59 protein-coding genes (2 of these 59 cut by a window edge) are annotated in these 54,515 nt (G+C 67.5%); 31 read left to right on the top strand and 28 right to left on the bottom strand.

Translation table 11 applies throughout. From position 1 onward, the window contains the following. Positions 1–424: the 3' portion of a Mut7-C RNAse domain-containing protein gene (locus NJQ44_RS06595; protein WP_254273889.1), read on the top strand. The gene continues 41 nt to the left of window position 1, outside the view; the window shows 424 of its 465 coding nt (coding positions 42–465); its start codon lies off the left edge, out of view; it ends in the stop codon at positions 422–424. Here the strand turns inward: NJQ44_RS06595 and NJQ44_RS06590 are convergent, their stop codons facing one another. From NJQ44_RS06590 to NJQ44_RS06580, 3 genes are read right to left on the bottom strand one after another with little or no spacing between them, the layout of a single operon-like run. Further along, entirely contained in the window at positions 425–1,561 is a 1,137-nt protein-coding gene (locus NJQ44_RS06590; protein WP_254273888.1) for an ABC transporter permease, read from the bottom strand. Further along, positions 1,554–2,210 carry an ABC transporter ATP-binding protein gene (locus tag NJQ44_RS06585; protein ID WP_254273887.1) on the bottom strand — a complete coding sequence of 219 codons (657 nt, stop codon included), beginning with the start codon at positions 2,208–2,210 and terminating at the stop codon, positions 1,554–1,556. The genes NJQ44_RS06590 and NJQ44_RS06585 overlap by 8 nt, the downstream gene beginning before the upstream one ends. Next, positions 2,207–3,790 (bottom strand): COG1361 family protein, encoded by a 1,584-nt coding sequence (locus NJQ44_RS06580; RefSeq protein ID WP_254273886.1) that lies wholly within the window; start codon positions 3,788–3,790, stop codon positions 2,207–2,209. Before NJQ44_RS06580 ends, NJQ44_RS06585 begins: the two co-directional genes overlap by 4 nt. 96 nt (positions 3,791–3,886) lie before the next feature. On the opposite strand from NJQ44_RS06580, the gene NJQ44_RS06575 reads away from it, so the two are divergent. Continuing rightward, the gene (locus NJQ44_RS06575) at positions 3,887–4,366 is read left to right on the top strand and encodes a DUF5797 family protein (protein WP_254273885.1); all 480 of its coding nucleotides are present in this window, start codon (positions 3,887–3,889) and stop codon (positions 4,364–4,366) included. A gap of 1 nt (position 4,367) precedes the next feature. Here NJQ44_RS06575 and NJQ44_RS06570 read toward each other — a convergent pair whose 3' ends face one another. The 3 genes from NJQ44_RS06570 to NJQ44_RS06560 form a co-directional block, all read right to left on the bottom strand. Continuing rightward, entirely contained in the window at positions 4,368–5,405 is a 1,038-nt protein-coding gene (locus NJQ44_RS06570) for a DUF5787 family protein (protein WP_254273884.1), read from the bottom strand. Positions 5,406–5,456: 51 nt separating this feature from the next. Further along, the gene (locus NJQ44_RS06565) at positions 5,457–6,122 is read right to left on the bottom strand and encodes a DUF4013 domain-containing protein (protein WP_254273883.1); all 666 of its coding nucleotides are present in this window, start codon (positions 6,120–6,122) and stop codon (positions 5,457–5,459) included. 265 nt (positions 6,123–6,387) lie between these two features. After that, positions 6,388–6,822 carry a bis(5'-nucleosyl)-tetraphosphatase gene (locus NJQ44_RS06560; RefSeq protein WP_254273882.1) on the bottom strand — a complete coding sequence of 145 codons (435 nt, stop codon included), beginning with the start codon at positions 6,820–6,822 and terminating at the stop codon, positions 6,388–6,390. Positions 6,823–7,016: 194 nt separating this feature from the next. On the opposite strand from NJQ44_RS06560, the gene NJQ44_RS06555 reads away from it, so the two are divergent. Together NJQ44_RS06555 and NJQ44_RS06550 are read left to right on the top strand one after the other, a co-directional pair. Beyond that, entirely contained in the window at positions 7,017–7,349 is a 333-nt protein-coding gene (locus NJQ44_RS06555; RefSeq protein ID WP_254273881.1) for an uS10/mL48 family ribosomal protein, read from the top strand. 24 nt (positions 7,350–7,373) lie between these two features. After that, positions 7,374–8,642: an amidohydrolase gene (locus tag NJQ44_RS06550; protein WP_254273880.1), complete on the top strand. Its 1,269-nt coding sequence runs from the start codon at positions 7,374–7,376 to the stop codon at positions 8,640–8,642. Between the two features lie 27 nt (positions 8,643–8,669). On the opposite strand, the gene NJQ44_RS06545 is transcribed toward NJQ44_RS06550, so the two are convergent. Next, a complete protein-coding gene (locus NJQ44_RS06545; protein WP_254273879.1) occupies positions 8,670–10,043 on the bottom strand; it encodes a geranylgeranyl reductase family protein in 1,374 nt (457 codons plus the stop codon). A 102-nt stretch (positions 10,044–10,145) separates the two neighbouring features. On the opposite strand from NJQ44_RS06545, the gene NJQ44_RS06540 reads away from it, so the two are divergent. Beyond that, positions 10,146–10,475 (top strand): 2Fe-2S iron-sulfur cluster-binding protein, encoded by a 330-nt coding sequence (locus tag NJQ44_RS06540; protein WP_254273878.1) that lies wholly within the window; start codon positions 10,146–10,148, stop codon positions 10,473–10,475. Positions 10,476–10,644: 169 nt separating this feature from the next. Beyond that, positions 10,645–11,247, top strand: a complete 603-nt coding sequence (locus NJQ44_RS06535; protein WP_254273877.1) for a DUF7110 family protein — start codon at positions 10,645–10,647, stop codon at positions 11,245–11,247. A 15-nt stretch (positions 11,248–11,262) separates the two neighbouring features. On the opposite strand, the gene NJQ44_RS06530 is transcribed toward NJQ44_RS06535, so the two are convergent. After that, positions 11,263–11,868: a stage II sporulation protein M gene (locus NJQ44_RS06530; protein WP_254273876.1), complete on the bottom strand. Its 606-nt coding sequence runs from the start codon at positions 11,866–11,868 to the stop codon at positions 11,263–11,265. 122 nt (positions 11,869–11,990) lie between these two features. Here NJQ44_RS06530 and NJQ44_RS06525 point away from each other — a divergent pair, with 122 nt between their 5' ends. From NJQ44_RS06525 to NJQ44_RS06515, 3 genes are all read left to right on the top strand, one after another. Continuing rightward, on the top strand, positions 11,991–12,959 hold the full coding sequence (locus NJQ44_RS06525) for a phosphoadenosine phosphosulfate reductase family protein (RefSeq protein ID WP_254273875.1): 969 nt from the start codon (positions 11,991–11,993) through the stop codon (positions 12,957–12,959). Positions 12,960–13,109: 150 nt separating this feature from the next. After that, positions 13,110–13,682 (top strand): PH domain-containing protein, encoded by a 573-nt coding sequence (locus NJQ44_RS06520; RefSeq protein WP_254273874.1) that lies wholly within the window; start codon positions 13,110–13,112, stop codon positions 13,680–13,682. After that, entirely contained in the window at positions 13,679–14,269 is a 591-nt protein-coding gene (locus tag NJQ44_RS06515; protein WP_254273873.1) for a PH domain-containing protein, read from the top strand. The genes NJQ44_RS06520 and NJQ44_RS06515 overlap by 4 nt, the downstream gene beginning before the upstream one ends. Before the next feature lie 8 nt (positions 14,270–14,277). Here the strand turns inward: NJQ44_RS06515 and NJQ44_RS06510 are convergent, their stop codons facing one another. Further along, on the bottom strand, positions 14,278–14,484 hold the full coding sequence (locus NJQ44_RS06510; RefSeq protein WP_254273872.1) for a hypothetical protein: 207 nt from the start codon (positions 14,482–14,484) through the stop codon (positions 14,278–14,280). A gap of 87 nt (positions 14,485–14,571) precedes the next feature. Here NJQ44_RS06510 and NJQ44_RS06505 point away from each other — a divergent pair, with 87 nt between their 5' ends. The 4 genes from NJQ44_RS06505 to NJQ44_RS06490 all read left to right on the top strand — a co-directional run bounded on the left by NJQ44_RS06505 (position 14,572) and on the right by NJQ44_RS06490 (position 19,574). Beyond that, positions 14,572–16,992, top strand: a complete 2,421-nt coding sequence (locus NJQ44_RS06505; RefSeq protein ID WP_254273871.1) for a penicillin acylase family protein — start codon at positions 14,572–14,574, stop codon at positions 16,990–16,992. Continuing rightward, complete coding sequence (locus NJQ44_RS06500; RefSeq protein ID WP_254273870.1) at positions 16,985–17,344, top strand: hypothetical protein; 360 nt, start codon at positions 16,985–16,987, stop codon at positions 17,342–17,344. The genes NJQ44_RS06505 and NJQ44_RS06500 overlap by 8 nt, the downstream gene beginning before the upstream one ends. 44 nt (positions 17,345–17,388) lie before the next feature. Next, a complete protein-coding gene (locus NJQ44_RS06495) occupies positions 17,389–18,597 on the top strand; it encodes an MFS transporter (RefSeq protein ID WP_254273869.1) in 1,209 nt (402 codons plus the stop codon). A gap of 125 nt (positions 18,598–18,722) precedes the next feature. Continuing rightward, on the top strand, positions 18,723–19,574 hold the full coding sequence (locus NJQ44_RS06490; RefSeq protein ID WP_254273868.1) for a hypothetical protein: 852 nt from the start codon (positions 18,723–18,725) through the stop codon (positions 19,572–19,574). Positions 19,575–19,900: 326 nt separating this feature from the next. On the opposite strand, the gene NJQ44_RS06485 is transcribed toward NJQ44_RS06490, so the two are convergent. Further along, a complete protein-coding gene (locus NJQ44_RS06485; RefSeq protein ID WP_254273867.1) occupies positions 19,901–21,934 on the bottom strand; it encodes an AMP-binding protein in 2,034 nt (677 codons plus the stop codon). Between the two features lie 136 nt (positions 21,935–22,070). Here NJQ44_RS06485 and NJQ44_RS06480 point away from each other — a divergent pair, with 136 nt between their 5' ends. Continuing rightward, a complete protein-coding gene (locus NJQ44_RS06480) occupies positions 22,071–22,658 on the top strand; it encodes a GNAT family N-acetyltransferase (protein WP_254273866.1) in 588 nt (195 codons plus the stop codon). On the opposite strand, the gene NJQ44_RS06475 is transcribed toward NJQ44_RS06480, so the two are convergent. Next, positions 22,655–23,128, bottom strand: a complete 474-nt coding sequence (locus NJQ44_RS06475; RefSeq protein ID WP_254273865.1) for an FKBP-type peptidyl-prolyl cis-trans isomerase — start codon at positions 23,126–23,128, stop codon at positions 22,655–22,657. The genes NJQ44_RS06480 and NJQ44_RS06475 overlap by 4 nt on opposite strands. 167 nt (positions 23,129–23,295) lie before the next feature. Between NJQ44_RS06475 and NJQ44_RS06470 the strand changes: the two genes are divergently transcribed. The 3 genes from NJQ44_RS06470 to mce all read left to right on the top strand — a co-directional run bounded on the left by NJQ44_RS06470 (position 23,296) and on the right by mce (position 25,920). After that, positions 23,296–24,978, top strand: coding sequence for an acyl-CoA mutase large subunit family protein (locus tag NJQ44_RS06470; protein WP_254273864.1), 1,683 nt, complete (start codon positions 23,296–23,298; stop codon positions 24,976–24,978). A 137-nt stretch (positions 24,979–25,115) separates the two neighbouring features. Next, complete coding sequence (locus tag NJQ44_RS06465; RefSeq protein ID WP_254273863.1) at positions 25,116–25,487, top strand: SHOCT domain-containing protein; 372 nt, start codon at positions 25,116–25,118, stop codon at positions 25,485–25,487. Between the two features lie 43 nt (positions 25,488–25,530). Continuing rightward, complete coding sequence (mce, locus tag NJQ44_RS06460) at positions 25,531–25,920, top strand: methylmalonyl-CoA epimerase (RefSeq protein ID WP_254273862.1); 390 nt, start codon at positions 25,531–25,533, stop codon at positions 25,918–25,920. 12 nt (positions 25,921–25,932) lie between these two features. On the opposite strand, the gene NJQ44_RS06455 is transcribed toward mce, so the two are convergent. Next, positions 25,933–26,652, bottom strand: a complete 720-nt coding sequence (locus NJQ44_RS06455; RefSeq protein WP_254273861.1) for an NUDIX hydrolase — start codon at positions 26,650–26,652, stop codon at positions 25,933–25,935. An 85-nt stretch (positions 26,653–26,737) separates the two neighbouring features. On the opposite strand from NJQ44_RS06455, the gene NJQ44_RS06450 reads away from it, so the two are divergent. Continuing rightward, positions 26,738–27,706 (top strand): nucleotidyltransferase family protein, encoded by a 969-nt coding sequence (locus tag NJQ44_RS06450; RefSeq protein ID WP_254273860.1) that lies wholly within the window; start codon positions 26,738–26,740, stop codon positions 27,704–27,706. 16 nt (positions 27,707–27,722) lie between these two features. On the opposite strand, the gene NJQ44_RS06445 is transcribed toward NJQ44_RS06450, so the two are convergent. The 4 genes from NJQ44_RS06445 to NJQ44_RS06430 are packed head-to-tail and all read right to left on the bottom strand — an operon-like array spanning position 27,723 to position 31,388. Further along, positions 27,723–28,454 carry a diphthine--ammonia ligase gene (locus tag NJQ44_RS06445; RefSeq protein ID WP_254273859.1) on the bottom strand — a complete coding sequence of 244 codons (732 nt, stop codon included), beginning with the start codon at positions 28,452–28,454 and terminating at the stop codon, positions 27,723–27,725. 35 nt (positions 28,455–28,489) lie between these two features. After that, positions 28,490–29,614, bottom strand: coding sequence for a DUF373 family protein (locus NJQ44_RS06440; protein ID WP_254273858.1), 1,125 nt, complete (start codon positions 29,612–29,614; stop codon positions 28,490–28,492). Positions 29,615–29,655: 41 nt separating this feature from the next. Next, on the bottom strand, positions 29,656–30,651 hold the full coding sequence (gene sppA / locus NJQ44_RS06435) for a signal peptide peptidase SppA (RefSeq protein ID WP_254273857.1): 996 nt from the start codon (positions 30,649–30,651) through the stop codon (positions 29,656–29,658). After that, complete coding sequence (locus NJQ44_RS06430) at positions 30,651–31,388, bottom strand: proteasome assembly chaperone family protein (RefSeq protein WP_254273856.1); 738 nt, start codon at positions 31,386–31,388, stop codon at positions 30,651–30,653. Before NJQ44_RS06430 ends, sppA begins: the two co-directional genes overlap by 1 nt. A 244-nt stretch (positions 31,389–31,632) precedes the next feature. On the opposite strand from NJQ44_RS06430, the gene NJQ44_RS06425 reads away from it, so the two are divergent. Next, positions 31,633–32,541 carry an RsmB/NOP family class I SAM-dependent RNA methyltransferase gene (locus NJQ44_RS06425; RefSeq protein WP_254273855.1) on the top strand — a complete coding sequence of 303 codons (909 nt, stop codon included), beginning with the start codon at positions 31,633–31,635 and terminating at the stop codon, positions 32,539–32,541. Further along, positions 32,538–33,044 (top strand): DUF7122 family protein, encoded by a 507-nt coding sequence (locus NJQ44_RS06420; RefSeq protein WP_254273854.1) that lies wholly within the window; start codon positions 32,538–32,540, stop codon positions 33,042–33,044. The genes NJQ44_RS06425 and NJQ44_RS06420 overlap by 4 nt, the downstream gene beginning before the upstream one ends. 14 nt (positions 33,045–33,058) lie before the next feature. Here NJQ44_RS06420 and NJQ44_RS06415 read toward each other — a convergent pair whose 3' ends face one another. After that, entirely contained in the window at positions 33,059–33,268 is a 210-nt protein-coding gene (locus NJQ44_RS06415) for a dodecin family protein (RefSeq protein WP_254273853.1), read from the bottom strand. A gap of 299 nt (positions 33,269–33,567) precedes the next feature. Between NJQ44_RS06415 and NJQ44_RS06410 the strand changes: the two genes are divergently transcribed. Beyond that, positions 33,568–34,185, top strand: coding sequence for a DUF8130 domain-containing protein (locus tag NJQ44_RS06410; protein WP_254273852.1), 618 nt, complete (start codon positions 33,568–33,570; stop codon positions 34,183–34,185). Then, a complete protein-coding gene (locus tag NJQ44_RS06405) occupies positions 34,182–36,050 on the top strand; it encodes a trypsin-like serine peptidase (protein ID WP_254273851.1) in 1,869 nt (622 codons plus the stop codon). The genes NJQ44_RS06410 and NJQ44_RS06405 overlap by 4 nt, the downstream gene beginning before the upstream one ends. Here the strand turns inward: NJQ44_RS06405 and NJQ44_RS06400 are convergent, their stop codons facing one another. From NJQ44_RS06400 to NJQ44_RS06380, 5 genes are all read right to left on the bottom strand, one after another. Next, the gene (locus NJQ44_RS06400) at positions 36,051–37,625 is read right to left on the bottom strand and encodes a DUF790 family protein (RefSeq protein WP_254273850.1); all 1,575 of its coding nucleotides are present in this window, start codon (positions 37,623–37,625) and stop codon (positions 36,051–36,053) included. A 41-nt stretch (positions 37,626–37,666) separates the two neighbouring features. After that, entirely contained in the window at positions 37,667–38,074 is a 408-nt protein-coding gene (locus NJQ44_RS06395; protein WP_254273849.1) for a hypothetical protein, read from the bottom strand. Positions 38,075–38,110: 36 nt separating this feature from the next. Further along, positions 38,111–39,502, bottom strand: coding sequence for a TIGR00341 family protein (locus NJQ44_RS06390; protein ID WP_254273848.1), 1,392 nt, complete (start codon positions 39,500–39,502; stop codon positions 38,111–38,113). 71 nt (positions 39,503–39,573) lie between these two features. Then, positions 39,574–40,908: a DEAD/DEAH box helicase family protein gene (locus NJQ44_RS06385; protein WP_254274319.1), complete on the bottom strand. Its 1,335-nt coding sequence runs from the start codon at positions 40,906–40,908 to the stop codon at positions 39,574–39,576. 40 nt (positions 40,909–40,948) lie between these two features. Beyond that, the gene (locus NJQ44_RS06380; protein ID WP_254273847.1) at positions 40,949–41,728 is read right to left on the bottom strand and encodes a YihY/virulence factor BrkB family protein; all 780 of its coding nucleotides are present in this window, start codon (positions 41,726–41,728) and stop codon (positions 40,949–40,951) included. 124 nt (positions 41,729–41,852) lie between these two features. Here NJQ44_RS06380 and NJQ44_RS06375 point away from each other — a divergent pair, with 124 nt between their 5' ends. The 4 genes from NJQ44_RS06375 (at position 41,853) to NJQ44_RS06360 (ending at position 45,871) form a co-directional block, all read left to right on the top strand. Continuing rightward, positions 41,853–42,044, top strand: a complete 192-nt coding sequence (locus NJQ44_RS06375) for a DUF1328 family protein (protein WP_254273846.1) — start codon at positions 41,853–41,855, stop codon at positions 42,042–42,044. Between the two features lie 113 nt (positions 42,045–42,157). After that, complete coding sequence (locus NJQ44_RS06370) at positions 42,158–42,820, top strand: nucleotide exchange factor GrpE (protein ID WP_254273845.1); 663 nt, start codon at positions 42,158–42,160, stop codon at positions 42,818–42,820. Positions 42,821–43,085: 265 nt separating this feature from the next. Beyond that, entirely contained in the window at positions 43,086–45,002 is a 1,917-nt protein-coding gene (dnaK, locus tag NJQ44_RS06365; RefSeq protein ID WP_254273844.1) for a molecular chaperone DnaK, read from the top strand. A 206-nt stretch (positions 45,003–45,208) separates the two neighbouring features. After that, the gene (locus NJQ44_RS06360) at positions 45,209–45,871 is read left to right on the top strand and encodes a DUF998 domain-containing protein (RefSeq protein ID WP_254273843.1); all 663 of its coding nucleotides are present in this window, start codon (positions 45,209–45,211) and stop codon (positions 45,869–45,871) included. A gap of 12 nt (positions 45,872–45,883) precedes the next feature. Here NJQ44_RS06360 and NJQ44_RS06355 read toward each other — a convergent pair whose 3' ends face one another. Together NJQ44_RS06355 and NJQ44_RS06350 are read right to left on the bottom strand one after the other, a co-directional pair. Further along, on the bottom strand, positions 45,884–47,623 hold the full coding sequence (locus tag NJQ44_RS06355) for a Rieske (2Fe-2S) protein (protein WP_254273842.1): 1,740 nt from the start codon (positions 47,621–47,623) through the stop codon (positions 45,884–45,886). A gap of 93 nt (positions 47,624–47,716) precedes the next feature. Continuing rightward, positions 47,717–48,235 (bottom strand): hypothetical protein, encoded by a 519-nt coding sequence (locus tag NJQ44_RS06350; protein ID WP_254273841.1) that lies wholly within the window; start codon positions 48,233–48,235, stop codon positions 47,717–47,719. Between the two features lie 141 nt (positions 48,236–48,376). Between NJQ44_RS06350 and dnaJ the strand changes: the two genes are divergently transcribed. Continuing rightward, on the top strand, positions 48,377–49,522 hold the full coding sequence (dnaJ, locus tag NJQ44_RS06345; protein WP_254273840.1) for a molecular chaperone DnaJ: 1,146 nt from the start codon (positions 48,377–48,379) through the stop codon (positions 49,520–49,522). Here dnaJ and NJQ44_RS06340 read toward each other — a convergent pair whose 3' ends face one another. Then, positions 49,523–49,828, bottom strand: coding sequence for a MazG-like family protein (locus tag NJQ44_RS06340; RefSeq protein ID WP_254273839.1), 306 nt, complete (start codon positions 49,826–49,828; stop codon positions 49,523–49,525). It abuts the gene before it with no gap. A 78-nt stretch (positions 49,829–49,906) separates the two neighbouring features. Here NJQ44_RS06340 and NJQ44_RS06335 point away from each other — a divergent pair, with 78 nt between their 5' ends. Beyond that, a complete protein-coding gene (locus tag NJQ44_RS06335; protein WP_254273838.1) occupies positions 49,907–50,656 on the top strand; it encodes a hypothetical protein in 750 nt (249 codons plus the stop codon). A 144-nt stretch (positions 50,657–50,800) separates the two neighbouring features. Continuing rightward, positions 50,801–50,986 carry a DUF7333 family protein gene (locus NJQ44_RS06330; RefSeq protein ID WP_254273837.1) on the top strand — a complete coding sequence of 62 codons (186 nt, stop codon included), beginning with the start codon at positions 50,801–50,803 and terminating at the stop codon, positions 50,984–50,986. A gap of 195 nt (positions 50,987–51,181) precedes the next feature. On the opposite strand, the gene NJQ44_RS06325 is transcribed toward NJQ44_RS06330, so the two are convergent. Together NJQ44_RS06325 and NJQ44_RS06320 are read right to left on the bottom strand one after the other, a co-directional pair. Then, positions 51,182–51,931, bottom strand: a complete 750-nt coding sequence (locus NJQ44_RS06325; RefSeq protein WP_254273836.1) for a hypothetical protein — start codon at positions 51,929–51,931, stop codon at positions 51,182–51,184. A 125-nt stretch (positions 51,932–52,056) separates the two neighbouring features. Then, positions 52,057–52,848, bottom strand: a complete 792-nt coding sequence (locus NJQ44_RS06320; RefSeq protein WP_254274318.1) for an aldo/keto reductase — start codon at positions 52,846–52,848, stop codon at positions 52,057–52,059. Between the two features lie 148 nt (positions 52,849–52,996). Here NJQ44_RS06320 and NJQ44_RS06315 point away from each other — a divergent pair, with 148 nt between their 5' ends. Further along, positions 52,997–53,677, top strand: a complete 681-nt coding sequence (locus tag NJQ44_RS06315) for a halocyanin domain-containing protein (RefSeq protein WP_254273835.1) — start codon at positions 52,997–52,999, stop codon at positions 53,675–53,677. Positions 53,678–53,686: 9 nt separating this feature from the next. On the opposite strand, the gene NJQ44_RS06310 is transcribed toward NJQ44_RS06315, so the two are convergent. Next, positions 53,687–54,217 carry a type II toxin-antitoxin system RatA family toxin gene (locus tag NJQ44_RS06310; protein ID WP_254273834.1) on the bottom strand — a complete coding sequence of 177 codons (531 nt, stop codon included), beginning with the start codon at positions 54,215–54,217 and terminating at the stop codon, positions 53,687–53,689. 139 nt (positions 54,218–54,356) lie between these two features. Here NJQ44_RS06310 and NJQ44_RS06305 point away from each other — a divergent pair, with 139 nt between their 5' ends. Continuing rightward, positions 54,357–54,515: the 5' portion of a MarR family transcriptional regulator gene (locus NJQ44_RS06305; protein WP_254273833.1), read on the top strand. 108 nt of this gene lie beyond the right edge of the window; 159 of the gene's 267 nt are visible here — the first part of the coding sequence; its start codon is at positions 54,357–54,359; its stop codon lies off the right edge, out of view.

Genomic DNA, 54,515 nt, shown 5'->3' with positions numbered 1-54,515 from the left:
GATGCTGGGTAAACTGGCGACGTACCTCCGGATGTGCGGCTACGACGCGGCCTACGCTCTGGACCGCGACGCGGAAGCCGACGAGGACGTGCTGGCGCTCGTCAGAACCGAGGGTCGTCGCCTCGTCACGCGGGACGAGCGACTCGCCCGCGACGCGCCGGACGCGGTCCTCCTGACCGAACGCGAGGTGGCCGACCAGTTGCGCGAACTCGCCGCGGCGGGCTTTCCGCTCGAACTCTCCGAGGAACCGCGCCACTGCGGGACCTGTAACGCGCCGCTCGAACGCGTCGACCGGACGGAACCGACGCCCGACTACGCGCCGAACCCCGGCGAGGAACCGGTCTGGCGGTGCCGAGACTGCGGCCAACACTTCTGGCGTGGGAGCCACTGGGAGGACGTGGCCGACACCATCGCGGACCTCTGATTACCCCCGGAGCGCTTCGACCGGCGGCTCCCACGCCGCCCGGTAGGCCGGATACAGGCCGCCGACGAGCGCCACGACGACGCCGAAGGCGAACGCGCCCAGCGGGACGACGGCGTTGCCGGGCAGGAGGACGGCCCACAGCGGGAGTTCCGTCTGCGTCGCCGTGACGACGACGGCCGTGACGCCCAGGAGTGCGCCGACGGCCCCGCCGACCACCCCCAGTAGCGTCGCCTCGACGAGCAGGGTTCGGAGGACCTGTCGGCGGTGGATGCCCACCGCCCGAAGGACGCCGATTTCGCCCCGTCGCTCCGAGACGGTCATCAACATGACGTTGAAGATGCTGACGCCAGCGACGACCAGCGAGACGCCCGCCACCGCGAGCAGGAAGCCGTTCAGCAGGTCGAAGAACTCCGAGATTCTGTCGAGGACGCTCGTCAGCGAGAAGACGCTGACCCGCTCCTGCCGGGCGTTCAGTCGCCGGTCGATGCCGTCCGCGATGGCCCGCGCGTCGGCCGCCGAGTCGGCTTGGACCACCACCTGCGAGTAGCCCGACGCGGCGAACTCGCTCGGCGGGAGGATGACCGCCGAATCGGCTTGGAGGGGCGAGATGCTGTCCACCTCGGGCAGGACGCTGACGACGCGGTACTCGTTCTGTTCGACGGTGATGGTGCTCCCCGGACGGAGCGAGAGGTCGGCGGCCACCTCGGACCCGACGATAGCACCTTGCCTGTGGAACGCCGGGACGACGCCGCTGCCGTTGCCGAACAACGCCTGCGGGCTATCGGTCCCGTACACTTGCGCGACGGTCTGTCCGCCGCTCGCGCTGACCGACCCGCCCGTCGCCTTGAGCGGGACGACCGTCCCGCGGCCGTCGGCGGCTCGCTGAATCGCCGCCAAGTCGCGCGAGTCCAGCGACTCCGGGCCGCCCTCGCCGGGGCTGACGATGATCTGATTGCCGAGGCCGCCGAGTTCCTCCGTCGCCGCGGCGCTCAGCGAGTTGCCGAGCAGTCCGAGTGTGACGACAGCGAAGACGCCGATGACGATGCCGAGCGCCGCCAGCGCGGCCCGCAGTCGCTGGCGGGAGAGGTTGCGCCGGGCGAGCGAGAGCGCCGGGAACCGGTGTTCGGCGTCACTCACGCTGAATCACCCCGTCGACGAGTTCGACGGTTCGGTCGGCGTACTCGGTCACCAAGTCGTCGTGCGTGACGGCGACGACGCCCACCGCAGATTCGTCGGCGATGCGGCGAATCTCCTCCAAGATAGCAGTTCCCGTCTCCCGGTCCAAGTTGCCGGTCGGTTCGTCGGCCAGTAACACGTCGGGTTCGTTGATGAGCGCCCGCGCGATGGCGACGCGCTGTTTCTGCCCGCCGGACAACTCGTCCGGCGTGTGGTCCAGTCGGTCGCCGAGGCCGACCCGTTCCAACAAATCGCGCGCCCGACCGGTGGCGTCGCCCGGGAGGAACGCCGTCGGCAATCGAACGTTCTCGACGGCGGTCAGCGTCGGCAGGAGGTGGAAGTCCTGAAAGACGAACCCCAGCGACTCGCGGCGGGCGTCGGTTCGCTGGGCCTCGGTCAATCCGGTGGTCGATTGCCCGCGGAGTTCCACGCGCCCGCTGGTGGGGTCGTCGAGCAGTCCGAGGACGTTGAGCATCGTGCTCTTGCCGCTTCCGCTCGGTCCGACGACGGCGACCACTTCGCCGCCCGCGCCGCTGTCGTAGCGCTTTGTCACGTCGCTCAGTTGGAGCGGCGGGGCGAGTTCGACCGGGTGCAGGTCCGTCGCCGTCATCCGTTGCGGGTCCGGCGAGCGAACAGCGTCACGACGACGGTGACGAGGAGGCCGAGGGTCACCGCGAGCGCGATACCCAGCGACTGCCGGTCCGTACTTCGGTCGGTCCCGTCGTCGGCCGGGAGCGGAACCTCGGCGGTTTCGGTGACTCGCTCGCCGCCAGTGGTGTACTGAACCCGGACGGTGAGCGCCGTCGCGTTCGCCGTGTCCGCCTGCGCGACGAGTTCGAACGGCGCGAACTCGCTCCCGGCGACGGTCCCGACGAAGTAGGTCCGCTGTGGGTAGGCCGGTTCGACGTACGCCGTGGGTTCGACGGCGACGACGGCGCTCGTCACGTCGCCGTCCCCGACGTTGGCGAGGTTCCCGTCGACGCTGACCCGTCCGTCGTCGCTCACGGACACGTCGAGGCCGGTAAGTTCGGCCGCGCCGCGGGCCGCGGCGTAGTCGTACGTCGTCGCGCTCTCGCTGCGTTCGCCCGCCGCGTCGTAGCGCGCGACGAACCGGACGCCGTCGACCGTCTCGACGCGTGAGAGGTCGGCGGTGACCGTGGCCGACTCGCCGGGACCGAGTTCGGGCGCGACGGCGAATCGCCCGACGGCCGAGAGCGCCGCGCCGTCGGGCGTTCGCGCGAGGAGTTCCACGTCGGAAATCGGCGCGTTGCCGAAGTTGGTAACCGTCACGTCGACCTGTGCCTCGCTCGTCTCCTCGTCGTCGTCGGCCTGTGGCTGGAGCGCGCCGCCGCCAGCGCCGCCGCCGAAGAGGCCCGATAAGCCGCCGGGGACCTGCGCCTGCTGGTCGCCCTGCGCGCGTTGCGCCCGGACGCCAACGTCTGTCTCCAGCGGCGCGACGGTCAGGTTCCGCGCGAAGGTGGCCGTTCGCTCGACGCCGACCGGCGTCGTGTAGTCGGTCCGGACCGCGACGCGCGTCTCGCTCGCCTCGGGGGCGCGCACCGAGAGGTTCACCGTCTCGGACGCGCCCGCCGCGAGCGTCGCGACCGTCCGCCGGGTCCGTTCGCCAGTGGCGGGGCCGGTCACCGTCAGTTCGATACCCCGTAGCGCCGCCGTCGTCGGGTTCGAGACGACGGCCCGGACCGGCGTGTCCGCGCCCGCGACGACGCCATCGGTACGGAGTTCTATCTGCGGCGCGCCCGCCTCGACGCCGACGGTCAGGGGCCGCGTCGCCCGGGCCGTCTCGCCGTCGACGTCCGTCCCGACGACCTCCAAGCGGAGGTCGTACGAGCGGGGTTCGTCGACGGTGAACGTCACCGGAACCGAGAGCGTCTCGCCGGGCGAGAGGCGGCCGAGGTCCGTCGCGCGGCCGAGGATTTCGTCGTCACCGCCGTCGCGCGGGCGGACGACGCGGACCTCGTCGAGCGTCAGCGAGGTGTTGCTCCCGCCCGAGAGCCTGACCGTCGTCTCGGCGGTTATCGGCGCACCTGCCGTCGGCGTCGCTGGCGTCACCGTCGCGTCTGTCAGCGTGAGTCGCGCGTCGGCCGCAACTGCCGGGCCGACGGCGGCGACGGGACCGAACAGGAGCAGTCCAACCACCGCGAGGAGGGCGTAGGGGCGTTCGCGCACCATCTACGTTCGTAAGGGGCCGAACGGCCAAATACCTTGGCTGGCAGGAACGGACGAGTCCAGAACGCTTGTAACTACCCTCGGCCTTAGAGTCGAACGATGACCCTCTCGGAGGAGGCCCGCGAGCGACTCGCCGACATCGTCGCCCACCAACCGACCAAGAACGGCGAGTTACAGGACCTGTGGGACATGGACAGCGGCAGCGAGGTCCACCAGTACCTCGAATCGGAACTGAAAGAGTACTACTACCGGAACGAGAACAGCCTCATCTGCGCGACGCCCGAAGCGACGACGCTCATCGACGGTGAGGACTCGGACCGAGTCCAGACCATGACGGTCACGCCGCTACAGAGCGTTATCGTCGAGGTGATTGCTGGCCCGGACGACGACAGTCAGAGCGTCGTCTCGGTGCTGCACGCGCTCAGAGCGGCGGGCGAGGACCCCGAGGTCGGCGAAGTCCGTTCGGCTCTCCGCGGCCTCGCGGATAAGGGCCTCGTCGAGACGATTCAGCGGACCGTGCCGACGTTCAGGCTCGCCGTCGCCCGCGAGGACGTGGACGTGGAAGTGACAGAGTCGTAGCCTATCGCTCCGGCAATCCCGGCCGTCGCCTGCGACGCCGCGTGTCGAGCAACCGTTTGATTCTGCGGCCCGGCCCACCCTCGATAGGCCACCCGCGGCCGCGCCAGACCGGCGGTTCGGGTTCGAACGCCGCGCATGCCCCGCGACACTCGCTCTGGGTCGGCACGCGGTCTTTCGCCGCACAGTACGGGTACACCCCCGTCTCGTCCGCCCGGAGTTCGAAGTGTCGACAGTCGGGGCGCATCGTCCCCGCGTACGCGCGCCATCCGCGCTCGTACGCTCGCTCGGCGATTGCCAGCCGCTTCTCCCGTTTCCACTCGGGGTCGGCGTACTCGAAGCGGGCCGCGCTCACGCCGTCGTCGGGTCGTTCGAGGATGCGCGTGCCCGGTCCAGACGCGGCGAGGGTCCGCGGTTCCCACGCCGACGCGGCCGTCCCCGCGTCGGTGTCGACGGTCAGGACGCCCACCTCCGCAGGCAGGTCCGCGAGCAGAATCGGTTCGACGCGCTCGCCGGTCGTCGCCGTCGCCACCCACACCTCGTCGGCCAGTCCGAGCGCCACGTCCCGTTCCAGTTGCCCCGCGAGGTCACGCGCCGCGCTCGCCGTCAAATCGGGTTTGTTCTCGACGGCGACGATTCGGCGGACCCACTCGGGGTAGGCCGTGCGCCGTCGAATCTCGATTCGGTTGCCGCGCTTGCGCGTCCGGAGGGCGTCGCGGTCGGCCGCCTCGTGGATGGACTCGCGGACGTACCGCCACGGATAGCCGGGGTCCGGCAGGGCGTCGCGGTAGTACGTCCAGTCGGCGGGCGCGTGTCGGAGGACGTGCAACAGGTCGGAGTCGAACGAGTCCGCGCCGAACGTCGCCCGCTCTCGGAGTCCCTCGGGGTCGCATTCGAGGACGACGGTGTCCCATCGGCGGTACTTCGTCCCGAGTTGACGGGCGACGACGACGGCCGAATCGCCACGCTCGGGGACCCACTCCCGTTCGGCCCACTGACAGACGCACAGTTCGAAGGCGAACTCGGAGGTGGTGCTGGGCACGGGCCTCGTACGTGTGCCGAAAAGAAAACTCTCCGGTCGAAAAGCGCGGTGTCAGACCGTCGTGGCGGTGCCGGTGGACTGCTGTCCGGTCTGGCCCGCGTGTTTTTCGAAGGCGAGTCCGAACATCCGGAACACCGCAACCTGCCCGTAGAACGTCGTGAATGGGACCAAGAGGAGGCCGATAATGGTGAACGCGAGAATCTGGTTGATGATGTTGAGGATGACGCCGACGACGATGGGCATCAGCACCGCGACGAAGTAGTCGCTCGTCAGGACGACGTTCTTCAGCATGTTGAAGTCGAACGCCGCACCGAGACTCCCCTCGACGGCCATGTTCGCGAGGGCTGCGGGAACGATGTAGTAGACGAGGAACAACACCGGAATCAGGAGGAGGATGCTCAGCAGGCCGAATCCGGCGAGGAGGCCACCGCCGTCGCCGCCTGCCGCACTCCCCAGACCGAGGAAGACGGCGCCGCCGCCGACGATGACAACGGTCGGGACGATGGCGTAGACGAAGCCTACGATTGTCACTTTGATACCGTCGACAATGAGCCCACCCCAATCTTCCCACGCCGGGGGTTCCGGGTCACCCTGAACCGTCGACCCGATGACGCGGAGCAGATAGCCGTTGAACGCGAAAATCGGCACGATGAGGAACGACAGGAACAGCACGACGCCGCCGATTAGCATTCGCCCGATCCAACTTTCACCCTGCATGGGGTAAGACAGCCCATCTTCTAGCATTTGTGGATACCTCAACTTGAGGCTCAATCCAACTACATATAAATTTGATGCTAAACCGGTTGTTTGAGCGCCGTCGAGTGTAGAAATGAGGTCGAGTTACCTCGGTACGACCGGTGACTAGCTCCCTCAGCGGGCCCGCTCTACCGTCAATCGACCCCGGAGGCGGAGCCACGGAGATGTCCACCGAAAATAGCCCGGCGGCACCGCTACCTGACCGCACTCACGCCGACCGGCGCGGTCACTCTTCCTCGTCCTCTAACTCCTCGTCGAGGAAATCGTGGGCGTCTTTCAGTATCTCGCGCGGCCCGTCCTGCGTGACGGTGTTGACTGCCTGGTCGTAGTCGCGCCACTGCAGGTCGCGGTGTTCGGTCGATAGCTCTGCGGACGCTTCGAAGGACTTTGCGATGAACAGGTGCACCGTCTTGTGGATGGTGTTGCCGTTCGCCTCGAAGACGTAGTCGTAGTCTTTGCGGAAACCGTCTAAGAGCCGGAAATCACCGATTCCGGCCTCCTCTTTCACTTCGCGGATGGCGGTCTGCTGGAGTTCCTCGTCGCCCTCGACGCCGCCCTTGGGGAATTCCCAATCGCCGGGTCGGCTCTTGAGCAGGAGGTACTCCCGCCGGCCACGCGTATCGCGAAAGAGGATGGCTCCCGCGCTCGTGGCCTCTATCATTACGGGATTTTACAACATCAGTACTTAAGAGAATATCGGAGCCACCGTCAGCCGCTAGGTTGGGCGCGAACGGCAGTTTTCTGCCCGCAACCGGCGGATTAAACGCGTTCCGGCGACGCCGCAGAGTTCCGGCCGCCGAGACGAAGCGCGAAACGGTGGGCCTTTTACACGCGCTCGCCACACTCCGTCCAGAGATGCCCTTCGTCACGACCCTGACACTCACGAGTGGGGACCGACACCGCCTCGACGACGTCGTGGCGGACATCAAAGACCGCGCCGAGCGCAAAGGCGTCCAACTGAAAGGACCCCGGCAGGACGAACCCGAGAAACTGCACGTCCCGCAGTCGAAGTCGCTGGGACCCGATGGCGGCCGCTTCGACCCGTGGGAGTACACCGTCTTCACGCGCTCGCTAGACATCGTCGGCTACGACGAGTTCGCCCGGAGCGTCGCCGGTGAAGGCCTCCCGCCCGGAATGCACCTCGAAGTGAGCGTCGAGCGAAAGACACCGCCGGGGAGCGGGTCATAAGGCCCTGCGGGCCCTTTGGCCCCCATGGATGCGGACCGACGCGACCGTCTCGTAGCACTGCGCCGTGACCTCCACCGCCACCCCGAACCGGCGTGGTGCGAGTTCTACACCACCAGTCGCATCGTCGAGGAAGTCGAGCGAATCGGCGTGGACGACCTGCTGGTCGGCCCGGAGATACTGGACGGCGAGGCCCGGATGGCGGTCCCCGACGACGACGTGCTCGCCGAGTGGCACGAACGCGCCCGCGAGGCGGGCGCGCGAGAAGACGTACTTGACGCGTGTGCTGGCGGGTTCACCGGCGCGCTCGCGACCATCGAACGCGGCGACGGGCCGACCGTGGCCCTGCGAGTCGACATCGACGCCCTGCCCATCACCGAGTCGGACGCGACCACGCACGTCCCCGCCGACGCGGGCTTTCGCTCCGAGAACGTGGGGTTCATGCACGCCTGCGGGCACGACGCGCACGCGACGTTCGGTATCGGCGTCCTCGAAGCCGTCGTCGACAGCGACTTCTCGGGGACGTTCAAACTCCTGTTCCAACCGGCAGAGGAGGTCATCGGCGGCGGGAAGGCCGTCGCCGAGAGCGGCGTGCTGGACGACGTAGACCGGTTACTGGCCGTCCACGTGGGACTCGACCACCCGACCGGCGAAGTCGTCGCAGGGGTCGACGGGTTCCTCGCGGTCCGGCAGTTCGAAGTGACCTTCACCGGCGAGTCCGCCCACGCGGGCGCGAGTCCGGGGTCCGGCCGGGACGCGGTGCAGGCCCTCGCGACGGCCGTCCAGAACCTCCACGCCATCCGGCGGCACGAGGACGGCGCGACGCGAGTCAATACGGGCGTCGTCGAAGGCGGGACGGCAACCAACATCGTCCCCGAATCGGCCCGCATCGCGGGCGAAGTGCGCGGCGAGACCACACGCCTGAAAGAGTACATGAGCGACCGGGCCGACACCGTCGTCGAACACGCGGCGGCGATGCACGACTGCGAAGCCGAGATTCGAACGACGGCCGAAGCACCCAGCGCCGAGAGCGACGCGGAATTGGCAGACATCGTCTACGACGTGGCCGGAGGCGTGACGGGCGTCACCTCGCGACTGCACCGCGACGACCTCGGCGGGAGCGAGGACGCGACCTACCTCATGGACCGCGTCCAAGAGCGGGGCGGCCTCGCAGCGTACGTCGGCGTCGGCACGGACCACCCCGGCGGCCACCACACGCCGACGTTCGACGTGGACGAGGCGTCGCTGGACATCGGTATCGCAGTCCTCGCCGAGACGATTGCCCGCTGTTGGTGAGCGGGGAGAAACCGAGTTCGAGTCGCCTCAGTACTTCGGCTCTGCGCCGGTGAGTTCGTAGATGTCGTCCATGATGGCGTCCCGTTCGCGCTGCCACGCGTCGAATCCGCTGGGGTCGCTCGGATAGGACTCGTAGTGGTCCAGCAGTCGGTCGGCGAGATTCTTCGTCTGGTAGAGGTCGTAGATGGTGCCCCAGTGGCCGAAGCTCTTTACCGCCATCTTCGCTTTGAGGGCGAGGCCGATACTCGTGGACCCGCCGTACAGCGCCTCGGCGAGTTTCTCGCCCGGCAGCGCGGCCAGCAGCGCCATCAGGTCGTCCACGTCGTAGGCCGTCGTGAAGATGTTGTACACGTCAAGCGCGGCGTAGCGCGCGCCGAAGTGGTCCATCACGTTGACGTTGTACTCCCAGAGCGCGCTCTCGTCGTCGGTCCGGCCGTCCTCGATTGCCTCGATGGCCTGCTCGGCGGCGTACTTGCCCGCGTAGGCCGCCCCGGCGATACCGCCGCCGGTGGTGGGGTTGACGTGGCCCGCCGCGTCGCCGACGGCCATGTAGCCGGGGGCGACGGCGGAGTCGTAGGGTCGGCGAGTGGGGAGGGCCGCGCCGAGTTTGTCCGTCACTTCGGCGCCGTCGAACTCCTCGCGGTCTTGGAGGTCCGCTCGCAGGTCCTCGACGAGTTCCATCGGTTCCTCGTTCATCTGGAAGCCGAGGCCGACGTTTATCTCCGTCTCCGTGCGCGGGAAGTACCAGAGGTAGCCCGCAGAGCGCTCGGTGGGCTTGAACACGAGGGCGTCGTCCCACTCGACCGGTTCCTCGACTTCGACGATTTCCCGGTAGGCCGAACAGAACTGCGAGTAGCGGACGTTCGTATCGAAGGTGGCGTCCTCGAAGTCGACTTTGTCCTGCAACAGCGAGAGCGACCCCGCGGCGTCGATGACCATCTCCGCCTCGTAGGTGACGTGGTCGCCCTTCCGGATGGCCGAGAGGCCCGTGACTTCGCCCGACTCGTCCTGCGACACGTCTTGGACGACGGTGTCGTAGTGGAACGTCGCGCCCGCCGAGTCCGCCCCGTCGATGAGACAGCGACCGTACTCCCAGCGGTCGATGACGGCGAGTTCTCCGGGCACCGGAATCTCCAGCACGGTGTCCTCTTGGGGAATCTCGAAGCGGCCGTGGTCGACGTCCGTGTTCGTGAACGCGGATTCGAGTTGGGACTTCGGAATCGCTTCGGGGAAGTCGCTCGCACCTTTCAGGGCGTCCCCGCAGGCGATGTGGCCCGCCTCCTCGGCGTCCTTTCGTTCGACGACGACGACGTCGTAGCCCGCGTCGGCGAGCGTCGCGGCGGCGTAACAGCCCGACGTTCCCGCGCCCACGACGGCAACGTCGTACTCGTGTGTGGTCATGCACGCTCGTCCTAACCCCAGAGAGAAAATCGTTCCGACTGTCGGATTCCGGGATAGCGCCGGGAATAAAGAGTTTTGCCGGGGGGTTCCGAACGCGGGGGTATGACCGACTACACCGTCGAGTTCGTCGGGACCGGCGAGGAGATTACGGTCTCCGACAAGCAGACGATTCTCTCTCGCTGCATCGAGGAAGGCATCGCGCAGGAGTACTCCTGTCGCGTGGGGATGTGTCTCGCCTGCTCCGCCGAAATCGTCGAGGGCGACGTGGTCCAACCGGCCGCGCGCGGCCTGACCGACGCGGAACGCGAGAAGTACGCGCTGACCTGCATGGCGCGTCCGGCCTCGGACCTCCGCCTCGACCGAGGGAAGTATCCGCCGAGCATCGAGGCCGACGCCGTCGCCGACGGCGACGCCGCCGCGGCCGACGACTGACCCGCCTCAAACAGTGGACAACGTCACCATGTGCCGTGTGAGTGAATGACAATCACATTCATTCATCACAGTCAGAATGAAGGGCAGGTCATATAAGCACGTGGGTCCTATGTAGGGATGACATCAGCGTCAGCGGACGGCCTTGGACGATTGACACACGCTCCCAACCATGACTAGCCGCGTATACAGACTTCATTCGACACTCGAATTGCCACTGGAAGATGCATACGACTTTTTCGAAGACCCCGACCTTCCACCGGAAATCGCTGACGTAGAAATTACCCGTCGCAACAACACGCTCATCGTGAGTGCCGTCGCGAAAGACGACAGCATGAGCAAGTACACGCCGACGGCCCAACTGAAAGCCAGCGTCACCGAGAACCGCGTCTACGAGGAAGACCCCGACGAGATGGGGCCGCCCGGCGCGGCGAGCACTGGGTCCTCTGGCGGCGGTCCGCAGTGGGGCGCACTCGAAGAGGAAGAGGAGGAAATCGAGTCGGAACTCGTCGAGTACGCCTGCTTCAAGGGCGACCGCGAGACGGTCCTCCAGAACACCGCGCTCCAGTACGCGATGTTCGAGGTCCTCTGTGAGGTCGCGAAAGTCGCCGAGAAGGGGACACTGACCGCTATCGCGTCCGTCGACGAGCAACTCGAAGCCGTCCGCATCGTCGACGGCGAGGAGCGACCCGCCTCCATCAACGTCGTCGAAGACCCCACCGACGAGGACGAGGAAGACGGCGTCAACTGGCGGGACAACGAGTTCATCAGCTAATCCGGCCGCGCGGTTCTATCGACCAACCAGTTCCCGACCAGCGACGCGCTCGGCGATTTCGAGCGTGACCGTCGCCTCGATATACGCGGCGACCAGAATCATCACCGCGGCGATGGCGACCAGCCATCCCGCTTCGCGCAGGTCCCGTTCGGTGAGCAGTTCGTCTTCGAGGCCCCGAAGATAGCGAACGGTGAGACGACCGAAGCGGAGACCGATGGCGGCGACGACGAGCAACGCCGGAATCTCGATAATGCCGTGCGGGACGAGGAGGGCCGCGACCACCAGCGGGTCGACTTGTTGGACCGCGAGGCCGACGACGGCGCCGATGACGAGGCCGTTCAACACGAGGCCGAAGACGGTGACGATACCCACCGAGACGGCACCTAACAGCATGACGAGCATCGCAACGAGGTTGTTAGCGGCGATAGCGGTGGTGGTCAGTTCCATCGGAAAGAAGGCGTCCGACTCGCTCGCGGGCGCTGTCGGGAACGACTCCAGCGGGACGGCGCTCCCCAAAGCGAACCCGGCGAGCGCACTCGCACCGAGGACGAGTGCTGCGACGGGGACGTAGAGGGCAATCCAGCGGCGGAACACCCCGGCCGCCGTACTGCGGGCGGACATACTACCCGTCTCGACGCGTCTCGGCGTGAAAAAAGGCGGCGTCGGAGCGAGTGGTACCGACCCGCACACTTGCTGGAATTCCAAAAAGCACTTACAACCGGCTAATTATATCTCATTACACGATGTCCGACTTCCCCGACTACCTCGACGTCGACTACACCGACGGCGAAGGCGAAGCACCCGAGGAGTACCCGACGGCCAACCACAAAATCGAGAAGGCCATCGAGGTCACGAAGACCGGCCTCGAACAGTACGAGAACCCCGTCGTCATGTGGACCGGCGGCAAGGACTCGACGCTGACGCTGTACTTCGTCAAGGAAGTCGCCGAGCGCTTCGACCTGGAAGTCCCGCCGGTCGTCTTCATCGACCACTACCAGCACTTCGACGAACTCATCGAGTTCGTCGAGCACTGGGCCGACGAGTGGGACCTGGACGTCATCTGGGCGCGCAACGAGGACGTGGGTAACTACGTCGACGAACACGGCCTCGAACCGGGCGACGACATCCCCATCGACGCCCTCTCCGAACACAACCAGCACCACGTCCGCAACATCCTCGAATACGAGGAGGATACCTTCCCCTTCCTGCTGGACACCTACGTCGGCAACCACCTCCTGAAAACCGTCGCGCTCAACGACACCATCGAGGAGCACGATGTCGACGGCATCATCTCGGGTATCCGCTGGGACGAACAGGAGTCCCGCGCCGACGAGACGTTCTTCTCGCCGCGTCACGACCCCGACATCTACCCGCCCCACGACCGTATCCAGACCATCCTCCAGTTCGCCGAGGCCGACGTGTGGGAGACCTTCTGGAACTTCGTCGTGCCGGACACCGTCGAGGGCTACCCCGAAGAGGGCTACGTCCCGCAGGGACAGGACGACCTCCCCGAGGGCATCGAGAAGGAGGACGTGCCCGTCTCGCCGAAGTACTTCGCCGGGTTCCGCTCGCTCGGAAGCGAAATCTCGACCGACAAGTCCGCCGAGGAACCGGCGTGGCTACAGGACATGGAGAACACGACCGAGCGCGCAGGCCGCGCCCAGGACAAGGAGGACCTGATGGAGCGCCTGCGCGACCTCGGCTACATGTAGAACCCCGTCTTTTTCACCCGGGTCAAAAATCTGGACCCGAAAGGCCGAACTCGTGGTGACACCGCGAGTTCGGTGCGGCATCGGTTTCGGCTGTCCGCTCGTTCTCCGCTCGACGGTACGCTTTTTTCCGCCGACCGCGCACCGGGCGGTATGAGTAGCGAGTACGACTGGCTCACGTTGGACGACGACGAGGAAATCGTCTGGGCGGGCCAGCCCTCCAGTCAGTCGCTGTACGGCGCGTATCTGGTCGGCGTTCCGATGATTCTCCTGCTGGGCCTCGGACTGGTCGTCATCGCCGCGGCGTACCTCCGACAGCAGAACACGGACTACGTCATCACGACCAAGGGCGTCTACAAGAAGACCGGCATCTTCAGCCGCGCCGTCACCGAAATCGAGTTCGAGAAGGTCCAGAATACCTCGTTTTCGGTCGGGCCGGTGGGCCGGTACTTCGGCTACGGCGACGTGATGATTAGCACCGCCGGTGGCTCCGGCGTCGAGATGATTCTCGACGGCGTCACGGACCCGCAGGCAGTCCAGAAGCAACTGTCCCGTCGCGTCAAGCGCGCGCAGGGCGACGCCGACGGCGAGACGGACGAGTCGACGAAAGAGGACGTGCTCGACGAGATTCTACTCGAACTGCGAGCCATCAGACAGTCGATGGACAACGGGGCGGCGGCCCGCGAATCCGTCACTGACGCCGACCCCGGCGAGCGAGACGGATGACCGCTCCCGAGTGGGTCACACTTGACGACGGTGAGGAAATCGTCTGGCAGGGCCAGCCACGGCGACGCGTCGTGTTTCAGGGCGTCGCCGCGGGAGTCGTCGCGGCGGTCGTCCTCACCGCCCTCGTCTGGGTCGCGCTCGCAGGTGCGGGCGTGACCGTCGGTCTTCGGCTGGCGGTCACCGCGCCGCTGGCGGGCCTCGCGTTCGCCGTGCCGACGGCGGCGGTGTGGCTCTGGCGACGGACGACACACTACGCCCTGACCGCGCGGGCGCTCTACCACCGCACCGGCGTCCTCTCGGTGACGGTCACGGAACTGCCGCTGGCGAAGGTGCAGAACACGTCCTACCGGCAGGGCGTCCTCGGGACCGTCTTCGGCCACGGAACCGTCACCGTCGACACCGCCGGGAGCGAGGGGGCCGAACTCACGCTGCAAGCGATGGACGACCCCGGCGCGATTCAACAGCGAATCGCCGACCGGGCGACGCGACTCCGAGACGAAGACCAGAGCGACGACATCCCCGGAGCCACCGACCAGTGGCGGGCCGTGCTTGCCGAAGTCCGGGCGATTCGCGCGGGCTTCGAGTAGCGGTCACGTCACGCCTCGTCGGTCGGCCGGTACTGCTCGCCGTCTTTCTCCAGACGGCCTTCGGCGACGGCGCGTTTCAGCGCCCGGTCGACCTCTCGCTTGTCGATGGTCGTCGCCCCCATCAACGAGTCGACCTGCGCGCGCGAGCACCAGCCGTCGTCGCCCGTCACGTCACGAATCGTCTCGACGACGCGCGTCGTGATGTCTGTCGGCATCGACCGGGAGAGCGAGTCCGCGACACTTGGGCGTAGCGGTCTGAAAACCGACCAAACGTTTACAGTTGCTCGAACCACCCGTGGAGTATGGACCGCAGTCGCAGGGCCGTTCTCGCGGCCGTCCTCTCGGGTAGCGTGGGCGCGGCCTTTCTCTCGCCAGCATCGGGCTATCTCGACCGCTTTGCCCCGTTGTCGGGCGATTACTGGGACGCCGCCGCGAGTGGTTCGCCGTCGACGGTCGAGAGTCCCCACGGGTCGGCGACGGTGCGCTACGACGACGACCGAGTGCCGACCGTCGAGGGCGAGTCGGATGCCGCCCTCGCCTACGCCGTCGGCTACACGCAGGCGACGGACCGACGCTTCCAGATGGACCTGTTCGTCCGGCGGATGCGCGGCGAACTCGCCGCCGCCGTCGGCGAACAGGGGGTCGAGTCGGACCGCTTTCACCGACAGATGGACTTCACGGCCGCCGCCGAGGCCAACTGGAGTGCACTCTCGGACACCGAGACGGGTGCAGCGCTGTCGGCGTTCGCCGACGGGGTCCGGGATGCGACGGGCGACGGGACGCTCGCCGCGGAGTTCCAACTGCTCGATTACGAACCCAGCGAGTGGTCGCCGGTCGATACCCTGCTCGTCCAGAAGCAAATCGGCTGGGGCTTGACGGGTAGTTTCCGGACGTTGCGGAACGCAGCGCTCGCCGAGGCACTGGACGCCGGCGCGGCGGCCGAACTGTATCCCGAGCGGTTAGACCACGACTTTCCCATACTCCGCCCGTCGGCTTCCTTCGGGTCGCAGGGACAGGAGACACCCACAGAGGCGCAGAAGACGGCGATGAGGGACGAGACCGAGGAGTCGCGCGCGGTCGACCTCGCGTTCGCGCGCTGGGCGTCGGCGTTCGAGTCGCCCGACGGGGTCGGGTCGAACAGTTGGGTCGTCTCCGGTGAGTACACCGACACCGGGGACCCGCTGTTGGCGAACGACCCGCACCTCTCGCTGCTGGCCCCGCCGCTATGGTACAGACAGCATCTGCGCGCACCCGAGTTGGCCGTCGGCGGCGTCGCCTTCCCCGGCGTCCCGTTCGTCGTCATCGGCGAGAACGACGCTGGCGCGTGGGGATTTACGAACGCCGGCGCGGACTCCATCGACTTCTACCGCTACGACGCCGACGGCGAGACGTACCGCTACGGCGACGAGACGCGCGAGTTCGACCGACGGACCGAGACAATCGAAGTCAGCGGCGGGCCGAACCGCGAGGTGACCGTCCGCAAGTCCGTCCACGGCCCGGTCCTCGAACGGTACGGTCAGCGCGTCGGCGTCGCGTGGGTCGGCTTACAGGCGAACCGAACGCCCGCGGCCGTCCGCGAACTGAACTACAGCGACGGCCGCGAGTCCGCGATGACTGCCCTGCAGAAGTTCGACCACCCGACGCAGAACGCCGTCTACGCCGACCGCGAGGGGAACACCCAGTACTACATGACCGGCTTGGTTCCGCGACGGTTCACCGACGGCGAGGCCGTCGCCGGAAACCGCGTCTTCGACGGGAGCGCGAAGGAGGGCGAGTGGGCCGGGTTCGAACCGTACGGCGTCCCCGACCGGACGGCGTTCGTCCCGAGCGCCGAGAAGCCACAGGAAGCCGACCCGGACTACGTCGCTACGGCGAACCAGCGCATCGTCGCCGACGACCAACTGGACCACTACCTCGCCGAGGCATACAGCGCGCCGTGGCGAGGCAAGCGAATCTACGACCTGTTGGACGAGCGCGCGACGAGCGACGAGCCGATAGACTTCGAGTATCTGCGCCGGGTCCAGCGCGACGTGTCCGACGAGCGAGCGGCGCTGTTCGTCCCGACCATCCTCGACGCGCGCTCGGAGATGGACGCGCCGGCCCGCGCGGCCGCCGACGAACTGGTCGAGTGGGACTATCGGATGACTCGCGACTCGCGGGCCGCGCTCTATTTCGCGTTCTTCGTCGACGCCTATCGCTCGCGCGTGTTCGACCCGGCATTCGACGCCGCTGGCCTCGACGACCGCTTCTACCCGAACGACTGGGTGCTGTTGCACCTCCCGCCGGACAGTCGGTGGTTCGCGGACCCGCCGGGCGGTGGTCCGCGGACGCGGGCCGAAACGATTGCCGTGGCGATGGCCGACGCCGTCGAAGCCGTCGACGAGGCGGGCTACGAGGTGTACGGCGACTACAACCGGACCGCTATCGACCACCCGTTCGACCAGTCGTTCCTGAACTATCCGCGCTACCCGACGGACGGGTCACCGGCGACGGTCCAGAACGTCCGCCAAGGCTCCGGCGTCGGGAGCAGTTACCGACTGCTCGCCCGCTTCGACGGCCAGCCCTCGGAATCGGTCATCCCCGGCGGCAACGCCGGGAGTCCGTTCTCGGAACACTACGACAACCAGTTGCGCGACTGGGCCGACGGCGAGTACCGTCCCCAAGAGGCGACGACGACCGGCGACCCAGACGTGCGGTTCGCAGCGGGAGGCGACGATGCGTAGTCCGACCGCGACCCTGTCGGCGGTCCAGCGCTCGCCTCGCCAGCGATGGGCGGCGACGCTGGGCGCGGCCCTGCTGGGGCTCGGCCTCGGGTCGCTGCACTGGTTCGGGTTCGTCGTGGGCGGGGCGCTGGTGGGTCTCTGTCAGCCCTCGCTCCGGTCGGCAGTCGCCACCGGCCTCGGGTTCGGGGTCATCGCCGTCGCCGTTTTCCTCGGTCGACTGGCGCTCGCGGGGAGCCTGAGCGGCGCGCTCGGGATGGGACCGGTGGTCGCTATCGCCGTCGTGACGCCGCTGGTCGCCGGACCGCTCGGCGCGCTGGTCCGCGGGGTGGTCGTGGCCGACGCCCCGGAGTGACGGGGAGACGATACGTATTTTCCGCCGTCGTCCCTAGGTCCGGTGTGAGCACGCGCCGAGAGCGAACCCTCCTCGCGGGCGTCGTCTTCGTCGTCCTGCTGGCGCAGGTGTTGCTGTACCCCGGCGTCGACACGCTCGTCCGAGCGCTGGGGGCCGAGACGGACCTCGACGCGAGCATGTGGTTTCTCGCCGCCGAGTTCGCCGCCTTCGTCGCCTTCGCGGGCGTTTGGGGCGCGGTGAGCGACGCGACCGGTCGCCGCGTGCCGTACATCGTCGCTGGCGGTGTGGCCGGGGCCGTCCTCTACGCCGCGCTGGCGTGGCTTCCGGTGGCCGTCGACGTGTCGTTCGGGACGGTCCTGCTCGTCCGCGCGCTACAGGGCGCGGCGACCATCGCCGCGTTCTCGCTGTCGATGACGATGCTGATGGACTTAGACGGCGGTCACGGGAAGAACATGGGCGCGGCCGGTATCGCCATCGGGTCGGGGACGGCGCTGGGCGCGCCGCTGGGCGGCCAACTGTACGGCGTCTCGCCGACGCTTCCGCTGTACGTCGCGAGCGCGCTCTTGCTCGTCGTCGCCCTCTTGGCGACGCTGGTGACCGACCGCGCGCCGACCGACGACGAGGGCCGACTCCGCGCGGCCGTCACCCACCTCCGAGAGACGCCGAACCTGACGATTCCGTACGCCTTCGGCTTCATCGACCGCCTGACGGCTGGCTTCTTCGCGCTCGTCGGGACGCTGTACTTCCGCGACGCGTTCGAACTCTCGCCCGCGGAGACGGGGCTGATGCTCGCGCTGTTTTTCGCGCCCTTTGCCCTCCTCCAGTACCCCTTCGGCGTCCTCTCGGACAGCATCGGGCGGACGCTCCCCATCGCCGCCGGGTCGTCGCTGTACGGCCTCGCCGTCGTCGGCGTCGGCCTCGCCCCGACCGTCGAGACGGCGGCGGCGGGGATGGTCGTCGTCGGCGTCATCGGCGCGTTGATGGCCCCGGCCACGATGGCACTCGTGACCGACTTGGCTGGTGAGACGGGTCGCGGGACGGCGATGGCCGGGTTCAACGCCTTCGGGAGCGTCGGCTTCCTCGCTGGCATCCTCGTCGGCGGGTTCGTCGCGGGCGAGGTGGGCTTCCTCGCGGCGTTCGTCGTCGCTGGCGGCGCGGAACTCCTGTGTGCGATAGTCGCCCTGCCCGGCCTCGTCGGCATCGAACAGACGCGGCGACAGGCCCCACGGACGAGTTCTGCCTCCGAGGAGTGAGCGCCGGTCCCGTTACCGCATCGACTGCCAGACCGTTGATAGACGGAGTGAAAATCCCACTCGCACCAGTGATAGCGTGTGTCTAGCTAGCTATATCTTATCACAGAACTAACAGTAACACGTGAATGAGCATGTCGTCATCAGTCCACACGTCGGAACCAAGAGACGAGCGCGTCGGGGCGCTCGGCACCGCGGCGAAGGTTCGCCTCGCCGCGTTTAGCATCGTCGCCGTCGCGATTATCGCGCTCAACGTCGTGATGACGCCCCGCCCCGTCCTGTTGGCGTTCTTCCTCAGTTGGGGCGGCGAGTTCGGCATCCACCAAGTCCACGATATGGCCATCTCGGCGCTGCTCTGGGCGGGACTCATCGTTCCGCTGGCGCTGGTGCTGTACCACCCCAGCGAGCGGGTGAACACCGTCCTCGCGCCGGTTCTCGCCGTGAGCGCCGTCGCCGTCTTCGCCTACCTCGCCGACTCGTTCCTGTTCACGGGCTTTCTGACCTCGGCGGTCCTCGCGGTGGTCGCCCTCGCCCTCCACCCCGCCGGGCGGTCGCTGTTCCGCTTCGACCGGGTCGGGCGCGTGGACCGGCGCGCCGCCGCCGTGTTCGCCGTCGGTGCGGTGCCGTTACTGGCGTACGCGGCGCTGGAAGTGAGCAAGCAACTCACGCTGGCGGACGAACACGCGGCGCTCGTCCACTACGGCGCGATGGGCATCACGGCGTTCCTCGTCGTTCTGCTGGGCGGCCTCGCGGTCCTGCGGGAACGCGACTGGCGCATCGCGGCGTGGGTGAGCGGACTGCTGGCCGCATCGCTGGGGGTCGTCTCCCTCGTCTTCCCGACCATCGAGTCGAGCCTCGGCTTCCTCGGCGGTGGCTTGGCGGTTCTCTGGGCCGTCGCCGTCGTCGCGAGCGTCGAGTACGGTCGTCGGTCCGACGACAGGGAAGACTCACGTGGTGAGTCGGTCGTTGACGCAGTCTGAACCGGAAATTCGGGGCCCCGAACCCAAACGTGTGACACAGTGTCGGCTCTCCCAGCGAATTCGTTCACTCTGAATTACAGCTTTGGCTCGTGAACACGTAGAGCGCTGTATGGTCGTCTATGCAGAATACGAAATTCCCGCAGACGCATTCAGAATCGGGCGCGCGTTCGGGCAGTTACCTGACGTGGAGGTCGAACTAGAACGAATCGTGCCAACCGGTCCGGACATCGTGTGTGATAGCCCGCGATGTATCCGCTCGCCCCAACAGGCCATCAGCAACGGAGGGGCCTCTCAGAACGGTACTCGAATCGGTGACCCCCACGCCGTCAGTTCGCCGCTTCGATAGCCTCCAGCGCCTCGGGGTTCTCGATGCTGGACATGTCGCCCAACTCCTCGCCGCGGTACACCGCGCCGATGGCCCGTCGGAGAATCTTTCCGCTCTGGGTCTTCGGGAACGCGTCCACGAACAGCACCTCGCGGGGCCGGAACGGCTTGCCCAGTTCCTCGCCGACGGTGGATTTGATGGCCTCCCGGAGCGAGTCCGTCGGGTCGTGGCCCGGTTCGAGGACGGCGTAGAGGACGACGGCCGTCCCGGTGGTGTCGTCCGGGACGCCCACGGCGGCGGCCTGATTCACCGCGGGGTGGTCCATCGCCGCGCCCTCGACTTCCGCGGGGCCGACCTTCCGGCCCGCGACGTTCAGGGCGTCGTCGGCCCGGCCGTGGAGGAACCAGAGACCGTCCGCGTCCTTCTGCGCCCAGTCGCCGTGGTCCCAGAGGTCCGGCCACGCCGACCAGTACTCCGCCAGATACCGCTCGTCGCCGCTCCACAGCGACTTCGTCATCGACGGGCAGGAGTCCCGAGCGACGAGATAGCCGCGTTCGTGGGTATCGGCGATTGACTCGCCCGCTTCGTTCACGATGTCGATGTCCATCCCCAGACCCGGGCCGCCGAGCGTACAGGGTTTCAGCGACTGGATGGGCATCGGCATCAGGAAACAGCCCATTATCTCCGTGCCGCCCGAGATGTTGATGATGGGACAGTCGCCGCCGCCCACGTTCTCGTAGAACCACTGCCAACTCTCCGGGTCCCACGGTTCGCCCGTCGACCCGAGCAGTCGGAGCGAAGAGAGGTCGTGGCCGTCCAGCCACGTCTCGCCCTTCTTTCGGAGCGCTCGAATCGCCGTCGGCGAGACGCCGAAGACGGTCAGGTCGTGGCGGTCTATCATCGCCCAGAACCGGTCGGGGTCGGGGTGGTCGGGCGCGCCCTCGTACATGAACGCCGTGCCGCCCAGCGCGTGGTTGCCCAAGAGCATCCACGGCCCCATCATCCACCCGATGTCGCTGACCCAGAAGAAGCGGTCGCCGGGCTTGTGGTCGAACCCGAAGTAAATCTCCTTGGTCGCCTGCAGGAGCGCGCCCGCGTGCGTGTGGACGATGCCTTTCGGTTTCCCCGTCGTCCCCGAGGAGTACAGCAGCATCGACTCCTGGTCGCTGGGCAGGGACTTCGTCTCGTACTCGTCGCTCTGTGTCTCGACGGCCTCGGTCCACCACTCGTCGCGCCGCGTCCACGTCAGTCGGTCCACGGGGTCCTCGGCGGTGCCGATGCGGTCGTAGACGACGGTGTGTTCGACGGGCGTCTCTCTCCCGTCGACGAGGTTCTCGGCTTCCTCGATGGCCTCGTCGGCCGTCCCCTTGAGGTGGACCTTCGACCCGCGGCGGTAGAACCCGTCGCCGGTGAACAGCACGGAACACTCCGCGTCTGCGATGCGGGTGGCCGTGGCGTCGACGCCGAACCCCGAGAAGATGGGGACGGCGATGGCCCCGACTTTCAGACACCCGTAGAGGATGCTGGCGACTTCGGGGACCATCGGCATGTAGAGGCCGACGGTGTCGCCGGTGTCGACGCCGACCGATTCGAGGTAGTTCGCGACCCGATTGGACTGGGCGTGCAGGTCGTGGTAGGTGAGTTGCCGCACGTCGCCGGGTTCGCCCTCCCAGATGAGCGCCACGTGGTTGCGCGCGCCGTTGTCACGGGCGGCGTGTCTGTCGACGACGTTGTGGGCGGCGTTCAGTTCGCCGCCGGGGTACCAGCGGGTGAACTGTGGGCCGTCGCCGTCGTCTCTGACCGCGTCGTAGTCCTCGAAGAACTCGATACCGAGGTAGTCGACCACTTCGTCCCAGAACCAGTCGACGCCGCTCTCCTCTATCCCCTCGATGTCCGTCGTCGTCCGCCGTATCAAGGCCTCGTAGTCCTCGATGTCGTACGTCTGCATGAACTGCCAGACGTTGGTCGATTCGACGGACTCCCGAGAGGGTTCGTGGACGACGTGGTCTAGCTCTTCGAGTGAATCGGGGGCCATGCCGTGTGGTTCGGTGACAACGCACTAAGTAGTTGCGCGGGCCGACGTTCCGGCGCAGAACCCCGTCAGAGCCGCATACGGCAGTGTCGTCGACCCCCCGGAAACCCTTTTCACCGCGGCGAGCGAAGTTCCACGTATGTACGTCCGGGACGCGAAAAACCGCGAAGAAGCCTGGTTGCTGGACCGCATCGAGGAGATGGGGCTGGACGAGACGGCCTTCCGCTCCCGCGACTACGTCGTCGCCATCGACGAACACGACAACCGGAAGGCCGGGTTCGGTCGCATCCGCATCCACAAGCCGGACGAGAGCGACCCCGTCTGCGAACTGACGAGTATCGGCGTCCTCCCGGAGTGGCGCGGGCAGGGCGTCGGCGCGCACGTCATCGAGCGACTCGTCGAGTACGCCGCCGACGAGGGGTTCGACGTGGTGTACTCGCTGACGAGCGAGGACACGTACCTCACCCAGTTCGGCTTCGAGCGCATCTCGACCGAGGCGTTACCGGACCCCCTGCGTGAGCGACTGGAGACGAAGCAGGAGAACATCCAACCGGGAGCCGTCCCGCTCCGCCTCGAACACGACGACTTCGGGATTCCCTCGCGGTTCCGCGAGCGGTTCAAGAACGCCTCGGCCCACGAGTCCCACGAGACGGAACCCGAAGACTCCGCCGAGGACTTCGGTATCGACCCGGAGGAAGCGACCTACAAGTACGACACCGGCCGTTAGCGCACGTCGACGACTTCCACGTCGAACACCAGCGTCCGCCCCGCGAGTTCGTGGTTGAAGTCCACTTCGATAGCGTCGCCGCGGACGGCGGTCACGTCGCCGTGCAGTCCGTTCTCGGCCTCGACGTGCAGGCCCACCTCCGCGGGTTTGCCGACCATCGACTCGAACGTCTCGGGGTCGTACTCCCGAACTTTCTCTTCGGCGGGGTCGCCGTAGGCTTTCTCGGGCGGCACGGTCACCGTCGCCTCCTCCCCGGCTTCCATCCCGACCAGCGCCTCGTCCAGTCCCTCGATGATGTCGCCCGCGCCGACGGTAAACGAGAGCGGCGCGTAGTCGGTCGGGTCGGTTCCCTGTGCCTCCAGCAGTCCTTCGTCGCGGGCTACCTCGGCCCGCGAGGTGTCGAAGACGGTCCCGTCTTCGAACCGGCCCACGTACTCGATGGTGACGCCGTCACCGGGTTCGATTGGCATACGTGACTCTCTGGTGAGCAGAGAAATAAATCCCGGGACACGGCGGACCGCGGGGTCGGTATCCGCCGTCGCACGCGTCCGGCAGGCGTCACCGGAGTCGCGGACTGGACGGCGACACTGTGGGACCGTCGCGAACGCTTAAGCCCGCCCCGTCCGACGTGTTCCGCATGTTCGACCCCGACGAACTGGACGAAATCCGCGAGGCGAAAGCCGAGTGGGACGCCGAATCCGTCCAGCCGACCGTCGACCGCTTCGGCGAACGCGAGGAGACGTTCACGACGGACACCGAGGGGCACGAGGTAGACCGACTGTACACCCCCGCGGACGTGGCGGACCTCGACTACGAGGAGGACTTGGGGTTCCCCGGCGAAGAACCGTACACCCGCGGCGTCTACCCCACCGGCTATCGGGGTCGCCTCTGGACGATGCGTCAGTACGCCGGGATGGGGACCGCCGAGGAGACGAACGAGCGCTTTCACTACCTCTTAGAGCAGGGCCAGACCGGCCTCTCGATGGCGTTCGACCTCCCCACGCAGATGGGGTACGATTCGGACGACGCGATGGCCGCGGGCGAAGTCGGCAAGACCGGCGTCGCCATCGACTCCTTGCGGGACATGGAGCGGGTGTTCGAGGGCATCCCGCTCGACGAGGTGTCCACGTCGATGACCATCAACGCGCCCGCGTCGGTCCTGCTGGCGATGTACATCGCCGTCGGCGACCAGCAGGGCGTCGACCGCGAGCAGTTGCGCGGGACCATCCAGAACGACGTGCTCAAAGAGTACATCGCCCGGAACACGTTCATCTACCCGCCCGAACCGTCGATGCGGCTCATCACCGACATCTTCGAGTTCTGCGCGGCGGAGGTGCCGAACTTCAACACTATCTCCATCTCGGGGTACCACATCCGCGAGGCCGGGTCGACCGCGGCGCAGGAAATCGCGTTCACGCTCGGCGACGGCATCGAGTACGTGCAGGCCGCCGTCGACGCCGGACTCGACGTGGACGACTTTGCCCCACAGTTGTCGTTCTTCTTCGCCTCGTACAACAACATCTTGGAGGAGGTGGCGAAGTTCCGCGCCGCCCGCCGCCTCTGGGCGACGATAATGGACGAGCGCTTCGACGCCGAGAACCCCAAGTCCAAGCAGTTGAAGTTCCACACCCAGACCGCCGGGTCGACGCTGACCGCCCAGCAGATAGAGAACAACGTCGTCCGCGTCGCCTATCAGGCCCTCGCGGCGGTGCTGGGCGGCACGCAGAGCCTCCACACGAACGGGAAAGACGAGGCCATCGGCCTCCCCACCGAAAAGTCGGTGCGGACCGCTCTCCGAACCCAACAGATTCTCGCCCACGAGTCCGGCGCGGCCGACACCGTCGACCCCCTCGCCGGGAGCTACTACGTCGAGTCCCTGACCGACGAACTGGAGGCCGACGCCCGCGAACTCATCGAAGAAGTCGACGAGCGAGGCGGGATGCGGCGAGCCATCGAGGACCAGTGGGTCCAGCGCCAGATTCAGGACGTGGCCTTCGAGCGCCAGCGCGAACAGGAGGCGGGCGAGCGCGTCATCGTCGGCGTCAACGAGTACACCGTCGAGGAGGAGGGCGAACAGGACATCGAGGAGGTGGACGAGGCCGTCGAGCAGGCCCAGCACGAACGCGTCGCCGCCATTCGGCAGGAACGCGACGACGACGCCGTCGAGGACGCGCTCGATGCGCTCAGGGCGGCCGCCGAGAGCGACGAGAACCTCATGCCGTACATCGTCGACGCGGTGAAAACGTACGCGACGACCGGGGAAATCTGCGACGTGCTGCGCGACGTGTTCGGGGAGTACCAGCCCGGCAGTTCGATGTAGGGACCACCGATACGACGCGCTTTCGACACCCGGATTCTTTCGGCTGGTGGCATTCGATTCCAAACGGGAACAGCATTGAACGAGGACCGTGTACGGGCAGATATGATTCCCCACCAACACGACAGGAGTGACAGTCCGTGAGTAGCACGCTCCCCGACTCACGAATCATTGCACTCGTCGTCCTCGTCCTCGCTGTCCTGTTCGTCCTCCCGCTCCTGGGCGGATTCGGGATGATGGGCGGCGGGGTGTGGGGCGGCGGAATGTGGGGAGGCGGCGGAATGTGGGGCACAGGTGGGACGGCCCCGACCTGGGTGTGGGTCGTCGGTCTCATCGTCCGAGTACTCGTCCTCGCGGCCGTCGTCGGCCTCGTGTACCTCCTCTTCCGAGCGGTGACCGGCGACGACAAGGGGCCGGACACGGCCGTCGAGGAACTGCGGAAAGCCTACGCCCGCGGCGATTTGAGCGAGGAGGAGTACGAGCGCCGCCGCGAACGGTTGCGCGAGGAGTGATTCGTCGGGCGGAACTATACGCCCGGCCGTCGAACTGCGGGATATGCAGTTCGACCACGCTGGCGTCGCCACCGACGACGCCGACGCACTCGCCGCGCTGTACGAAGCGGCGTTCGACGCACCGGTCGCCCACCGCGAGACGTTCGACGGTCTGGACGTGACGTTTCTGGACCTCGGCAACGGCTACTTCGAACTGTTGGAACCGACACCGGACGCCGAGGGCGCGATTCCCCGCTATCTGGAGCGGAACGGGCCTGGCCTCCACCACGTCGCCCTCGCCACCGACGACATCGCGGCCGCCCTCGACGCCGCCCGCGAGGCCGGGATAGAACTCATCGACGAGGACCCCCGACCCGGTGCGTGGGGGCACGAAGTGGCGTTCTGCCACCCGAAATCGACCGGCGGCGTCTTACTCGAGTTCGTCCAGCACTGAGTTTCGGTCGGGCTATTCGCCGTCCGCGCCGCCCTCGTCGGGCAGTTCGTCGACCCGGTCGCGTGCGTCGAGGAAGTTCTCCCAGAGGCGTCGCGCCCCGTCGGTCATCCGTTCGGGCGGTTCCGCGAACCACGCCGCCCCGACAAGTTCGGACTCCTCGACGTCCAGCGACCCGTTCGCGTACTCCGCGGTGAAGTACACGTCGATGGTGTGGACCGACCCCTCCGCGTCGGTGTCGGGGTAGTACTTGCGGTGGACCACCTCGTCGACGCCGTCGATGGTACAGCGGATGCCCGTCTGCTCGTTGACGCGGCGGAGCGTCGTCCCCTGCATCGACTCGTACTCCTGTTTCTCGCCGCCGCCGGGGAGCGCCCAGAGGTCAGCGCCGCGGCCCAAGACCATCAGCACCCGGTCGCGGGTGTCGCCCGCCGCCTGTTCGGGGATGTTCGAACTCAGGTCCGGGAGCGTCTCCCCGTCGCGGGTGACGAAGACGACGCTGTTGCCGTCGTAGCCCGTGCTGTTCGTCGCGGTGAACACCTCGGCGTAGTCGGCCGGGGACAGTTCGAACGTCTCCTCGCGGACCGGCACCTCGTCGAACCCCGCCCCCAAATCGTCGAGTTTCTGCTCGACGTTGAGTTCGTTTATCTGGTCGATGACGTTCTCCACCTCTTCGGCGTCGTCGTCCGATGATTCCCCCGCGACCCCGTCCTGCGTGCCGTCGTCCCCTGTCATATCTGGGTGTACCCGTCGACGCCGATAAATGGACCGGTGCTACCAGATGAAAAGGAACTTATCGGTTCCCGGTGTCGCCACGGATATGGATGCGATAGTCCTCGCGGGCGGGTACGCGACCCGGCTTTGGCCGGTCACGAAGAACCGGCCCAAGATGCTTCTCCCGGTCGGTGAGTCCACCGTCATCGACCGCATCCTCGGCGAACTCGAAGCCGAGGACCGTATCTCCGACGTCTACGTCAGCACGAACGAGCGATTCGCCGACGACTTCAACGAGCACTTCGCCGAGAGTTCGTACGACAAAGTCTCGCTGACCGTCGAGGAGACCAACGAGGAAGCCGAGAAGTTCGGCGTCGTGGGTGCGTTGGCCCAACTCGTCGACCGCGAGGGACTCGGCGACGAGGACCTACTGGTCGTCGCCGGTGACAACCTCATGGACTTCGGCATCGACGAGTTCATCGACCACTTCGACTCCTACGACGACCCGACGCTGGCGGCCTACGACGTGGGGTCGCTGGAGAAAGCGAAGTCCTACGGCCTCATCGAGACGGAGGGCGACGAAGTCGTCGACTTTCAGGAGAAACCCGACAACCCCAAGAGCACGCTCGTCTCCATCGCCTGCTACGCTTTCCCGGCCGACGCCATCCGGTTCGACGAGTACCTCTCGGGCGGAAACAATCCCGACGAACCCGGCTGGTTCATCCAGTGGCTTGTCGAGAACGGCCCCGTCCGTTCCTTTACGTTCGACGGCGCGTGGTACGACATCGGCACGCCCCAGAGCTACCTCGAAGCCGTCGCGTGGGAACTCGGCGGGGAGAACGTCGTCGCCGAGAGCGCCAGCGTCGAGAACACCACGCTGGGCGAGAACGTCCACGTCCTCGACGGCGCGGAAGTCGTCAACTCCAGCCTCGACAACACCGTCGTGTTCCCGAATGCGACCATCATCGACGCCGACATCCGCAACTCCATCATCGACAAAGACACGCACATCGAGAGTCTGGACCTCTCGGGCGCGCTCATCGGCGCGCACACGCAGTTGACGAACGGGAACTGAGGTCCGACTTCTACTTCTACGGTTCGTCCTCGGCCAGCCACGCATCCTCGACGACGATAGTGCCTCGCGACCCGTCCCACTCCGTCTCGTACTCCAACTCGATGCGTCGGTCCATGTGCGGCCCGTCAGTCACCAGCGTCTCGAACTCCCCGCCTTCGCCGAGGATGTGGACGCCGTACTCCTCGTTCAGGGCTTCGAGTTCGTCCAGCGCGTCGGCGTCGAGGCGGCGGCCAAGCCACGACTCGTCCAAGCCGTAGGCGGCGACGCGGATGATGCGGATTTCGAATCCCGCGTCCAGCATCGCGTCTGCGAGGTCGCGCGGATTTTCCTGCCACAGCGGCGCGAACACGTTCGCTTCGAGTCGCTCGGCCATCGCCTCGATGCGGGTGGTCTGGTACTCGCTCTCGACGGCCCCGGCGGTGACCCCGGCGATGCCGTCGGGGAGTTCGGCGTCGAGTTCGCGCAGGGCCGCTTCCAGCGGTTCGAGTTCCTCGTCGCCCTGCTGGCCCGAGTCGACGGCGTCGTCAGCCTCGAAGTCGTCGGGTTCGACCTCCACGAGGGGGATGCCGATGCTCTCGGCGGCCAGCGAGGCCAACCGCGTCGCCGGAACGTGGTACATGTACGAATCGCCCTCGGGGTGGACCGTCACCAGTCGCTCGACCGGATAGCCGCGTTCGAGCGCTCGGTACAGCGCCCACGAAGAGTCCTTCCCGCCGGAGAACAGCGAAATCCACGCGCCGTCTGTCATGCGGGTCGGTAGCCCGCCGCGGCGTAAATCGCTGTCTATTCGGCCAGTTCCTGCTCGATGTCCGACTGACTGACGTAGGCGGCGACGCGGACGCCGACGAGGCTGATGAGGATGCCCGCGAGGATGAACAGCGCGAGACGGGTCCCGGCGTCCATCGAGAACTCGGTGACTTCGATGATGCCGAAGTCCATCGACGGGACGCGGAAGCGGTCGAACACGCCCGCCCGTTCGAGGAAGTACGCCGAGAAGCCGCGGACGACTAGGCCGACGGCGACGGCCCCGAAGGGGAGATTGACGTACGCGCTCCGGACCCCTTCGCGCTGGAGGAGTTCGTCGAGCAGTCGGCCCAGCGAGGCCGCGAGCGCCGCCGCCGTCAGCCACGGCACGCTCTCGAACAGGAAGCGGTTCGCGAGAATGAACGGGCCGCTCGATGCAGTCTGAGAGAGTTCCAGCGCGCCAGCGAAGAGACCGACGACGGAGAGGCCACCCGCGACGACGTAGGTGACGAGCGACACCTGCCCGGAGTACAGCGCCTCCCGAATCTGCCCCGGAAGCCGCGAGAGGTAGGTGTCGATACCCATCCCCTTGTAGATGAGGAAGACGCCGAAGGCGGCGGCGATAGCGCCAACGGCCATGGTCGTGCTATCGACGACGATGAGCAGGATTGGGAACGCTATCATCGCCAGTCCCAGCGGGACCAACACCGTCTTCCGTAGCTCCTCGTCGGCGAGGAACTGCTTCAGGAGGTAGTACGTCGACTCGATGTCGCGGGCCTGCCGGACGACGACGCGGTCCACGGCGTCGACGCGGACGCGGCTCTCGATGATGGGGACCAGTCGCTCGTCCTCGGCGCTGTCGACGACGACGACGGCCGAATCGGGGTCGTACTCGGCGACGAGGTCGTCCGTCTGTTTGGCGATGCTGCGGTCCACCCCCACGGCGTCGCCGCCGCCGCCGACCACCGCGACGACGGTGTCGTCGCCGTCGGCTTCGAGGTCCTCGGCCACGCGGAGGCCTTCGAGCAGACAGTTGATGCGGCTGTCCTCTGGGTCGACGACGCCCGTTTCGGTAATCATGGACTCGACGGCGTCGCTTCCGACGACCGGGCACTCGTCCGCCACCGGGCTGTCCCGGTCGATGCACACCACCAGCGTGCTCACAGTAGCCGAGAGAGGGCGGCGAGGTAAAAAACCCTCGCGCGTTACCGACGGAAGGAGAGACCGTCCACGTCCCCGTCGAAGTGACTGGCGAGACCCGACCCGAACGCGTAGGCGGCGTGTCGTGCGCCGCCTCGCAGTCGCGCGGCGAGGCTCCGCTGTGGTTCGAACTCGGCGACGGTGACTTCCTCGCCGAGTCGGGCTTCGAGGCGCTCCTCGACTGCCTCGCGGGTTCCGAGTTCGTCGACGAGGCCGCGCTCGTGTGCCTCCTCGCCGAGGAAGACGCGAGCCTCCGTCTCCCGGATGGTCTCGTCGTCCAAGTCCCGGCCTTCGGCGACCGTCTCGACGAACTGGTCGTAGTAGTCGTCGACGAGGCCTTGGAGGTAGGCGCGCTCGTCCTCGTCCATCTCCTTCAGGGGCGTCCCGGCGTCCTTGTACTCCCCGGCGGTGAACTGCTCGTAGGAGAGGCCCGCGCGGTCGGCGAGGTCCTTCGCGTTGACCCGAGAGCCGATGACGCCGATGGACCCGACGATAGAGCCTTCCCGCGCCCACAGTTCGTCACAGCCAGCGGCGATGTCGTAGCCGCCGCTGGCACACACGTCCGTCGCGTAGGCCACGGTCGGCCCGTCGAAGCGCTCGGCGGCGATGCGGATGTCCTCGCTCGGGACGATCGCGCCGCCGGGCGTGTTCAGTTTCAGCAAGAGCGCCTCTGCGCCGCGGTCCTCGTCGGCGCGCGTTATCTGCTCGACGATGTCGTCTGCTCCGGCCCCGCCGGGGGCGCTGAGCGGGCCGCCACCGCCGTCGCGCGTAATCGGGCCTTCGACGGCCACCTCGGCGACGTTGTGCGCGGGCAGGAGCGACCCGGCGAGATTCCCGCCGATGCGTGCCGCGAGGGCCGCGACTGCGACCACCAGCAAGACGCCAAGGAGTTCCGCGAGGTCACCGGGGACGAACAGGAACGCGAACGCGCTCACGAGCACCGCCGCGATGACGACCACCAGCACGAGGGCGACTCGCGCGACCGTATCTTCGTCGACCATTACTGGAACATCCCCAGCGGCCGCGCGCTCGTGCTCTCGTCGTCGCCCTCCTGCATCTGCTGGGCGAGGCGCTCTTTGGCCTGCCCGATTTCATCGGCCTGCTCGACCAGCGCGTCGGTGTCGACCTCGAACGACCCGAGGGGGCCGACGGCCGTGTTCAGGAGCGCCCGCGCGGCCTCGGGGTCCGGGAACCTCGGGTCGGCCTGGACGATGAGTCCGACACCGGTGAGGCCGACGCGCTGTGCCTCGTGGACGAGCGCCCCCGTCGGGCCGGTGACCGCGCCGGACTCGGTGGGGGCGTCCACATCGGCGTCCTCCAGCAAGGCCGCGCCGTCACCGGTGGCGATGCCGTACACCGACGGGACGCCCTCCTTCTCGGCGGGCATCCCGCTCAGGAAGATGGGCGTCACGCCGTGGCTGTCGAACCACCCGACGATGCAACTGGCGAACTCCTCGGCCGACGACGGCGACACCGGCGCGTCGCTCTGGAGAACGAGGAGGTCACGCTCGGCGTCGGCGTAGAGGCGGACCGGCCCGCGGACCGTCGGGTCGCCCGCCTCGTACACCGCTATCTCGGGCAGGCCCTCGCAGTGGGCCGTCCCGTAGTGAACCATGTCGAACACGTCGACGAGGTGGTCGGCGGCGATTTTCCCCACCAATCCTATGCCCGGGAGGCCCTCGACGAGCGTCGGGTCGTCGAGTTCGATGTCGTCCCGGTGTATCTGGATGTGCGCCATACGAGAGATACGCCCGCCGTCGGCTTGAAAGGAACGGCTACTAGCGGCTTCCGGTTAGCGAACGCGGGTCGAAATCGGCTGCCGGGAACAGTCAGAGAGTCCGGCCCAGTGCATCCTGCCACGGGATGGGGCTGAAAGGGGGCTTTCTGACTGGTCGCGGAGGGGCGTACAGCACGAAGCACGCTTGAATCGACGGTCGCTAGCTTCGAAACCCACAAACGCGCCCCCGTCGAACCCGGGGCCAATGGAACCAATCGAACGGTATCGCCCCATCGTCGACGACTTCGAGGCGTTCCGGGCGGCCTGCGACCGGCCGCTCCCGTCGGCGATTCGGGTCAACACCATCAAGGCCACCGTCGAGGAAGCCACCGAAGCGCTCGACGAGGCCGGGGTCGCGTACGAACCGGTCGACTGGCACGACCTGCTGTTCGTCCTGCCCGAGGACTCGCCCGGGGCCAACTGGCCGTACTTCCACGGCTGGATACACGGCCAAGAGGAGGTGTCCGCCGTCCCGGCGACGGTGTTGGACCCGCAACCGGGCGAACGGGTGTGGGACGCCTGCGCCGCGCCGGGAACCAAGACCACGCAACTCGCGGCGCTGATGGACGACGAGGGCGAAGTCGTGGCGACGGACAACAACCTCGGGCGCATCTCGGCGCTTCGGACCAACAGCGAGCGACTCGGTGCGACCAGCGTCGCCGTCACCCACGAGGACGGCCGCAACCACTCGCTGAAGCCCTTCGGCGGCGAGACGTACGACCGGACGCTCGTCGACGTACCCTGTTCCTGCGAGGGGACGATTCGGAAGAACCGCGACGCCTTCGACGACTGGTCGCTCTCGCACGTCGAGGGCATCGCGGGCGTCCAGAAGGGAATCCTCACCCGTGCGGTGCAGGCGACCGACCCCGGCGGAACCGTCGTCTACTCGACGTGTACGTTCGCGCCCGAGGAGAACGAGGGCGTCTTGGACCACGTCCTCGGTGACGAAGCGTGCGAACTCGTCGACTACGACCTCGGGATGACCCACCGAGAGGGGATCACCGAGTGGGAGGACGAGGAGTTCGACCCGAGCGTCGCGAAGGCCAAACGCATCTATCCCCACCACAACGACACGGGCGGGTTCTTCTGTGCGAAGTTGGAGGTGACGGGATGAGCAACGACAGCACGCAGTTCACGCGACTGCCGGAGACGGCCGCCGAACGCGAGGACGAGGGTCGGGCGACCCGCGAGGAAGTGCTCGACTTCTGGAGCGACCGCTTCGGCGTGCCGCCGGAGACGTTCGAGAATCACACCTTCTGGGAGCGCGGCGCTGGCAAGATATGGGTCTACCGGGGCGACCCGCCCTCGCCCGTCGACGTGGAGGGACTGGGGATGACGTTCCTCAGGACCCGGCAGGAACACTGGAAGCCGACGCTGGAGGCCGTCCAGCGGTTCGGCGAACACGCGAGTACGAACGTCATGCACCTCTCCGAGGGGGAGGCGGCGGCGTTCGTCTCCGGGTACGACCAAGAACTCGACTGGGACGGCGACTGGGGCTACCTCGTCGTGACCCACGACCTCGCGGGTCGGACCGAACCCATCGGTGTCGGTCTGTACGTCTACGGCGAACTGCGCTCGCAAGTGCCGAAAGGTCGGCGGCGGGACCTCGACACGTAGCCCTTCGGGCCGCGTTAGGCCTGCTGGTGGACCGGGAACGCCACCTCCACGGTGGTCTTGTACTCCGTGATGCGTCCGTCCTCGACGTTGGCCGTCCAGTCTTCGACCTCGACGCCGTGGATGTCTTCGATTGTCTCGCTGGCCTGCGCGACGGCCTCGTGCGCCGCGTCTTCCCACGATTCTGTCGACGTACCGAGTACCTTGACTATCTTGACTGCCGTCATAGCGACCGAACGGGGGACCGGCGACAGAATAACTATGCGTCGGCTATCGGCGCCCGCGGGCAGTAAGGCCGCGTTAGCACCGACGGGGGGCGGCGAACGATTCCCGGTGTTCCGGCCGCGGCGCTCGGCGCCCCGCCGCCGTCTGTCGGTCGTAGCACCCGACTACTCTCGCGTAACGAAGTCGTTATCCGGGGTAATAGAACCGGTTACCAAGGCCCAGAGTCCGGTCAGTATTCCTACGAATGGCGCGGCGACCACCGGGAGCGCGTTCCGAGCGACACCGTCGACGGGTCCGAGAGGTGCGTTCGACTACGACCTGTCTCTCTCGTCGGCAGGTCCTGCGAGCGGCCTCTCTCGGCGTCGTCGGCGTCGCCGGGTGTGCCTCGCGCGGGCAGACGGACAGCGGAACGGCCTCCGAGGCGACCACGACCGAACCCGCCGAAGCCACCGTGACGCTACTCTCGGCGGCCGAAATCGAGCGCGACGACCCGCCCGTGACGTTCGGCGTGTCGGTGACCGACGAAACGCTCAGGTCCGAGAGTCCGGCGACACTCACCCTGTCGCTCCGAAACACGTCCGCCGAGACCACGGTTCCGCTCCGGGGCGGGCCAATCTTCCCGTTCGGCGTGCTGCTCGCCGAATCGGTTTCTTCTGACGGCCGATTTCTGCTCTGGAACGAGCGTTACGCGGAGACGAGCGCCGTCAGAATCGAGAACGGGACCGTCAGCGTCGCTGCGAGAGGACGCCTCGGCGAGTTGAAACCCGGCGAGCAGGTGAGCGCGCGGTACGCGGTTCGCCGACAGGAACAGCGCGGTCACACCGGTCGATTTCGGGTCGTCGACCACTCAGGCGTCATACCGACGTACGCGGGTCTGACGCCCGAAATCGAACTCTCGATTGCGGACCGCGAGGCATGACACATGACACTCAAGACCAGACAGCGACGGATTCGCGGCCGACGGTTCGAGCGGCGAGCGAGCGACGACGTGGGAGGGCCGTGATGGGAGAGTTGCTGTCTCGGCGTCGGGTGTCGACCCTCGCCGTCGTCGCGTTGGTCGCCGCGTTCGCCGTGGTCGCCGTGGCCCCGGCAGGTGCCTCACCGGGGCACGGGACCGCCGGACCGGCAGACGAGGCGGCAGACCCAGCGGCACAGTCGAACGCCAGCGACGCCGCGAACGCGTCGGACGTGCCGTCGGCCGCACCGCCCGAGGACGGGCGACTCAAGCCCGCCCCTGCGCCGCGACCGGCCGCCGACGGCGACGGCGTGACCGAACCCCAACCGGTCCTCAGCGACACCGAGGAGTCCATCGTCGTCCACGACTTCCGGGACGGGTCGGACCGACGCTACACCACCGGCGGACAGGTGTCCGCCGACGGCAACGAGTCGGCGGCGACGGCGGGGACGCGCTCGTCCGGCACAGACGGTGCGGCGCCGATTCAGAGCACGGCCCCTGACGGTGACCGGACCCGCGTGCCGGACACCACCGCGTGGCCCCACAGTCCCGTCGTGCAGGTGCGAATCGACAGCGACGGTGACGGCGTCGGCGAGTACGGCTGTTCCGGGACGCTCGTCGACGAGAACCACGTCATGACGGCCGCCCACTGCGCCTATCAGAGCGATTACGGCGGATGGGCCGACGCCCTCTCCGTGGTCCCCGCCGCCGACGGCGTCGAACCGGACGACCAACAGCCCTTCTACAGCGCCGACGTGGTCTACGGGCAGACGTACGACCGGTGGGTGGACAGCGAACCCGCGAACTGGGACATCGCCGTCTTGACGCTGGACCGCCCCGTCGGCGAGTGGACGGGGACGATGGGGTACTACACGACGCCAGCGGATAGCCCCGTGTACGACGAGTACGCCGAAACGTCGGGCTACCCGGTCGTGCCCCCGTCGGGACCCTACCCCTCGATGTGGACGGACTACGACGAGGGTGCCGGGACCGGGTCCTGCGCCTTCTGTTTCGACAACGACCCCCGCCACTACTACTGGCTGGTGACCACCGGCGGGCAGAGCGGGAGTCCCGTCTACAAGTACCTCGATACGAGCTATCCGGGCGTCGAGTCGCCGGGGTACTACGCGCTCTCGGTCGTCGCCTACCAGACCGCCGAGTCGGTCGCGAACTTCGGGACGCGGCTGACGAACAACAAGTACTCGGATATGCAGTCGATGCTGTCCGAGAGCGGTGCCACCTACACACCCGCCGACCGGCCCGAACTGGCCGAACACGGGACCAACAGCCTCGACCAATCGACCGCCGAACAGGGCACGTCGGTGAACGCCAGCGTCGACGTGACCAACGAGGGCACCGAGGCGACCGGGTGTTACGACGTGACCCTGTACGCCTCGGCCGACGACGCTATCGACCGAGGGGACCGGGAACTCGGGACCGAGACGCTGTGTTCGCACACGCCCTTTACCGTCCGGACGGCGTCGGTCGACGGGTCCGTCCCTGAATCGATGCCCGCCGGAACCTACACCGTCGGCGCGATTATCGACGACGGCGAGAGCGTCGACGAGTACGGCACCGAACCGGGCGAACTCTCGAACACCGCCCGTCTCGGGTCACTCACCGTCGAAGAGGGGGCCACCGTCGCGGAGGCCGTCGCGAGCGCGGGCGACGGCGACGATTCGACCGTCGAGGACGGCGAGATTCAGCAGGCCGTCTTCTGGTGGCAGACCGGAACCGAAGTGCCGGGGACCGGCGGCGAGACAATCAGCGACGCCCAGATACAGGACCTCGTCTTCCGCTGGCAGACCGGCGCGACGGTCGAGGGGTAGTCACTCCGTATCGGCGTCGGCATCGGAGTCGGACGCCGTCCGTCGAATCGTCCCGCCGCCGAGCCCCTCCCACGCCACCGAATACCCGAGTGCAGACAGCACCGAACTCTCGTCGTCGATGCCGTACCCGTCGAACAGTTCTCGGACCGCCGCCAGTTCGAGACCCGGTTCCAGTTCGTCGCGGAGTTCGTCGAGGACGCGCGGGCGGACGAGCGTTCGCCCCACGCGCTCGTGGTCCGGGAACGACTTGTCCGCGACGGCGTCGGCGGTGACGCCCAGTTCGGCGGCCAGCGACTCGAGCGTGAGAACGTCGTCGTCCGGCGTCAGCGCGTCCGGGATGTCGGCCGCGCTCTCGGCGACGAGTCGCTCCTCGTACGGTCGGAGCGCGTCGCGCACGTCCTTGACTCGGACCGTCCCCGAGTACGGGATGGCGCGGTGGTCACCCGCGGCCAGTTCCTCGCCGACACCCAGCGACTCGTCGACGGCGACGAGCATCTCCACGTCTTCGAGCGCCGCCAGTCTATCGAGTTTCTTCCGGACGTACTCGGGCGTCCAGAAGCCCATCACCTCGAAGAACACGCGAAACGGCGCGTCGGGGTCGATGGTGTCGTGAACCGTTTCGTCGCCACCGCCCGGCGACCACTCGAAGGCGAAGTCCGGGACGGCGACGTGTTCGCCCGCTTCGAGCGGTTCGGGTTCGCGCACGAGCGTCCAGTCGAGGTCCAGCGACGCGAACCGGGCGGCGAAGTCCGCCTCGACGCCGCTGTCGTAGGACACCTCCGTCACCGGGCCGACGCCCGGCACGGACACGTCGCCCGTCGAGAGATGGAGTTCGCGCTCGGTCCCCCGGTCGTCGATGGTCGCGGTCAGGTCCCACTCGCTGGCCGCCGCGACGGTCCGCAACAGGCGGGCGAAGCGGGTCCCGTACCGCCGCGTGTTCGAGAACAGCGCGTCCGGCCCGGTGACGACGACTTCACGACCCTCGGGGGTCTTGCGAATCTCGTACAGCAGGCGGAGTCGTTTCACCGCCGAGACGAGCGTCGTCGGGTCCGACGAACGGACCCTGACCTCGGTGGCGTCGAACAGCGCCGTCTGGGCCAGCGAGAGGTTGTACTGCTCGCGCAGTTCCGTCGGCGTCCAGCGGGCGTCGACGGCCGCGAGCACCTCTCTGTCGGCCAAATCGGCGTACAGCGAGTCGGCCACGGCGTCGGCGGAGACGCCGAGACGGGCCGCGGCGCGCTGGATTGCCTCGTCCCGTTCGGCGTCGGTGACGACCCCGACGGCTTCGGCGGCCTCGAAGACGCGCTTTCGCGCCCGCTCCGGTGGGACCCGCGCCCGCGTCTCGAACGCCGCGTCCCGGTCGACGAGTTTCGCGAACCCGCGGACGAGTTTGAAGTCGGCGGCCTCGCCTTCGAGGTCGGTGAGCGCCGCCTGCAAATCCGCCCGCGTCTCGCCGACGTGACCCTGGTACACGCCGAGGACGCGGGCCGCGAGTCGCTCGTGGGACTCCTCGGCGAACTGCGGGTGGTAGCCGCCGCCCGCGCGGGAGACGCGGAGGAGGTCCTTCGTCAGCACAGTCTGTGGTGGGCGAGCGGGCTACAAAAATCGCTCGCGGCTCACTCGTCGGGTTCGCGGGCGCGGCGACGCCACTCGCGCTCTTGCTGGCGCTCCGCGACGTGGCTGTGGCCGTCGGCGATGTCATCGCGTACCCGCCGTTCGAAGCCCGTGGCCTCGTTCAACAGCCCCGACTGGAACGTCTCCAAGAGGTCGTAGGTCCAGCGCTCGTCGACGGCCCCGCTGGGCAGTAGGTCGTCCCGGAGTTCGTCGGCGAACTCGTCGTGGCCGCAGGCCCGGAGGGTCCGCTCGGCGTCGTCTAAGTGGTCCATCGCGTGCCCCGTGGCGTGGTGAAACGACACCAGCATCCCGTTGGCGCGCTGGAGCCACTCCAACCCGAGTTCGACGGCGTGGAGCGCCTCCATCTCGACGTCGGTCACGTCCGGCGCGTCGTCTGAAGTCCGTGCCATACAGGATACTCTGGCGGCCAGAACCTAATCAGTTTGTCACGTCATCCGGGGCGCGGTCGCTCGCGACGGCGCTCGAACCGCCCGTCTCTCGCTCGTACCGCTCTTTCGCTCGACGAAAGTCACGTCGACGGCGACTCGCTCGTCGATGGCGTCGCTAATCGCCCGCCCCAACTGTTCGACCAGTCCCGGATACGCCTCGTCGGCGGGGCGACTCACTTCGACGGTGACCGCTCGGTCGAGTCGATAGACCGAGACGCCGCCGAAGCGGGTGCGGACCGAGAGCAACCGCAGGGACTCGTAGGCCCCGTCGTCGAGAACGTCGGCGACGGCGTCGTTGACCGCCGTCTCGACCTGCATCTGCCGCGCGGTGACGGTGCTCGCCCCGGCGAACGCGACGAGCAACAGGGCGACGGCCGCCACCGTGGGCGCGTGGTCCCGGAGCGTTCCGACCGTGGGCCACCCCTCCGGCCACTCGGGCGGGCGAAACCCCAGCCCCCAGAGCACCAGAAAGCCGGTGAGGTTGATGGCGGCGGCGTTCACCAACAGGAGGATGCCCGCACCCAGCGCGACGGCGGGGAGTTCCCACGCGATGCCGACGCCGACGGCGGCGGCGGCGGGGATGAGCGCCGCCGCTATCATCACGCCGACGAGCGAGACGGGCAGCGCCGTCGCGAGGCCGACCGCCCCCGCCGCACCCGCGCAGACGCCGACGGCCATCGAGAGGAACCCGGGCGAGATGCGCTGTGAAATCTGCTGGACCGTCGCCACGCGCAGGGCCTCGGGGACGAACCCCGCGTAGCGGACGAGGAGGCCGAACGCCGTCGCGCCGAGAACGGCGACGGTCAGCCCGAGCGCTTGGTCTCGGAAGCCCTCGACGACGAGTTCGCGGTCGCTGAGCGCCGTCCCGACGCTGGCGGTGAGCGCCGACCCGACCTGCGGCGCGATGACCATCGACCCGACGACGATAGCCGGCGAGTCCAGCAGAAGACCCGCTGTCGCGACGACGGCGCTCAGGACCGTCATTCCGTAGTAGGTGACGACGCCGGGGTTCATGCCGACGGCGCGACCCCGCAGTTCGTCGTGGGAGATTCGGTCTTCGTAGCGCTCTGCGGCGTCTGACTGGTCCGGCCACGCTGTCTCGGCGCGGGCGACGACGGCGTAGTGGTCGGCGTCCACGCCCGCATCTTCGATGTCGTCGAACACCTCGTCGACGGCCTCCGGCGGGAGCGGGAACTGCACCAGCGACGCCGCCCCGTCACCTCGCTGTTCGTCCGTCAGGACGTAGCGTATCGACCGGTCGTCGAGAACTGTCTGCACCGCTTCCAGTTCCTCGTCGTCGGCGACACGCAACTGAATCAGTCGCACCGCTGTCCCCCCGGCGAGACGGTCGAGACGCGGTGAGACGGCGGGTGCATCTGTCCCATCCACCAGCGGTGTGCCGTTATGTATGCACTGCTTACGTGGACGGTAGGATGCCTACCCGGAAGGCCCGCCAGCGGTCACCGCCGCCGCCGGGCCACGCGCTCCTCGGCCGTCTCCTCGGTGACTAGTTCGTACAGCAGTGCCCGCGACCCGTCGGCCTTCGGGCGGAGGATGCGGCCGAGTCGCTGCGTGAACTCCCGTTCGGACCCGCTGCCCGAGAGGACGACGGCGACGTTGGCGTCGGGCACGTCCACGCCCTCGTCCAAGACGTTCGCCGTCACGACCCGCGAGTACGTCCCGTCGCGGAACCGCGCCAGAATCTCGCGGCGTTCGGCCGCGCCCGTCTCGTGCGTGATGGCCGGTATCAGGAACCGCTCGGAGAGGCGGTAGACGAGGTCGGTGTAGGCCGTGAAGACGATGACGCGGTCCCCGCGGTGTCTGTCGAGGATGGCGGCGAGTTCGTCGACTTTCCCCTGTGCGTTCATCATCACCTCGCGAGCGCGTTGTTTGGCGAGCAACGCCTCGCGGGCCGCCGGGTCCGTCCCCGAGCGCTTGACGAGTTCCTGATAGTCGCTCCCCGACCGCATCTGGATGTTCGACCGCGCGAGGTAGTCCGTGAACGTCCCCTGTAACGCCTCGTAGCGCTCGCGTTCGTCTGCGGTGAGCGCGACTTCGAGGCGCTTGATGTCGTAGTCCGCGAGGTGGTCGCCCGCCAACTCGTCGACGGCGACGGACTGGACGAGGGGGCCGACGAGGGCTTCGATGACCTCGTGTGCGCCGTCGGGACGCTCGAACGTGGCCGTGAGGCCGAGTCGAGCGGGCGCGGCCAGCAAGCGAGCGATGTCGCGGTAGCCCTCCCCGCCGAGGTGGTGGACCTCGTCGAAGACGACGAGGCCGAAGCGGTCGCCGAGTTCGTCGGCCCGGAGATACGCCGAGTCGTACGTGGCGACGGTCACCGACTCGACGCGCTGTTCGCCGCCGCCGAGTCTACCGATTGGCCGGTCGAACTCCCGTTCGAGTTCGCGTTGCCACTGCTCGAGGAGGTCGATGGTGGGAACGACCACCAGCGTCGGCGTCCCGAGCGCCACCATCGCCGCGATGCCGATGACCGTCTTGCCGCTCCCGGTCGGCAGTTCCAGACACCCGCGGTCCCCTGCGTCCCGCCACGCGTCCAGCGCCGACTGCTGGTACGCCCGGAGGTCGTAGGTCGTCGAGAGGGCGAGCGACGACGTGTCGAGGACGCGGTCCTCGTACTCGATGCCGCGCTCGTCGAGGGTTCTCCGGATGGCGGCGTACCGGTACGCCGGGGCGCGGGCGCTCTTCGAGCGGTCGTCGGACTCGACCCCCGGCAGGTCCGCGGGCGGGTCGCCAGCGACCCTGATGGTCCCCGACTCGAACGTCAGCGTCAGCACGGCGAACGGTTCGTGAGGGCCGCGGATAACGATTTCGCGCTCACCGATACCCGGCGACGACGGCGTTGACGAGCGCACCGACGAGGACGACGGCGCTTCCGAAGAAGAGCCACGTCACGAAGAGGAGGATAGCGCCCAACAAGCCCGACAGCGACGTGCCGCCGACGAGGAGGTAGAGGTCGAACGCGATGCGGAGCAGTTCCCATCCGCCCGCGGCCAGCACCGTCCCGGGAAGGACATCGCGTAGCGACAGTTGCACGTCGGGGAGTATGTAGTACAGTGGGCCGAGCAGCAGCGCGACGACGAGCACCCGGACCGCGACGACGGGAAACCCGACGGCCGTCGTCTCGAACGCCGCCGCGAGGAGGCGCGCGCTCACGACGACGGCGATAGCGCCGCCGACGCCGAGCATCGCCACCAATCCGTCCGCCACGCGACTGCCCACGTGGGCCTCGGTCCCGTAGATGTCTGCGATAGCGCTGTCGAGGGCGCGAAAGAATCGGAGGACACCCCAGATGAGGACGACCACGCTCCCGACCGAGGCCTGCCAGCGACCCGCGGCCCCGGTGACCGCGTCGCGGACGAGTTGGGTCCCCGATGGCGAGAGTATCTGGCCGACGGCGTCGATGAGTCTCGCGGCGACAGCGTCGCCCCAGATGACCGTCACCACGACCGTCGAGAGGACGACCAGCGGAACCAGCGACACCAGCGCGTAGTACGCGAGCGCCGCCGCGTTCGTCCCGAGGTCCACCTCCCGCGCCGCGGCGACGACCCGCCGGGCCACCGTCAGAAGCGAGTCCGGTCGGTCGAGGGCGCCCATACGGAGCGGACGCCCGGACCGCCGTTAGCTATGCCCGACATACCACGCCTCGTCCGCCCGAACGGAGGCGTTACCGTCCGGTACCACCTCGGTAACAAACCGGCAGACCCCTCGACAGTCCCCTATGACTCAGTCGTTCGCGTTCGTGCCGTTGCAGTTCACCGGCGACTTCCTCTGGCTCGCGCTGGTGTTTCTGGTGCTGGCCGTCGTCGCCGGTCTCGTCGGTTTCCGCGGCGTCGCTGGCGTGAGCATGCAACTCGCGCGGATACTCGTCCTCCTGTTTCTCGTCGTCATGGTGGTCAGCCTCCTGCTGTAGTCCGCGGGTCCCCCGTCGGCCTGCTGCCGATGCGACCCCCTGACGGTGGCGTCGTCTCAGACAGTCGAGGACGTTTCTGAATCCTTTTACCCGTGTGACGACTCCGATAGGGTATGACCGAGCAGGACGCAAGCGCAGCGGACGCGGCCGCCGACGCCGAGGACGTTGACCTCGAAGACGCCCCCGATGACGTCGACGCCGACGCCATCGACCTCGACGATGTGACGGGGGCCGAGGACGCGCCCGACGACGAGTTGGTCGAGCGAGTCGCCGAGTCCGACCCCGAGGACATCGCCCGGGAACTCGCGGCCCTGCGGACCCGTACCGATGCGCTGGAGAGCGAGGTGGCGGACCTCAAAGCCGAGGCCGACGAACTCGAAGACAAACTCAAGCGCAAGCAAGCGGAGTTCCAGAACTACAAGAAGCGGATGGACAAGCGCCGCGAAGAGGAGAAACAGCGCGCCACCGAGGACCTCGTCACCCGCGTTCTCGACGTTCGGGACAACCTGGAACGCGCGCTGGACCAAGACGAGGACGCCGAGATTCGCAGCGGCGTCGAGTCGACGCTCCGGCAACTCGACGACGTGCTGGCCGCCGAGAACGTCGAGGTCATCGACCCCGACCCGGGTGAGGACGTGGACCCGACCCAGCATCAGGTGTTGGCGAACGTCGAGAGCGACGAGGACCCCGGCGCTATCGCCGACGTGCACCGACCTGGCTACGAGATGGCCGAGAAGGTGCTGCGCGAGGCGCAAGTTACCGTTAGTGAGGAGTAGCGAGGGGCGCGCGGAGCGCGGCCCTCGAACCGGCGCGGTGACCGACGGGAACCGCGGAGCAGTAGCGAGATGCTGACCGGGAGGGGTCTCGTACCGGAACGGCGAGAATCCCGATTTTGAACGGTCGGATTGCGGTACTTGATATACCCTCCGGTCGACGGCGTATTGGGCGTCGAAAACCGACGGCAGGCGGCTACTCCTCACCGTTCGTAAGTCAGACCATCTAGCAACTTTTAACCGGCCGAGTCCGCTATCAGCGGGTAAGATGGCGAGCAACAAGATTCTGGGTATCGACCTCGGGACCACGAACTCCGCGTTCGCGGTCATGGAAGGTGGCGACCCCGAAATCATCGTCAACGCCGAAGGCGAGCGGACGACCCCCTCTGTCGTCGCGTTCGACGACGGGGAGCGCCTCGTCGGCAAGCCAGCGAAGAACCAAGCGGTCAAGAACCCCGACGAGACCGTCCAGTCCATCAAGCGACACATGGGCGAGGACGACTACTCGGTGGAACTCGACGGGGAGGAGTACACGCCCGAGCAAGTCTCGGCGATGATTCTCCAGAAGATAAAGCGCGACGCCGAGGAGTACCTCGGCGACGAGATAGAGAAGGCCGTCATCACCGTCCCGGCGTACTTCAACGACCGCCAGCGGCAGGCGACGAAGGACGCTGGGGAAATCGCCGGGTTCGAGGTCGAGCGCATCGTCAACGAACCGACGGCGGCCGCGATGGCCTACGGTCTGGACGACGAGTCCGACCAGACCGTCCTCGTCTACGACCTCGGGGGCGGCACGTTCGACGTCTCCATCCTCGACCTCGGGGGCGGCGTCTACGAAGTCGTCGCGACCAACGGGGACAACGACCTCGGGGGCGACGACTGGGACCACGCCATCATCGACTATCTGGCCGACGAGTTCGAGTCCGAACACGGCATCGACCTGCGCGACGACCGGCAGGCCCTCCAGCGCCTGACCGAGGCCGCCGAGGAAGCGAAGGTCGAACTCTCCTCGCGCAAGGAGACGCGAATCAACCTCCCGTTCATCGCGACGACGGACGACGGGCCGCTGGACCTCGAACAGAAACTCACGCGCGCGACGTTCGAATCTCTGACCGAGGACCTCATCGACCGCACCGTCGGACCGACGGAGCAGGCCCTCGCGGACGCGGGCTACGACGAGGGAGACATCGACGAGGTCATCCTCGTCGGCGGGTCGACCCGGATGCCGCAGGTCCAGGAGAAAGTCGAGGAGATGACCGGGCAAGCGCCGAAGAAGAACGTCAACCCCGACGAGGCCGTCGCGCTGGGCGCGGCGATTCAGGGCGGCGTCCTCTCCGGCGACGTGGACGACATCGTCCTGCTGGACGTGACGCCGCTCTCGCTGGGCGTCGAAGTCAAGGGCGGCCTGTTCGAGCGCCTCATCGAGAAGAACACGACGATTCCGACCGAGGAGTCGAAGATTTTCACCACGGCCCAAGACAACCAGACGCAGGTCCAGATTCGCGTCTTCCAGGGCGAGCGTGAAATCGCCGAGGAGAACGAACTGCTCGGCGCGTTCGCGCTGTCGGGCATCCCGCCCGCACCGGCCGGAACGCCGCAGATCGAGGTCTCGTTCAACATCGACGAGAACGGCATCGTCAACGTCGAAGCCGAGGACAAAGGCTCCGGCAACAAGGAGGACATCACCATCGAAGGCGGCGCTGGCCTCTCCGACGAGCAGATAGAGGAGATGCAGAACGAGGCCGAACAGCACGCCGAGGAAGACGAGGAGCGCCGCAAGCGCATCGAGGCCCGTAACGAGGCCGAGGCGGCCGTCCGCCGCGCCGAGACGCTCATCGAGGAGAACGAGGAGAACGTCGACGAAGACGTCATCGAGGACATCGAGGCCAAAATCGAGGACGTCGAGGAAGTGCTGGACGACGAAGACGCCGACACCGAGGACTACGAGGAAGTCACCGAGACGCTCTCGGAGTCCCTGCAGGAAATCGGCAAGCAGATGTACCAAGAGCAGGCCCAGCAGGCCGCTGGCGGTGCCGGTGGCGCGGGCGCTGGCGCGGCAGGTGCCGGTCCCGGCGGCATGGGCGGCGCTGGCCCCGGTGGGGCCGCTGGCGGTGCGGCCGGTCAGGGCGAGGAGTACGTCGACGCCGACTTCGAAGACGTTCAGGAAGACGACGACGACGAGTAACACGGGTCGTCTTCGCCCGCTCAGAAGCCCGGCGTAGTGGCCTCGTCCGGTGTCCTCGCGAGCGGAGCGGTGTTTTTTGCGACAACGAATCGACGACGAGAGCGTGAGCCGCTCCGGTGTAGAGTCTTCAGCGCCCGAGTAAGCACTGGCTGGCGAGGCCGTACGGAGTGTCGGTTTAATGCAGTGTCGGTGGTACAGTGGACCGCATGGACGACGCTCGGAGCGGAACCGAAGCGGGGCGGTTCGGACTCGGTGCACGGTCGCTCGCCGGGTCCAGTATGGTGCTAGCCGGGACTGTCGCGTTCATGGGTATCACGACCGCAGAAGTGCTCTATCCGAACTATTCGGTTCGACAGGACATCAGTGACCTCGGGTCGACCCAGCCACCGAATCCCGTCATCCACGAGCCTTCGGCGACGATATTCAACAGTACGATGTTACTGACCGGGGCGCTCGTTCTCGTCGCGGCGTACTTCCTCCATCGCTCTGACGGTCGCCGCGAGTTCACGGTTTCGCTCGCTGTGTTCGGAGCGGCCGTCTTCGGCGTCGGCGTCTTCCCCGGAAACGTCACCCCGTGGCACGGCCTCGCCGCACTGCTCACGTTCGCCAGCGGCGGCGTGACCGCGGTACTCTCGTCTCGGGTCGTCACTCGTCCGTTTTCTCTCCTGTGTGGCGCGTTGGGTGCCGTCTCGCTACTGGTTCTCTGCAGCGTCTTCTTCTACGGTCTCGCGTTGCGACAACCGCATCCGCTCGCGTTCCTCGGGTCCGGCGGCGTGGAGCGATGGGTCGCCTATCCTCTGCTGTTGTGGGTTCCGGCGTTCGGCGGCTATCTACTGGGCGAGGGACCTCCAACCGCGAGCGCTGATTGAGGGGCTGCCGACTCAGTCCTCGCCGTGAATCGCTTCGCCGCGGAACAGTCGGTGGGCGATAGAGAACGTCTGTTCGCGCTCGCGGCGAGTCGGGAAGTGCGCCGAGAGATAGCGCGCGGCCGCAATCAGCGGCAGGCGGCGTTCGGCGTCGTCCTCGGCGAATCGCGCCTGCCGGAACGCCGCTTCGAGGTGCTGGAGTTCGTGAAAGCCCGCGTCTTCCCGAAGCAGTCCCTCGCCGAGCGCCTGTTTGAGGGCGTCGACGTCACCCTCCGCGTCGAAGTGTTCGCTCACGAGTCGCCCGGCCTCGTTCACCCGTCCCTGTTCGTCGAACGTCGCCAGCAGGTCCGCGCGGATGGTCGCCGGGTCGCGGTCCGACGGGGTGGGTTCGGGACGCGGCGCGGCGGGCGTGTTGAGGAAGCGGTCCAGATACACCGATATCGCGCCGTCGAAACACGGCTTGTAGGCTTCGATAGCGTCGGTCCGGGCGGCCATCGCGTGGGCGGCGTTGGCGTAGCTGAGGGTGTGGTGGACCGTGTTCCAGTCGCCGAACTCGTTGCTGGTGGCGAACTGGGCGACGCGGCGGGTGGCCGCCAGTGCGACGGCCCGCGTCAACTGTTCTGCCGTCGCCCCCTGTCTGATGGCGTCGCGGAGGGCGTCGACGACGGCGTGGGGGTCGTCGGCGAGAAGCGTCTCCACGAAGTCGTCGGGTCGGGTCCATTCTTGGCCCTCGCCAGCGGCGACGAGGTCCGGGAGGGCGTCGTGGGCATCGAAACACAGCGCGGCCACGTCTATCGGTTGCCGCCACTGGGACGACTCCTCGCTCCGGGCGGCGTCGGTGAACTGGTCGACGGTCGACGCGAGAACGTCCGGCGCGGCCTCCCACCCGACGTGGTCCAGCGTCTCGACGGCCTTGTTCACGAAGTCCAGCGTGTGGCTGGCGTTCATGTAGAGGTGGTCCGTCGCGGCCGCGAGCAGAATCTCGACCACGTCCTCGGGCGGGAGGACGGCGGCCGCGGTGCGGAGGCAGCGCTCCGCGCCGTCGCCGTCGCGGACCTCGCAGGTCTCGCGGAACCACGACTTCAGACGGGCCTTCGAGAGGTCGTCGTTGCGGAGTTCGTACTGGTCGAAGCGGGGCGGTTCGCCCGCGCAGTCGGCGGCGACTTCGGTGACGCCGACGTACATCGCTCGCAGTTTCTCGTCGTGGGCCACGTCGCCGTAGAGGTTCGCCATCGCGCCGAGCGTCGTCAGCCCACTGCCCCACCCCGACGCCCGGTACTTCGTCCCGAAATCGACGGCGGTCCGGAGCGGCGTCGAAAAGCCGTCACCGAGTGCATCGAGGTTGATGACCGCCTTCGCCGCGACGAGAGAGATGTTCTCCTGCATCGCGTCGGCGAGTCGGTTGCGCCAGTGGGTCTCCGGTGGCACGTCGGGGTCGGGGTCCGGGTCGACGTAAACGACGCCGTCCCGGACTTCGACGGGGAACGTCTGCACGTCGTCGGCCCACGGGTCCAGCGTGTCGCCGCAGGCCAACTCGAAGCGGGCGTGGTGCCAGTGACAGGTCAGGAGGCCGTCGTCGACGGTCCCTTTCGAGAGCGGAAACCCCATGTGCGGGCATCGGTTGTCGACGGCGTACACTCGGTCCTCGTGGTGGAAGACGGCGATAGAGTGGCCGTCGACCTGCACCACTTGCGGAGAGTTTTCGGTGAGGTCGGCGAGGGGGAACAGTTCGTGGGAGGCGTCTGCTGTCGCCATACGTGAACGGTCGGCACAGACGAGGGTAAAGTTTCGCGCCGTCGACAAACGCGGTCGGGCTACGTGCAGCCGACTGGCACTCGGTCAGTCGGGTCAAGCCCCGTCGCCGACGGTCACCGTACCGAGCGTTGCGGTCCGCTCGTCGGGCGCGCCGACGAGTCGCCCCGTCCAGACGACGGCGACGGTATCGCCGTCATCGAGGTAGAAGCCCACGGACCCGTCGCCGTCGAGGTAGTCGCCGTCGCCGTCGGCGTCCACGCTCGGGTCGTCGACGGTGAACGAGTCACCAGCGGACACCGGGAGACCACGCGCCTCGGTGGCCCACACCAGCGTCGTCGTGGCGTTCCTGCTCGCGTCGGTGACGACGACGGCCACGTCCGTCGTGCTGGTCGCCGTCAGCGTGTCGCCTCCGGCGTGGCTGACGGTGACCGCGCTCGCATCGGCGTCGTAGCTCCCGTCGACGGTCACGTCGGGGGCGGCCGTCCGCAGGTCCGCGCCGGGACCGTACGCGAGCGCGGCGAGTCCGGTGACGGCCAGCGCCGCCAGTAGCCAGACCGCGACGCGTTCGACGGTCACGACACCGCGCGTGTCCGACCGGGAGGAACCGCTCATTGGTGGATGGTCCAGCGGCACGAAAATAAGCCCCCCGGTCGTTGCACGGGCCGGTCGGCGACCCGCTCCACGCGGGTTCGGCCCACACGGTACGCGACCCGTTCTTTTGAAGTGGCTGAATCCAGTATCCACGCACAACGAATGAGCCAGGATTTCTACGAGGTACTGGGCGTCTCGCGGGACGCCTCTGAAGACGAGATACAGGAGGCCTACCGCGAGAAGGCCCGCCAGTTCCACCCGGACGTGAGCGACGACCCGAACGCCGAAGAGAAGTTCAAGAAGGCGAAGAAGGCCAAGGAGGTGCTCACGGACGAGGAAAAGCGCCAGATGTACGACCAGATGGGGCACGACCGCTTCGAACAGGCCGAGAAGCGCGGCGGCGCGGGCGGCGGCCGCGGCGGCATGGGCGGCGACCCCTTCGGCGGCGCGGGCGGCGGGTTCGACATGCAGGACATCTTCGACCAGTTCTTCGGCGGTGGCGGCCGACGCGGCGGCGGCAACCGCCCGCGGCAGGGCCAAGACCTGCAGACACGACTGGACATCGACTTGGCGGACGCCTACCACGGCGTCACGAAGCAGTTGACCATCACGCGCCCCGAATCCTGCGAGGACTGTGACGGGAAGGGCCACCCGCCGGACGCCGACTCACAGACCTGTCCCGAGTGTAACGGGCAGGGACAGACGACCCGCGTCCAGCAGACGCCGATGGGCCGCGTCCAGCAGACGGCGACTTGCCGCCGCTGTGAGGGCGAGGGGACGCTGTACGACGAGACGTGTTCGACCTGCGGCGGCAACGGGACCGTCCAGAACGAGGCGACGCTGGAAGTCGAGGTCCCGGCCGGTATCGAGGACGGCCAGACCCTCCGGATGGAGCGGGAAGGCGCGCCCGGCGAGCGCGGCGGCCCCAACGGCGACCTGCTCATCCAGGTGTCGGTCCGCGACCACCCGGACTTCGAGCGAGACGGCGACGACCTGAAGCACCAGCACCCCATCTCGTTCCCGCAGGCCGTCTTCGGCGACACGGTGACGGTTCCGACCGTCGACGGCGAAGTGGATATGGACGTGCCCTCGGGCACGCAGAGCGGCGAGGTGTTCCGCCTCGAAGACAAGGGGATGCCCCGCCTGCGACGGCGCGGGAATGGTGACCTCTACGTGCAGGTGCAGGTCGTCACGCCGGACAGCCTCAACGACGAACAGAAGGCCGCGCTCGAACAGTTCGCCGAGGCGGGCGGGGAAGAAGTCGACATCGAGGAAGGCTTCTTCGAGAAACTGAAGAACTCCCTGTAGCTACTCGCCGCTCCCCGGCGTTTCCGCCCCGTCGAGTCGAGATTCGTACTTTTCGAGCGCCGTCTCCAGTGCGTCGTCGGCGTCCACGTCCAGTTCCGCACAGAGCGCCAACAGCGCGAACAGCGTGTCGCCGAGTTCGTCCGTCGCCACGTCGGCGGCGGCGGGGTCCGACCCGTATTCGGTGGACTCGTTTAGCTCCTTGGCGACTTCGCCGAGTTCCGAGGCGAGGTCCAGCAGGCGGTACGCGGGCGGCGTCGTGAGGTCGTGGTCGGTCAGAAACGTCTCGACGCGGTCCTGTCGGTCCATAGACCGGGCGACCGGCGACACGCGCAACTGCGTTGCGGTTTCCGTCTGCCTTTTGTCCGGTCGCTCCTACCACCGACTATGGAGACACTCGGTGACCTCGTCGCGGCCGGGCGCGGGCGGACGGGCGTGCTGTTCGAGTCGCCCGAACGGACCGCGCCGTACAGTTACGGCGACTTCTGTACGAACGTCTGGAAGGGCGGGAACCTCATGCGCCACTACGGCGTCCGAAACGGGATGCGGGTCGCCGTCGTCGCTGGCCCGAAGAACCCCGAGGACGGGGACGAACCCGGCTACCTGCGGGACGTGCCGGACGCGCTGTTGGCCTTCCTCGCGGCGACGATGGACGGCGCAGTTGTCGACATGGACCCGCCCGGCGCGGTGGACACGAAGGCCCTCGTCGCGCCCGCGGCGTGGCTGGACCGCTACGAACTCGCGCCGGGGACGAAGGCGCTGGCCTACGGCGGCCCGAGCGACGACCCCACCGTCGCCCAGTTCGAGCGGGAACTGTGGAGCGAGAACCCGCTCCAACCGCCGGGCGAACTGTCGCCCGCGGACGACGCGCTGGCGGCCGACCGGACCTACACTCACGGCGACTTGCTGGCCGCGGGCGAACGCGTGGTCTCCGACTACGACTTCGACGCGGAGACCACCGTCGCGCTCCGAGCGCCGGTCACCTCCGCGGGTGCCCTCGTCGCGGGGTTGGTCGCGCCGATGCGGGCGGGCGCGACGGTGTTACTGGGCGACGGCGAGACGGCGGACGTGGCCGTCGCCGTCGACGACTCGGTTCCGGAAGAACGGGTTATTCGACCGAGCGAACTCTCAGTGTGAGGCGCGGTACTCGCCGCCGGAACCGTGGCGGAAGGCCGAACCACGCGGGTCTCTGTGGTTCGGTTCCGGGCCACTCCTTGTCAGTTTGGTACCCGGTGACCCTGATTTCTTAACGGTTTTGTCTGTTCGCCTGTAACGGCGGGTATGGAATTCGACTTCGCGCGCTCCGTGGGACCCCTCGTCGTGATTGTCGCCGTCGCGGCAGTCGTGCTCACGACCGTGATGACTCCCTCGACAGTGTTCATGATGGTCCTCCCCTCGATGATCGTCTTCTCGGTCGTCGCGTTCTTCTTCGGGATGAAGCACGGCGAGTTCCGCGCCGGTGCGTAACACGCTGGCCTGCTCGCCGACAGCCCCTGGGTCGAGGGGAACGTCGGCTCGGTCGCCGGTCGATTCTGACGACCGTCGGTAACTGGCCTGTCCCGTGACTCGACGCGGTGGCCGATACCTGTCTCCGGCGGCAGACTCGTGGGGAGGCTGGCTGGTCCGCAGGGGCCAGAGCGGTGCCTGTGGCTGCTCTCTTGGCTACCCGGTGGGGCGAACGAGGTCCGCGAGCGTCACCAGCAGGCCGAGAATCCACCCCAGCGGGACCGAGATGGCGAGCCACATCACGACGTACGCGGAGCCTTCGAGGTCGAACGTCTGCGAGAACGTCTGAGCGAGGCCGATGGGCGCGAGCACGTTGTCCAGCAGCCACTGGGCGAGCGCGGTGCTATTCGGGAGGACGACGGCCGCGAGCGTCTGCGAGAACAGCGCCGCCACGACCGGCGGGAGGAAGAGCGCGGTCATCGCGAACGGGTATGCGAGGGCGACTGTCGTTCCCCGACCGCCCACCGCGCGAGCGGTGACGGCGAGCGCCGCAGACAGGGTCGCGACGCCCCCCGCGATGGCGATAGCCAGGAAGCCGCCAGCGACGAGGTTCAGTTCGAAGCGCGCGAGGGCGGCCAGTCCGCCCCAGACGAGGAGCGAGAGAAAGACGACGCCGACGAGGCCGAGACGGGTCGCCGTTCCGTCGATGCGCCGCGTCTGAAACCTGACGAACGCGCCGAGTAACACCAGCGGATAGAGGAGGCCGATGATAGGGACGCCCACCGCAGACCACGCCCGATACGCAATCATCCCGAACTGCGAATCGGGCGTCCACGTCCCCAGTACCGTATCGCCCGCCCCGCGCTGGCGTGGGTAGAGTAGCTCCATCCACGTCTCGTGTAACCGCCGGAGGTCGATTCGCATCCCGCCGACGACCCCTTCGGTCCCGTCGTTCCCGGTTGCCATACGGGCCACTTTACCCCTCCCGCCGTTAAAGCTTTCAGGCCGCCGTAGCAGGACCTGACAGGCGAAAAACAAGGCGCGGCAGAGAGAAAGAGATTCGAGGCCGCCGTGTCAGCGTCGGCGAGTCCTCAGTCCCAGGCGTCCGGGCCGAAGTCCGGGTCGACGCGGCGGTCGGTCCGCTCGATGTCGTCGATGCGGGCGACTTCCTCGTCGGAGAGGTCGAGGCCGACGCTCGCCCAGTTGTCGGCGATGTGGGCCTCGCCGGTGGCTTTCGGGATGGCGGTGACGCCCTTCTCACGAAGCCACGCGAGGCTGACCTGTGCGGCACTGGCGTCGTGGGCGTCGGCGATGTCGGTCAACACGTCGCTCTCGAACACCTCGCCGCGGGCCAGCGGCGAGTAGGCGACGAGTTCGTAGCCGTGTTCGGCGGCGTGGGCGCGGAGTTCCTCCTGCTGGAGGAACGGGTGCATCTCGACCTGATTGGCGAACAGCGGCGCGTCGAGAACGTCCATCGCTTTCTCGACGTGATGGGGTTCGAAGTTCGAGACGCCGACGTTGTGAATCAGCCCCTCGCTGTACAGTTCGTCGAAAGCCGCGAGCGTGTCTTCGGGGTCGTACGCACCGGCGGGCCAGTGGACGTACAGGAGGTCGACGGCGTCGACGCCGAGGGCGTCGAGGCTGTCCTCCGTCGAAGAGAGAACGTCTTCACCGGCGAGATTCGAGTTCCAGACCTTCGTCGCCAGGAAGATGTCCTCGCGGTCCACGTCTGCGGCGGCGATACCGTCGCCGACGGCGGCCTCGTTGCCGTAGGCCTGTGCGGTGTCGACGTGTCGATATCCCGCCTCTAGAGCCGTCCCGACGCTGGTTGCACACGTTTCGGCGTCGTCGTTCTGCCACGTGCCGAGGCCGAGCATCGGCATGCCACTGGCGCGCGGGACGCTCTCCGGTGTGAGTTGCTGCTTCGACATACCAGACCAAGACCGTCGACTCGGATAAGGGGCAGGAAACCGGTGGCGAGTGCGACTCGAAACCGACATATTGAGAACGGGGCCCCACAAACCACCGAGTATGACAGACGGTAGTGCGGACGTGTCTCGTCGAGCGTTCATGCGGACTGCCGCGGGGGCTACCGCCGCCTCGGCTGCCGCGGGGACGGCGGCTGCACAGGAAGACGGCGGTAACGAGTCCAGCGGCGATGGCGGCGGCAGCGCCGGTCCGCCGGACTACGGCAGTTGGTTCAGCAACGTCGGCAACTTCGACGGGACGACCGTCGACGCCCGCGGACAGGACACGGTCACGGTCACCGTCGGTGCCGAGGGCAACGGCGGCGCGTTCGCCTTCGACCCGCCCGCGGTCCACGTCGACAACGGCGCGACCGTCCAGTTCGAGTGGACCGGCAACGGCGGCGGCCACAACGTCGTCTCGTCCGGCGACGGTCCGCTCGATTCGGGCAGCGCGACGGCCTCTGCGGGCGTCAACTACGAACACACATTCGAGGAAGACGGCATCTTCAACTACGTCTGCGTCCCTCACGAGGGCCTCGGTATGAAAGGGGCCGTCGTCGTCGGGACCGACTACCCCACCGCCAGCAGCGGCGGGGGCGGTGGCGGTGGCGGCGGGTCCCCTGAAGTGCCCAACAGCGCGAAGACGCTCGGCGTCGCCACCTCCTTCGTGATGATTGCGACGCTCGGCCTCGCGTACTTCTTCATGCGCTACGGCGGGAACTACGAAACGCCGGACACGGAGTGAGCGCGCCGCTCAGACCGAGTCCGGCCCCGTTCGAATAACCAAGTCCACGTCGCGCTGACGGCCTTCGATGTCCCTGACGACGCGCTGGACGATGCGTTTCGCCTCCTTCTGAATCAGCGGTTTCACCTTCTCGATGACCCAGTCCAGCGAGACGAGACGCGGCAGGTCGACGGCCCCGGCCGACGCCGAGTCGGGGTCGAACTCGATGTGGAGGACGACCCGCGAGGCCGCGTCGACGCCGTCGGGTGCCTCTTCGGGTACTGAATCCACTTCCCAGTACCCCTCGGCGTCGATGTCTTTCACGATTCGCCAGTCGATGCGCTCGGGTTCGTCGACGCCCGTGACCTCCGACCGAGCGGTGTAGGTGAGTTTCCACCACGAGAACACGAGGTCGTAACAGGTTCCCGGCGTTCCATCGCCGTCTCGCTCTACCCGGTCGATGTACTCCGAGTATCGCGCGTACCCCGGGAAGTCCAGCAGGAACTCGTACATCTCCTCGGGGGGCACGTAGACGACGGTCGTGACCTCGATTTCGTCCACACCCCCAATGCCGTCGGTTCTCGACGTAAACTTTCGGGCGAGCCTCGGATTCGGTGGTGACAAAGTTGCCGGAAGATTTCTCGTGCGCATGAGACAGAACAAGAAATATTATTACCCTGTATCCGGTATGGAGGTGTACATGAGCGCATCCGATATTCAACAGGTCGACGACGGCGACCCAGTCGGTTGGGAGGCCGTCCGCGACTTGCCGCCGAGCGCGAAACTCGTCGCTAAGGTCTTAGAGTACAACGAGACGCTGACACAGAGCCAACTCGCTGACGAGACGCTGTTACCGCCC

The sequence above is a fragment of the Haloarcula marina genome, assembly GCF_024218775.1.
GTDB classification, from domain to species: domain Archaea; phylum Halobacteriota; class Halobacteria; order Halobacteriales; family Haloarculaceae; genus Haloarcula; species Haloarcula marina.
The sequence above is the reverse complement of the archived record's forward strand: the minus strand, read 5'-3'. Positions and strand labels throughout refer to the sequence as shown.

Excerpts from the sequence above, each read along its gene's own strand:
- NJQ44_RS06340 (WP_254273839.1), bottom strand. The coding sequence starts at position 49,828 with ATGGACCGACAGGACCGCGTCGAGACGTTTCTGACCGACCACGACCTC.
- dnaJ (WP_254273840.1), top strand. The coding sequence starts at position 48,377 with ATGAGCCAGGATTTCTACGAGGTACTGGGCGTCTCGCGGGACGCCTCT.
- NJQ44_RS06530 (WP_254273876.1), bottom strand. The coding sequence starts at position 11,868 with ATGTCCGCCCGCAGTACGGCGGCCGGGGTGTTCCGCCGCTGGATTGCC.
- NJQ44_RS06560 (WP_254273882.1), bottom strand. The coding sequence starts at position 6,822 with ATGATAGAGGCCACGAGCGCGGGAGCCATCCTCTTTCGCGATACGCGT.
- NJQ44_RS06315 (WP_254273835.1), top strand. The coding sequence starts at position 52,997 with ATGACAGACGGTAGTGCGGACGTGTCTCGTCGAGCGTTCATGCGGACT.
- NJQ44_RS06480 (WP_254273866.1), top strand. The coding sequence starts at position 22,071 with ATGTACGTCCGGGACGCGAAAAACCGCGAAGAAGCCTGGTTGCTGGAC.
- sppA (WP_254273857.1), bottom strand. The coding sequence starts at position 30,651 with ATGGTCGACGAAGATACGGTCGCGCGAGTCGCCCTCGTGCTGGTGGTC.
- NJQ44_RS06380 (WP_254273847.1), bottom strand. The coding sequence starts at position 41,728 with ATGGGCGCCCTCGACCGACCGGACTCGCTTCTGACGGTGGCCCGGCGG.
- NJQ44_RS06565 (WP_254273883.1), bottom strand. The coding sequence starts at position 6,122 with ATGCAGGGTGAAAGTTGGATCGGGCGAATGCTAATCGGCGGCGTCGTG.
- NJQ44_RS06575 (WP_254273885.1), top strand. The coding sequence starts at position 3,887 with ATGACCCTCTCGGAGGAGGCCCGCGAGCGACTCGCCGACATCGTCGCC.
- NJQ44_RS06485 (WP_254273867.1), bottom strand. The coding sequence starts at position 21,934 with ATGGCCCCCGATTCACTCGAAGAGCTAGACCACGTCGTCCACGAACCC.
- NJQ44_RS06320 (WP_254274318.1), bottom strand. The coding sequence starts at position 52,848 with ATGCCGATGCTCGGCCTCGGCACGTGGCAGAACGACGACGCCGAAACG.
- NJQ44_RS06405 (WP_254273851.1), top strand. The coding sequence starts at position 34,182 with ATGACACATGACACTCAAGACCAGACAGCGACGGATTCGCGGCCGACG.
- NJQ44_RS06520 (WP_254273874.1), top strand. The coding sequence starts at position 13,110 with ATGAGTAGCGAGTACGACTGGCTCACGTTGGACGACGACGAGGAAATC.
- NJQ44_RS06525 (WP_254273875.1), top strand. The coding sequence starts at position 11,991 with ATGTCCGACTTCCCCGACTACCTCGACGTCGACTACACCGACGGCGAA.
- NJQ44_RS06355 (WP_254273842.1), bottom strand. The coding sequence starts at position 47,623 with ATGGCGACAGCAGACGCCTCCCACGAACTGTTCCCCCTCGCCGACCTC.
- NJQ44_RS06445 (WP_254273859.1), bottom strand. The coding sequence starts at position 28,454 with ATGACAGACGGCGCGTGGATTTCGCTGTTCTCCGGCGGGAAGGACTCT.
- NJQ44_RS06540 (WP_254273878.1), top strand. The coding sequence starts at position 10,146 with ATGACCGACTACACCGTCGAGTTCGTCGGGACCGGCGAGGAGATTACG.
- NJQ44_RS06510 (WP_254273872.1), bottom strand. The coding sequence starts at position 14,484 with ATGCCGACAGACATCACGACGCGCGTCGTCGAGACGATTCGTGACGTG.
- NJQ44_RS06455 (WP_254273861.1), bottom strand. The coding sequence starts at position 26,652 with ATGACAGGGGACGACGGCACGCAGGACGGGGTCGCGGGGGAATCATCG.
- NJQ44_RS06470 (WP_254273864.1), top strand. The coding sequence starts at position 23,296 with ATGTTCGACCCCGACGAACTGGACGAAATCCGCGAGGCGAAAGCCGAG.
- NJQ44_RS06450 (WP_254273860.1), top strand. The coding sequence starts at position 26,738 with ATGGATGCGATAGTCCTCGCGGGCGGGTACGCGACCCGGCTTTGGCCG.
- NJQ44_RS06360 (WP_254273843.1), top strand. The coding sequence starts at position 45,209 with ATGGACGACGCTCGGAGCGGAACCGAAGCGGGGCGGTTCGGACTCGGT.
- NJQ44_RS06535 (WP_254273877.1), top strand. The coding sequence starts at position 10,645 with ATGACTAGCCGCGTATACAGACTTCATTCGACACTCGAATTGCCACTG.
- NJQ44_RS06490 (WP_254273868.1), top strand. The coding sequence starts at position 18,723 with ATGAGCATGTCGTCATCAGTCCACACGTCGGAACCAAGAGACGAGCGC.
- NJQ44_RS06550 (WP_254273880.1), top strand. The coding sequence starts at position 7,374 with ATGGATGCGGACCGACGCGACCGTCTCGTAGCACTGCGCCGTGACCTC.
- NJQ44_RS06515 (WP_254273873.1), top strand. The coding sequence starts at position 13,679 with ATGACCGCTCCCGAGTGGGTCACACTTGACGACGGTGAGGAAATCGTC.
- NJQ44_RS06500 (WP_254273870.1), top strand. The coding sequence starts at position 16,985 with ATGCGTAGTCCGACCGCGACCCTGTCGGCGGTCCAGCGCTCGCCTCGC.
- NJQ44_RS06330 (WP_254273837.1), top strand. The coding sequence starts at position 50,801 with ATGGAATTCGACTTCGCGCGCTCCGTGGGACCCCTCGTCGTGATTGTC.
- NJQ44_RS06325 (WP_254273836.1), bottom strand. The coding sequence starts at position 51,931 with ATGGCAACCGGGAACGACGGGACCGAAGGGGTCGTCGGCGGGATGCGA.
- mce (WP_254273862.1), top strand. The coding sequence starts at position 25,531 with ATGCAGTTCGACCACGCTGGCGTCGCCACCGACGACGCCGACGCACTC.
- NJQ44_RS06335 (WP_254273838.1), top strand. The coding sequence starts at position 49,907 with ATGGAGACACTCGGTGACCTCGTCGCGGCCGGGCGCGGGCGGACGGGC.
- NJQ44_RS06375 (WP_254273846.1), top strand. The coding sequence starts at position 41,853 with ATGACTCAGTCGTTCGCGTTCGTGCCGTTGCAGTTCACCGGCGACTTC.
- NJQ44_RS06545 (WP_254273879.1), bottom strand. The coding sequence starts at position 10,043 with ATGACCACACACGAGTACGACGTTGCCGTCGTGGGCGCGGGAACGTCG.
- NJQ44_RS06580 (WP_254273886.1), bottom strand. The coding sequence starts at position 3,790 with ATGGTGCGCGAACGCCCCTACGCCCTCCTCGCGGTGGTTGGACTGCTC.
- NJQ44_RS06415 (WP_254273853.1), bottom strand. The coding sequence starts at position 33,268 with ATGACGGCAGTCAAGATAGTCAAGGTACTCGGTACGTCGACAGAATCG.
- NJQ44_RS06430 (WP_254273856.1), bottom strand. The coding sequence starts at position 31,388 with ATGGCGCACATCCAGATACACCGGGACGACATCGAACTCGACGACCCG.
- NJQ44_RS06585 (WP_254273887.1), bottom strand. The coding sequence starts at position 2,210 with ATGACGGCGACGGACCTGCACCCGGTCGAACTCGCCCCGCCGCTCCAA.
- NJQ44_RS06395 (WP_254273849.1), bottom strand. The coding sequence starts at position 38,074 with ATGGCACGGACTTCAGACGACGCGCCGGACGTGACCGACGTCGAGATG.
- NJQ44_RS06475 (WP_254273865.1), bottom strand. The coding sequence starts at position 23,128 with ATGCCAATCGAACCCGGTGACGGCGTCACCATCGAGTACGTGGGCCGG.
- NJQ44_RS06505 (WP_254273871.1), top strand. The coding sequence starts at position 14,572 with ATGGACCGCAGTCGCAGGGCCGTTCTCGCGGCCGTCCTCTCGGGTAGC.
- dnaK (WP_254273844.1), top strand. The coding sequence starts at position 43,086 with ATGGCGAGCAACAAGATTCTGGGTATCGACCTCGGGACCACGAACTCC.
- NJQ44_RS06370 (WP_254273845.1), top strand. The coding sequence starts at position 42,158 with ATGACCGAGCAGGACGCAAGCGCAGCGGACGCGGCCGCCGACGCCGAG.
- NJQ44_RS06350 (WP_254273841.1), bottom strand. The coding sequence starts at position 48,235 with ATGAGCGGTTCCTCCCGGTCGGACACGCGCGGTGTCGTGACCGTCGAA.
- NJQ44_RS06555 (WP_254273881.1), top strand. The coding sequence starts at position 7,017 with ATGCCCTTCGTCACGACCCTGACACTCACGAGTGGGGACCGACACCGC.
- NJQ44_RS06425 (WP_254273855.1), top strand. The coding sequence starts at position 31,633 with ATGGAACCAATCGAACGGTATCGCCCCATCGTCGACGACTTCGAGGCG.
- NJQ44_RS06420 (WP_254273854.1), top strand. The coding sequence starts at position 32,538 with ATGAGCAACGACAGCACGCAGTTCACGCGACTGCCGGAGACGGCCGCC.